The sequence below is a fragment of the Cloacibacterium rupense genome (genome assembly GCF_014645495.1).
Lineage (GTDB): Bacteria > Bacteroidota > Bacteroidia > Flavobacteriales > Weeksellaceae > Cloacibacterium > Cloacibacterium rupense.
In genome coordinates, this window is record NZ_BMLV01000004.1 from 115,344 (window position 1) to 173,014 (window position 57,671).

Annotated in this window: 54 protein-coding genes (2 of these 54 cut by a window edge); 23 read left to right on the plus strand and 31 right to left on the minus strand. The window is 33.3% G+C overall.

Annotated elements, in window-relative coordinates; genetic code table 11:
- On the minus strand, positions 1–1,204 hold the 5' portion of the coding sequence (locus IEW40_RS09710) for an RtcB family protein (protein WP_188617902.1). It extends 173 nt beyond the left edge of the window; 1,204 of the gene's 1,377 nt are visible here — the first part of the coding sequence; it begins with the start codon at positions 1,202–1,204; its stop codon lies beyond the left edge, outside the window.
- 96 nt (positions 1,205–1,300) lie between these two features.
- On the opposite strand from IEW40_RS09710, the gene IEW40_RS09715 reads away from it, so the two are divergent.
- Entirely contained in the window at positions 1,301–2,302 is a 1,002-nt protein-coding gene (locus IEW40_RS09715; protein WP_188617903.1) for a helix-turn-helix transcriptional regulator, read from the plus strand.
- A 1,280-nt stretch (positions 2,303–3,582) separates the two neighbouring features.
- On the opposite strand, the gene IEW40_RS09720 is transcribed toward IEW40_RS09715, so the two are convergent.
- Together IEW40_RS09720 and IEW40_RS09725 are read right to left on the minus strand one after the other, a co-directional pair.
- Positions 3,583–4,770, minus strand: a complete 1,188-nt coding sequence (locus tag IEW40_RS09720; protein ID WP_188617904.1) for a DUF1501 domain-containing protein — start codon at positions 4,768–4,770, stop codon at positions 3,583–3,585.
- 99 nt (positions 4,771–4,869) lie between these two features.
- Positions 4,870–6,234, minus strand: coding sequence for a DUF1800 domain-containing protein (locus tag IEW40_RS09725; protein ID WP_229663423.1), 1,365 nt, complete (start codon positions 6,232–6,234; stop codon positions 4,870–4,872).
- Between the two features lie 266 nt (positions 6,235–6,500).
- On the opposite strand from IEW40_RS09725, the gene IEW40_RS09730 reads away from it, so the two are divergent.
- The 6 genes from IEW40_RS09730 (at position 6,501) to IEW40_RS09755 (ending at position 13,642) form a co-directional block, all read left to right on the plus strand.
- The gene (locus tag IEW40_RS09730) at positions 6,501–8,177 is read left to right on the plus strand and encodes a formate--tetrahydrofolate ligase (RefSeq protein WP_188617905.1); all 1,677 of its coding nucleotides are present in this window, start codon (positions 6,501–6,503) and stop codon (positions 8,175–8,177) included.
- 137 nt (positions 8,178–8,314) lie between these two features.
- Positions 8,315–9,364 (plus strand): glucokinase, encoded by a 1,050-nt coding sequence (glk, locus tag IEW40_RS09735; RefSeq protein WP_188617906.1) that lies wholly within the window; start codon positions 8,315–8,317, stop codon positions 9,362–9,364.
- 180 nt (positions 9,365–9,544) lie between these two features.
- On the plus strand, positions 9,545–10,108 hold the full coding sequence (locus IEW40_RS09740) for a YceI family protein (RefSeq protein ID WP_188617907.1): 564 nt from the start codon (positions 9,545–9,547) through the stop codon (positions 10,106–10,108).
- 109 nt (positions 10,109–10,217) lie between these two features.
- On the plus strand, positions 10,218–10,862 hold the full coding sequence (locus tag IEW40_RS09745) for an alpha/beta hydrolase (RefSeq protein ID WP_188617908.1): 645 nt from the start codon (positions 10,218–10,220) through the stop codon (positions 10,860–10,862).
- Positions 10,863–10,968: 106 nt separating this feature from the next.
- On the plus strand, positions 10,969–12,387 hold the full coding sequence (locus IEW40_RS09750) for an L-serine ammonia-lyase (RefSeq protein WP_188617909.1): 1,419 nt from the start codon (positions 10,969–10,971) through the stop codon (positions 12,385–12,387).
- 166 nt (positions 12,388–12,553) lie between these two features.
- Complete coding sequence (locus tag IEW40_RS09755; RefSeq protein ID WP_229663424.1) at positions 12,554–13,642, plus strand: cyanophycinase; 1,089 nt, start codon at positions 12,554–12,556, stop codon at positions 13,640–13,642.
- A 27-nt stretch (positions 13,643–13,669) separates the two neighbouring features.
- Here IEW40_RS09755 and IEW40_RS09760 read toward each other — a convergent pair whose 3' ends face one another.
- From IEW40_RS09760 to tsaE, 4 genes are all read right to left on the minus strand, one after another.
- The gene (locus IEW40_RS09760; protein ID WP_188617910.1) at positions 13,670–14,512 is read right to left on the minus strand and encodes a prephenate dehydrogenase; all 843 of its coding nucleotides are present in this window, start codon (positions 14,510–14,512) and stop codon (positions 13,670–13,672) included.
- Between the two features lie 3 nt (positions 14,513–14,515).
- The gene (locus IEW40_RS09765) at positions 14,516–14,887 is read right to left on the minus strand and encodes a DUF4258 domain-containing protein (protein WP_188617911.1); all 372 of its coding nucleotides are present in this window, start codon (positions 14,885–14,887) and stop codon (positions 14,516–14,518) included.
- Positions 14,888–14,954: 67 nt separating this feature from the next.
- Positions 14,955–16,145, minus strand: coding sequence for an alanine dehydrogenase (locus tag IEW40_RS09770; protein WP_188617912.1), 1,191 nt, complete (start codon positions 16,143–16,145; stop codon positions 14,955–14,957).
- Positions 16,146–16,207: 62 nt separating this feature from the next.
- Positions 16,208–16,621: a tRNA (adenosine(37)-N6)-threonylcarbamoyltransferase complex ATPase subunit type 1 TsaE gene (tsaE, locus tag IEW40_RS09775; RefSeq protein ID WP_188617913.1), complete on the minus strand. Its 414-nt coding sequence runs from the start codon at positions 16,619–16,621 to the stop codon at positions 16,208–16,210.
- A 170-nt stretch (positions 16,622–16,791) separates the two neighbouring features.
- Here tsaE and IEW40_RS09780 point away from each other — a divergent pair, with 170 nt between their 5' ends.
- Positions 16,792–17,085, plus strand: coding sequence for a hypothetical protein (locus IEW40_RS09780; RefSeq protein ID WP_188617914.1), 294 nt, complete (start codon positions 16,792–16,794; stop codon positions 17,083–17,085).
- A gap of 98 nt (positions 17,086–17,183) precedes the next feature.
- Here the strand turns inward: IEW40_RS09780 and porX are convergent, their stop codons facing one another.
- The gene (gene porX, locus IEW40_RS09785) at positions 17,184–18,725 is read right to left on the minus strand and encodes a T9SS response regulator signal transducer PorX (protein ID WP_188617915.1); all 1,542 of its coding nucleotides are present in this window, start codon (positions 18,723–18,725) and stop codon (positions 17,184–17,186) included.
- A gap of 280 nt (positions 18,726–19,005) precedes the next feature.
- Here porX and IEW40_RS09790 point away from each other — a divergent pair, with 280 nt between their 5' ends.
- The 8 genes from IEW40_RS09790 (at position 19,006) to IEW40_RS09825 (ending at position 26,772) form a co-directional block, all read left to right on the plus strand.
- Positions 19,006–20,220 (plus strand): HD domain-containing protein, encoded by a 1,215-nt coding sequence (locus tag IEW40_RS09790; protein WP_373283793.1) that lies wholly within the window; start codon positions 19,006–19,008, stop codon positions 20,218–20,220.
- Positions 20,221–20,291: 71 nt separating this feature from the next.
- Positions 20,292–21,326: a UDP-3-O-(3-hydroxymyristoyl)glucosamine N-acyltransferase gene (gene lpxD / locus IEW40_RS09795; RefSeq protein ID WP_188617916.1), complete on the plus strand. Its 1,035-nt coding sequence runs from the start codon at positions 20,292–20,294 to the stop codon at positions 21,324–21,326.
- Positions 21,319–22,719, plus strand: coding sequence for a bifunctional UDP-3-O-[3-hydroxymyristoyl] N-acetylglucosamine deacetylase/3-hydroxyacyl-ACP dehydratase (locus IEW40_RS09800; RefSeq protein WP_188617917.1), 1,401 nt, complete (start codon positions 21,319–21,321; stop codon positions 22,717–22,719). The genes lpxD and IEW40_RS09800 overlap by 8 nt, the downstream gene beginning before the upstream one ends.
- Positions 22,716–23,504, plus strand: a complete 789-nt coding sequence (lpxA, locus tag IEW40_RS09805) for an acyl-ACP--UDP-N-acetylglucosamine O-acyltransferase (protein ID WP_188617918.1) — start codon at positions 22,716–22,718, stop codon at positions 23,502–23,504. Before IEW40_RS09800 ends, lpxA begins: the two co-directional genes overlap by 4 nt.
- Before the next feature lie 63 nt (positions 23,505–23,567).
- Positions 23,568–24,131, plus strand: coding sequence for an elongation factor P (efp, locus tag IEW40_RS09810; RefSeq protein ID WP_188617919.1), 564 nt, complete (start codon positions 23,568–23,570; stop codon positions 24,129–24,131).
- Between the two features lie 95 nt (positions 24,132–24,226).
- Complete coding sequence (locus IEW40_RS09815; protein WP_188617920.1) at positions 24,227–25,129, plus strand: UDP-3-O-(3-hydroxymyristoyl)glucosamine N-acyltransferase; 903 nt, start codon at positions 24,227–24,229, stop codon at positions 25,127–25,129.
- A gap of 60 nt (positions 25,130–25,189) precedes the next feature.
- The gene (gene sucD / locus IEW40_RS09820; protein WP_188617921.1) at positions 25,190–26,062 is read left to right on the plus strand and encodes a succinate--CoA ligase subunit alpha; all 873 of its coding nucleotides are present in this window, start codon (positions 25,190–25,192) and stop codon (positions 26,060–26,062) included.
- A gap of 77 nt (positions 26,063–26,139) precedes the next feature.
- Entirely contained in the window at positions 26,140–26,772 is a 633-nt protein-coding gene (locus IEW40_RS09825) for a porin family protein (protein ID WP_188617922.1), read from the plus strand.
- A gap of 90 nt (positions 26,773–26,862) precedes the next feature.
- Here the strand turns inward: IEW40_RS09825 and IEW40_RS09830 are convergent, their stop codons facing one another.
- The 10 genes from IEW40_RS09830 to proS form a co-directional block, all read right to left on the minus strand.
- Positions 26,863–27,228 (minus strand): DUF1304 domain-containing protein, encoded by a 366-nt coding sequence (locus IEW40_RS09830; RefSeq protein WP_188617923.1) that lies wholly within the window; start codon positions 27,226–27,228, stop codon positions 26,863–26,865.
- A 99-nt stretch (positions 27,229–27,327) separates the two neighbouring features.
- Positions 27,328–28,635 (minus strand): ABC transporter permease, encoded by a 1,308-nt coding sequence (locus IEW40_RS09835; RefSeq protein ID WP_188617924.1) that lies wholly within the window; start codon positions 28,633–28,635, stop codon positions 27,328–27,330.
- Positions 28,636–28,670: 35 nt separating this feature from the next.
- A complete protein-coding gene (locus tag IEW40_RS09840; protein ID WP_188617925.1) occupies positions 28,671–29,588 on the minus strand; it encodes an ABC transporter ATP-binding protein in 918 nt (305 codons plus the stop codon).
- A gap of 89 nt (positions 29,589–29,677) precedes the next feature.
- Positions 29,678–30,220 (minus strand): hypothetical protein, encoded by a 543-nt coding sequence (locus IEW40_RS09845; protein WP_188617926.1) that lies wholly within the window; start codon positions 30,218–30,220, stop codon positions 29,678–29,680.
- A 155-nt stretch (positions 30,221–30,375) separates the two neighbouring features.
- A complete protein-coding gene (gene dnaJ, locus IEW40_RS09850) occupies positions 30,376–31,509 on the minus strand; it encodes a molecular chaperone DnaJ (RefSeq protein WP_188617927.1) in 1,134 nt (377 codons plus the stop codon).
- A gap of 73 nt (positions 31,510–31,582) precedes the next feature.
- Positions 31,583–32,122 carry a nucleotide exchange factor GrpE gene (locus IEW40_RS09855; protein ID WP_188617928.1) on the minus strand — a complete coding sequence of 180 codons (540 nt, stop codon included), beginning with the start codon at positions 32,120–32,122 and terminating at the stop codon, positions 31,583–31,585.
- 317 nt (positions 32,123–32,439) lie between these two features.
- Positions 32,440–33,174: a transporter gene (locus IEW40_RS09860; RefSeq protein WP_188617929.1), complete on the minus strand. Its 735-nt coding sequence runs from the start codon at positions 33,172–33,174 to the stop codon at positions 32,440–32,442.
- On the minus strand, positions 33,175–34,497 hold the full coding sequence (locus tag IEW40_RS09865; protein ID WP_188617930.1) for an Nramp family divalent metal transporter: 1,323 nt from the start codon (positions 34,495–34,497) through the stop codon (positions 33,175–33,177).
- A 116-nt stretch (positions 34,498–34,613) separates the two neighbouring features.
- The gene (locus tag IEW40_RS09870; RefSeq protein WP_188617931.1) at positions 34,614–35,882 is read right to left on the minus strand and encodes an OmpA family protein; all 1,269 of its coding nucleotides are present in this window, start codon (positions 35,880–35,882) and stop codon (positions 34,614–34,616) included.
- A gap of 155 nt (positions 35,883–36,037) precedes the next feature.
- Positions 36,038–37,513 carry a proline--tRNA ligase gene (gene proS, locus IEW40_RS09875; RefSeq protein WP_188617932.1) on the minus strand — a complete coding sequence of 492 codons (1,476 nt, stop codon included), beginning with the start codon at positions 37,511–37,513 and terminating at the stop codon, positions 36,038–36,040.
- Between the two features lie 144 nt (positions 37,514–37,657).
- Here proS and IEW40_RS09880 point away from each other — a divergent pair, with 144 nt between their 5' ends.
- On the plus strand, positions 37,658–38,638 hold the full coding sequence (locus IEW40_RS09880; protein WP_188617933.1) for a Vitellogenin II precursor: 981 nt from the start codon (positions 37,658–37,660) through the stop codon (positions 38,636–38,638).
- A gap of 33 nt (positions 38,639–38,671) precedes the next feature.
- Entirely contained in the window at positions 38,672–40,108 is a 1,437-nt protein-coding gene (locus tag IEW40_RS09885) for an OmpP1/FadL family transporter (protein ID WP_188617934.1), read from the plus strand.
- Positions 40,109–40,179: 71 nt separating this feature from the next.
- Here IEW40_RS09885 and IEW40_RS09890 read toward each other — a convergent pair whose 3' ends face one another.
- From IEW40_RS09890 to IEW40_RS09900, 3 genes are read right to left on the minus strand one after another with little or no spacing between them, the layout of a single operon-like run.
- Positions 40,180–40,872 carry a ZIP family metal transporter gene (locus IEW40_RS09890; protein WP_188617935.1) on the minus strand — a complete coding sequence of 231 codons (693 nt, stop codon included), beginning with the start codon at positions 40,870–40,872 and terminating at the stop codon, positions 40,180–40,182.
- A 33-nt stretch (positions 40,873–40,905) separates the two neighbouring features.
- A complete protein-coding gene (locus IEW40_RS09895) occupies positions 40,906–41,658 on the minus strand; it encodes a class I SAM-dependent methyltransferase (RefSeq protein ID WP_188617936.1) in 753 nt (250 codons plus the stop codon).
- A 49-nt stretch (positions 41,659–41,707) separates the two neighbouring features.
- Complete coding sequence (locus IEW40_RS09900; protein ID WP_188617937.1) at positions 41,708–42,712, minus strand: glycosyltransferase family 2 protein; 1,005 nt, start codon at positions 42,710–42,712, stop codon at positions 41,708–41,710.
- Between the two features lie 68 nt (positions 42,713–42,780).
- On the opposite strand from IEW40_RS09900, the gene folP reads away from it, so the two are divergent.
- Positions 42,781–43,620, plus strand: coding sequence for a dihydropteroate synthase (folP, locus tag IEW40_RS09905; protein WP_229663425.1), 840 nt, complete (start codon positions 42,781–42,783; stop codon positions 43,618–43,620).
- Between the two features lie 32 nt (positions 43,621–43,652).
- On the opposite strand, the gene IEW40_RS09910 is transcribed toward folP, so the two are convergent.
- From IEW40_RS09910 to dnaG, 5 genes are all read right to left on the minus strand, one after another.
- A complete protein-coding gene (locus tag IEW40_RS09910; protein ID WP_188617938.1) occupies positions 43,653–44,039 on the minus strand; it encodes a four helix bundle protein in 387 nt (128 codons plus the stop codon).
- Positions 44,040–44,126: 87 nt separating this feature from the next.
- Positions 44,127–45,596, minus strand: coding sequence for a M28 family metallopeptidase (locus tag IEW40_RS09915; protein WP_188617939.1), 1,470 nt, complete (start codon positions 45,594–45,596; stop codon positions 44,127–44,129).
- Between the two features lie 121 nt (positions 45,597–45,717).
- Positions 45,718–45,954, minus strand: a complete 237-nt coding sequence (locus tag IEW40_RS09920; protein ID WP_188617940.1) for a hypothetical protein — start codon at positions 45,952–45,954, stop codon at positions 45,718–45,720.
- Between the two features lie 63 nt (positions 45,955–46,017).
- Positions 46,018–46,695 (minus strand): ATP-dependent Clp endopeptidase proteolytic subunit ClpP, encoded by a 678-nt coding sequence (clpP, locus tag IEW40_RS09925; protein WP_188617941.1) that lies wholly within the window; start codon positions 46,693–46,695, stop codon positions 46,018–46,020.
- 71 nt (positions 46,696–46,766) lie between these two features.
- Entirely contained in the window at positions 46,767–48,683 is a 1,917-nt protein-coding gene (gene dnaG, locus IEW40_RS09930) for a DNA primase (RefSeq protein ID WP_188617942.1), read from the minus strand.
- A 106-nt stretch (positions 48,684–48,789) separates the two neighbouring features.
- Between dnaG and IEW40_RS09935 the strand changes: the two genes are divergently transcribed.
- The 3 genes from IEW40_RS09935 to IEW40_RS09945 all read left to right on the plus strand — a co-directional run bounded on the left by IEW40_RS09935 (position 48,790) and on the right by IEW40_RS09945 (position 51,319).
- Entirely contained in the window at positions 48,790–49,959 is a 1,170-nt protein-coding gene (locus tag IEW40_RS09935; RefSeq protein ID WP_188617943.1) for a hypothetical protein, read from the plus strand.
- 61 nt (positions 49,960–50,020) lie between these two features.
- Positions 50,021–50,656 carry a VTT domain-containing protein gene (locus tag IEW40_RS09940; RefSeq protein WP_188617944.1) on the plus strand — a complete coding sequence of 212 codons (636 nt, stop codon included), beginning with the start codon at positions 50,021–50,023 and terminating at the stop codon, positions 50,654–50,656.
- A 3-nt stretch (positions 50,657–50,659) separates the two neighbouring features.
- Positions 50,660–51,319, plus strand: a complete 660-nt coding sequence (locus tag IEW40_RS09945; RefSeq protein WP_188617945.1) for a VTT domain-containing protein — start codon at positions 50,660–50,662, stop codon at positions 51,317–51,319.
- Between the two features lie 31 nt (positions 51,320–51,350).
- Here the strand turns inward: IEW40_RS09945 and prfB are convergent, their stop codons facing one another.
- Positions 51,351–52,463, minus strand: a complete 1,113-nt coding sequence (gene prfB / locus IEW40_RS09950; RefSeq protein WP_188617946.1) for a peptide chain release factor 2 — start codon at positions 52,461–52,463, stop codon at positions 51,351–51,353.
- A 116-nt stretch (positions 52,464–52,579) separates the two neighbouring features.
- Between prfB and IEW40_RS09955 the strand changes: the two genes are divergently transcribed.
- Positions 52,580–53,059 (plus strand): thermonuclease family protein, encoded by a 480-nt coding sequence (locus tag IEW40_RS09955; RefSeq protein WP_188617947.1) that lies wholly within the window; start codon positions 52,580–52,582, stop codon positions 53,057–53,059.
- A gap of 20 nt (positions 53,060–53,079) precedes the next feature.
- Here the strand turns inward: IEW40_RS09955 and IEW40_RS09960 are convergent, their stop codons facing one another.
- From IEW40_RS09960 to alaS, 4 genes are all read right to left on the minus strand, one after another.
- Positions 53,080–54,207, minus strand: a complete 1,128-nt coding sequence (locus IEW40_RS09960) for an NAD(P)/FAD-dependent oxidoreductase (RefSeq protein ID WP_188617948.1) — start codon at positions 54,205–54,207, stop codon at positions 53,080–53,082.
- Positions 54,208–54,261: 54 nt separating this feature from the next.
- Positions 54,262–56,721: a DUF5686 family protein gene (locus tag IEW40_RS09965; protein WP_188617949.1), complete on the minus strand. Its 2,460-nt coding sequence runs from the start codon at positions 56,719–56,721 to the stop codon at positions 54,262–54,264.
- 123 nt (positions 56,722–56,844) lie between these two features.
- Positions 56,845–57,363, minus strand: coding sequence for a hypothetical protein (locus IEW40_RS09970; RefSeq protein ID WP_188617950.1), 519 nt, complete (start codon positions 57,361–57,363; stop codon positions 56,845–56,847).
- A gap of 13 nt (positions 57,364–57,376) precedes the next feature.
- On the minus strand, positions 57,377–57,671 hold the 3' end of the coding sequence (gene alaS / locus IEW40_RS09975) for an alanine--tRNA ligase (protein ID WP_188617951.1). The gene runs 2,309 nt beyond the window's last position; 295 of the gene's 2,604 nt are visible here — the last part of the coding sequence; the start codon falls outside the window, past its right edge; it ends in the stop codon at positions 57,377–57,379.

The following is a 57,671-nucleotide window of genomic DNA, read 5'->3' on the forward strand; positions in this document are numbered from 1 at the left end:
CATTAGAGAAAAATCTCACATCTAAACCTTTGGTTTCTTCAGCAAAAATTTCTTCAATCGGTTTTTCTCCTAAAGATTTTTTATGAAAACTTCTGCTGAAATTTCTTCCTGCTCCGTGTGGTGCAAATCCTAAATTTCGGTCGTTAGTTTTTCCTTGAACTATCAAAACAGGTTCTGCCATATTTAGAGGTATTAATCTCGGGCCCGTAATATCTGGTAAAAATTTTTCATCTAGCGGAGTTGCACCTTTAGCATGGTAAAATAAATCACCATCTCTGAATACAAAATTATGCTCGTTCCAAAATCTATTGTGCATTTCTGTTTTTAATTCTCTTAAAACCGCGTTGTGAATGGCTTCGTGGTTACATTTAGTCCATTTTCTAATGATTTGTAAAGCATCCCAATAATTTTGACCATCTTCTGTATCAAAAGGAATCCAAGCGTTTACTCTTAATGTTTCTGGTGAAACTTCTTTTCTAAATCTTTCAGCGGTTTTCATTCCTTTTTCATAGAGAAATGCACCAGGAGCTCTAGAACCGTGATGTGTTATGAGCATTGTATTTCCAGTTTTTTTAGAAATACCTACAAACATAAAATGGTTTCCGTCTCCTTGAGTTCCTAAATGTTCTTTGGCAAGACTAATGAGCTTTTCATCATTTAGAAAAGCATTATTTCTAAATTCTTCTTCTAATTCCATTGGTAGAGAAAACTGATTTCCCCTTGGCCTTCCTCCCATTCCAAAATGGGTGTGTTGGTGACCAGCATCTAAAACAATTTTAGGGTCTATTTTTCCAAAATCGGTTAACATGACAGAACAACAAATATCTGCACTGTGCATTCCAGGATGAATTGCGTTTTTCGCAATAGCAACTCCACCAACAGGAATTATCCCTTTTTCACCAGTCGGACAAGCATCGGGCATCAATGCTCCGCCAATCATAGTTGGTGTTTTAAGCATTTCAGACATCGTTTCTATTACTTTTTGTACATTGTCTTCTTCAGCTTCGTTTTCAGCTTTGATGTTGAGAACAAATTCTACTGGTTTTTCTAATAATGCTATTGGTTCAGGTGATTGAAATTGTTCTAAATATTCGTTAATTTCAATTTCTGATAAATCATTTTCGTTAATAAAGGTTAATGCTTCAGCGAACCATTTTGCAGGTCTGTATCCTAAGTCTATTAAATATTGTCCTGTAATTTTCATTTGTTTTTCTATTTTGATAAAGCAAAGTAAAAAATCAATTGCGCAATAATTTTGCGCAGTTAAATTATTTTTTAATATTTTTAGAAAAAATTAAAAATGGCTCTCAATAAAAACGCTTTAATACGATACAACACTATTGATAAATGTCTTAGAAACAGAAATAAACGTTGGACTTTAGAAGACTTAATAGATGCTTGTTCTGATGCTTTATATGAATATGAAGGCAAAGATTGTTTGGTAAGTAAAAGAACAGTACAGCTAGATTTACAAAATATGCGCAGCGAAAAATTAGGATATGATGCACCAATTGAAGTTTTTCAAAAAAAATATTATCGATATTCTGACCCTAATTTTAGTATAAAAAATATCCCAGTAAATGATAGTGATATAAAAGCGATGAATGATGCCGTGCAGATTCTAAAACAATTTAAAGATTTTTCTATGTTCAAGGAAATGAATGGTGTGATTCAAAAACTAGAAGATTCTATTTATTCTACTCAGAAAAAAGCCATCATTCATTTAGATAAAAATGAACAACTAAAAGGTTTAGAGCATATTGATTTTTTATACCAATCTATTCTTAATAAAAAAGTACTAAAACTGTTTTATCAGTCTTTTAAAGCAAGAGAACCAAAGGAATATGTGGTTCACCCGCAACTATTGAAAGAATATAATAATCGTTGGTTTCTGATTTGTTGGCACAAAAATAAATTTTGGAATTTTGCTTTGGATAGAATTGAAAAAATGGAGAAAACAAAAGAGGTGTACATAGATAAAAACATAGATGCTGATTTGTTTTTTAAAGATGTAATAGGAGTTACGGTTTCAGAAAATCTGAGACCGAATACTGTTATTTTCAAAATCGATGCAGAAAATGTTCCTTATGTAAAAACAAAACCACTGCACCACACTCAAGAAATGCTTTCAAAGGAAAATGGAGAATGTATTTTTAAAATTGAGGTTCAACTTAATTTTGAATTAGAAAGAATTTTACTAGGCTTTGGGGAAAGCATTACGGTGCTAGCTCCCAAAAAGTTAAAAGAAAGGATAGAGAAAAAATTAAAAAAAGCTTTAGAAAATTATAAACAAAATCCATAAAATAAAAAACTCCCGAAATTTTTCGGGAGTTTTTTATACTTCTTTTATAGAATAATAGTCAATTATCTTTTGCAATATTTTGATTGCTCTATCGTAAATGTTTTTCATGTGTTGTGTTTTTTGCAATACAAAATTAATAATTTTTTTTAAAATAAAATTCCACTTTTGCGTAATTACACAAAATCATAAATACCATTCATCTGACCTAGATTTATTCCACTCACCATCTCACCAATTCACCCATTCACCATTCATCGCCAAAGGCGAAAACTTAATGCCCTTAATCCCTTAATGAAACTTAATGTTTTCTCTCAATTTTTGATTATCCTAAATCTCTCAAATTTCTAAGCACAATAAACTGCCAAATAATCTGTGTAAACCTGCGCAATCTGCGGGAAATAAAATCATCCATCTTTTCTCCCATTACCATCTCTATCATTATCCAACTAAACCTTTTCAAATCGACCTAGGAAACCGCAAGCGTTAATAAAATTAATAGAATTTTCGTTAAAAAAATTCCATGTTTGAGTGGCGGCAATAACCCACTTAAATAGAATAAAATTTCTTTCCGCCCGAAACCTAGCGTAGCGGTTCGACGACCACAGGGAGTCAATTCTGGAATTTTTAGAAAAGGCTATTAATTTTTAGCTGAGGATTTCCAGTCTTGAAACCTAGCGAAGCGGTTCGCCGAATCCTCTGAAAAAATATAAATGATGAGGCAACTTTTGGTTCTTTTGGTTCAAGCCAAAAGAACGAATTAAAAGACGACCAAAGGGAGTCAAACCTAGCGAAGCGGTTCGCCGAATCCTCTAAAAAAATATAAATGATGAGGCAACTTTTGGTTCTTTTGCATTAAGGCAAATCGCAAAGCGATTCGCTGATTCCTTAGAAAAAAATAAAAATTATGAAGCAAAAGAACGAATTAAAAGACGACCGCAGGGAGTCAAACCTAGCGCAGCGGTTCGCCGACCAAAGGGAGTCAAACCTAGCGCAGCGGTTCGCCGAATCCTCTAAAAAAATATAAATGATGAGGCAACTTTTGGTTCTTTTGGTTCAAGCCAAATCGCAAAGCGATTCGCTGATTCCTTAGAAAAAAATAAAAACTATGAAGCAAAAGAACGAAAAAAAAGTACTCCCTTTAGGGCTGGGGCAAAGAAAAATGTTTTTCGTTATTATAAAACGTTACCATTCCCCTTCCATGAAGGGGTGGCTTTCGAATTGGTTCGAAAGACAGGGTAGTATACAACCCTCTAACCTTCTAACCTTCTCATTAAAAACACTTACACAAAATCATAAATACCATTCTTCCAACCCAGAATTTTGTTTTCATCCGCGCCCAACCATTTTTTAAGAACCGTAGCATATACTTTTCTGAAATCTTCAGTGTAAATAAGGTCTCCATCATTTAAGTTTTCTAAATCTGGCAAAGCATTTAGAATTCCTTTTTTCTTTAATCCTCCAGAAATAAAAAACATTTGATTAGCGGTTCCATGGTCTGTTCCTCCACTGGCATTTTGGGCTACTCTTCGTCCAAATTCTGAGAAAGTCATCAACAAAACATCATTAAACTTTCCATTCGCTTTCATATCTTTTACAAAAGATTCTACAGCACCATTGATTTCCTCAAAAAGTTTTGACTGTCTATCGTTTTGGTTCACGTGCGTATCAAAACTGCCAACAGACAGATAATAAACTCGGGTGTTAATGTCAGACAAAATCAAACTAGATATTTTCTTGAAATCCTTTCCTAGATTGGTGTCAGGGTAGGTGATGGATGATGTTTTGGTTTTGCTCTTTTCAAAAATATATTCTGCATTGCTGATGGTTTCACCTAAAGTTTGATAAAGATATTCTACCGTTTCGTGGTCGTGATGGTGATGTTCATATAGGTTTTTATAGAATTTTTCATTGCTGGTTTGGTACAACCTCTTAGGGTCTTTAAAAGCAAAAGCTTTCTTTTCTTTGCCTTTCAATGCCAAACTCAATAAGTCGTCTATTTCCAACGCTTGCGTAGGATGAGCGCAATTATAACAAGCTTCATCTAAGTATCTTCCTAGCCATCCTGTTTCTAAAAATTCATCACTTTTACTGGCGCTATGCCAAATGTCCATACTTCTAAAATGTGATTTATCGGGATTAGGATAACCTACATTATTCAATACAGACAGTTCTCCATGGTCAAAAAGCTCCTTGAAATAAGTCAAATTGGGGTTGATTCCTGCCTCATCACTTAAGTTGAGCGCATTTTTTATACCAATGCCTGGTCTGCCTTTATAGTAAATGTCGTTTTGAGTAGGGATAATGGTGTTCAATCCATCGTTTCCTCCACTTAGTTGCAAAACCACCAATATTTTTTCGTTTCCTGAAATAGACTGTGGGAGCTCTAAAGCTTTCATAAAGTTCGGAATCATCAGTGAAGTGGCCGCCAAAGAGCCAACTTTCAAAAATTCTCTACGTTTTATAAGCATAATTCTATTTTTTTATTTTTAATATGAGGTAATAGTTGAATGATATTGTTTTTTCAAACGTTCATCAATCATCAATCATCAACAATGAATCATCAATCATCAACAGAGTTGATATTCCGGGGTGCTCATCAGTGCAATCACTCTAGATTTGAACTCGTCTGCTATCTCAAATTCATTGATTACTTTTTCTGGTAGAGATTTTTTGCTCTGAAGGAGTAGGTCTTCTATATTTTCATTCTTCAAATTCTTTGAAACACTTTCCCAATCGATTTTGAAATTGCCTTGCAGGTTTTTGGGTAGCATTTTTTGCATTACGCCCATATTTTGGTCGTCATCATCTTTTGGGGCATAGTCTAGGGAGATGATTCCGCTCCAGATTTGGGGTGTTTTCAGTCTAAGCATCAGTGTAGAACTGTCTATCCAAGCTTTTCCAGAGGGCCAACCTGCCACATTGGGAGGATAAAGTAGCATTTGCCCCAATAATTTTTGATATATAATTAAAATCTTAGGATGCTGAATGCTGATGGGCAACATTTTTTGAATGCCGACCATCAATTCAATTGGGGATTTTATTTTGGTGCCGATATTTTTTTCATCAAAAAACCATTTCGAAGTGAAGATTTCGTTCAGTATGGTTTTGATGTCATATTTAGATTGATAAAATTTTTCGGCCAATTGACTCACCTGTTTTTCATCTATTTTTTCATTAACAAAGAATTGGTACATCCTCTTGGCAATATATTGGGCAGTAGCTTTTTGCTCCAAAATAATTCCTAGAATATCTTTTCCATCGAAATTTCCTGTCTTTCCAAGAAAAGTTTTATTCCCAAAATCATGCAATCTTGGTCTCATGATAAATTCTCCTTTAGGGGTAAAACTCCAACCAGTGAAAGCTCTAGCCGCTTCTTTAATGTCTGTTTCGGTGTAGTTTCCTCTTCCCATCGTAAAGAGTTCCATTACTTCTCTGGCAAAATTTTCATTAGGATGGTCTTTTCTGTTTTGTTGATTATTTAGAAATTGCAACATAGATGGAGACTGTGAAACTGCCAATAATAAATCTCCAAAATTTCCCAATGCATTTTCTTTTATGATGTTCAACAACTGGAGATTGAACCTGCTTACTACGGTTCTTGTAGCGAATATTCCCGTCCAAAAGAAAGTCATTTTCTCTCTCAGCTCAGATTCACCAGAAATCATGTTTTGATACCATTTCAAAATGATTTCGGCGTTTTCTTCTTTATTCTGCTTCTGAAAAAATTTTTTCATTTCGGCATTGGCTTCTTTCGGTTGGTAAGCAGAAAAATCTTGCAATTCAAGGGTGATTGGACTGAATTTCTCGGATTTCTTCAGTAATTCTTTCCAAATTTCTTTTGGTGAACTGCTTTTAATTCTAGTGATGTCTCTTAAACCAACTCCGAAGCCTGCTCTGTGCAGCAAATGTTTGTTGTGAAGAATGTGGTTCATAATCAGGATTTTACTTTTGATGAATAAATGATGATAAAGTTAAATCTAAATAAAGTTCAATGTGATTATTTTTCATTAATATTTCAGAATGATACTTTTTCTTAGAAATAAATCGCGAAATCTTTAATAAAGTTAATTATTTATTTAAATTGTTTTGTTAAGGTTAATAATTTTCTTTTTGATAGGGAGGTGATAAAACTCAAGCGAAAAATTTTCATCATATCATTGATTTCTTGTATTTTTGAGATGAAACAAATACTAAAATTATGAGTTTTCCTACCGATTTAGAAATTGCATTAAGTGCAGACATTAAGCACATCCGTGAAATTGCTGATAAAGTTGGCATTGATAGAGAAGATTTAGAATATTACGGCAAGTACAAAGCCAAAATTCCTTTGAAATATATAGACGAAGATAAAATTAAAAATTCTAAATTGATTTTGGTTTCTGCCATCAATCCTACACCTGCTGGTGAAGGTAAAACCACCGTTTCTGTAGGGCTTTGTGATGGTCTCAATAAAATTGGTAAAAAAACCATTGCAGTACTTCGTGAACCTAGTCTTGGACCAGTTTTTGGGATAAAAGGTGGGGCTGCAGGTGGTGGCTATGCTCAGGTAATTCCTATGGTAGATATCAATCTCCACTTTACAGGTGATTTTTCGGCCGTAGAGAAAGCCAATAATCTGCTTTCTGCTTTAATTGATAATAATCTTCAAGATAAAAAAAGAACCCTAAACATAGACCCTAGAACCATCGTCTGGAAACGGGTGATGGACATGAATGACCGAAGTCTTCGTCATATCATCGTAGGTTTGGGCGGTTCTAATAACGGGATTACCCGCGAAGAAGGTTTCAATATTACTCCCGCTTCAGAAGTAATGGCTATTCTTTGTCTTTCTAAAGATTTCGAAGATCTAAAAAATAGACTAGGAAATATTTTTGTAGGTTATACTTTTGATAAAAAACCAATTTATGCCAGAGATTTGAATGCTCAAGGGGCCATGGCGATTTTGCTAAAAGATGCCATACGCCCAAATTTGGTACAGACTTTAGAAGGCAATCCTGCCATTCTTCACGGGGGCCCTTTTGCTAATATTGCACAAGGTACCAATACCATCATTGCTACTAAAACAGGTTTGTCTTTGGCTGATTACGTAGTTACAGAAGCTGGCTTTGGTGCAGATTTAGGCGCAGAAAAATTTTTGCATATCAAAGGTCACTATTCTGGTTTGAAACCTGCCGCTTATGTTTTGGTGGCTACCATCAGAGCTTTGCGCTATCATGGTGGTGCTAAAAAAGGGGAGTATGAAAATCCTAACCTGCAATTTGTAGAAAAAGGCATAGAAAATCTTAAAAAACACATAGAAAATGCTTTTAAATTTGGTCTAAAACCGATTATCGCCATCAATCATTTTGCAACAGATTCTGAAGAGGAAATCAATTTTGTGAAATCAGAATGTGAGAAATTGGGCGTAAGAGCTATTCTTGCAGATGAATTTACCAAAGGTGGAGAGGGCATGACGGAACTGGCAGAAGAAGTGGTAAACTGTGCAGCAAACTGTGGTAATAATTTCCAACCTTTGTATAAAGTAGAAGATGCTGTTGAACTCAAAATAGAAACCATTGCCAAAGAAGTTTATGGCGCAGACGCTGTTGTTTTTTCCCAAAAAGCGCTCAATCAATTAAAATCTATCTATAATTTAGGACTTGATCAATTGCCAATTTGTATGGCTAAAACTCAAAAATCTCTAAGTGATGACGAGAAAAAAATAGGAAGACCGAAAGGGTTTAAAGTGACGGTCCGTGAGTTTGAATTTGCTGCTGGTGCTGGCTTTATTATCCCTATTTTAGGTGATATGATGAGAATGCCGGGCTTACCGAGTGTACCAGCTGCCGAAGGAATGGACATAGATAAATTCGGGAAAATAACGGGTTTAAGTTAAATCTTAGAACATATTAGAAGAAATGTAGCGGTCTTATTGACGGCTACATTTTTCGTATTTTTGATATATCTCATACTTATTAATTAGGATAAAAAAGTATTTATTATTTAACTTTGAAATCGAAAAAATATGAGCAAATGAGTACAGAGATTAATTTTCCACTATTTTTACCGGGTAGAAATAATGAAAAAAACAATAAGGTTTCAGTTTTAGCTGCAGATATTGGCGGTACTAAAACTAATGTGGGATGGTTCGAATCTGAAAACGGTATGATGGTGTTAAAAGAAGAAGCTACTTACTCTTCAAAAACACATCAGTCTTTTTCTCACATTATACAAAAATTCATTAGAGAATATAACCTACAAAAACCAGACAGAATTTCTATTGGGGTGGCTGGTCCTGTTCTGAATGGAAAATGTATCACAACCAATTTACCTTGGTCTTTAGATATCAGCCAAATAAAAAGTGAAACATTGGTAGATAAAGTTTATCTTATCAATGACTTAGAATCTACAGCTTATGGCTTAGCAGAAGTAAACGAAGGTTATCTGGCAACCATTCACGAAGGCAATCCTTCTATTGGTGGTAATGTAGCTATTTTAGCACCTGGTACAGGTTTAGGTGAAGCTGGCTTATTCTGGGACGGACAGTATCTAAGACCTTTTGCTACAGAAGGTGGCCATTCTGAGTTTTCACCAAGAAATAATATGGAAGTAGATTTTTATCAATACTTAAAACAAATTTATGGCATCGTAAGTTGGGAAACTGTAATCTCTGGCCCAGGACTTTTCAATATTTATAGATTTTTGAGAGATGTCAAAAAGCACGAAGAACCGGCTTGGCTCACTCAACAATTCGAAAACGAAGACCCTTCTGCTGTAATCAGTCATACCGCCATGAGAGAACTCAATATGACTTGTGTAATGGCGATGGAAATGTTTGTAGAATTTATTGCCAGAGAAGCCACCAGTTTGGTTCTAAAACTGAAAGCAACGGGTGGTCTGTTACTAGGAGGAGGAATTCCACCGAAAATTTATAATTTCCTCAATAAATCTAAGTTTTATCAAAACTTCATCGTTAGCGATAAAATGGAACACCTTCTTAAAGAAATTCCTATTCATTTAATCCTGAATAGTAAAACAGCTCTTCTGGGTGCCGCCTATTTTGGTGCGTTTTCAGAAGACTAATATCATTTCATAATTTTTAAGTTTTTATAGAAGACTTCGCTTTTTTTAGGCGAAGTCTTTTGTTGATAGATTATATAAAATTAAAGAATTGTAATTTCTTAACATACATCAATGAGTTTTGTCTTCTCAGTATACTACATTTGCTCCGTTAAAAATGTTTAATTCTTAAAAATTATAAAAATGACAAAAAACTTAGCTTTATTATTTGTACTTGTAGTTGGTTTAGCATTCGGACAAACCAAAAAAGTAGCATCTTCTGACGTGCATTGGTGGGGATATAAACTAGCCAAAACAGAAGCTTCTTCTCATGACGGAACTGTAAATGTAAAATCTGGTTCTGTAGTTCTTAAAGGAAATCAATTAGTAGGTGGTACTTTCGTATTAGATATGACTTCTATTAATGCTACAGATTTACAAGGCGAATACCAACAAAAACTAAACGGGCACCTTAAAAACGGTGACTTCTTCGAAGTTGATAAATTCCCAACTGCTACCTTTAAAATTACTTCTGTGAAAAAAGGGGCTAATGGTAAAAGTGTAGTTTCTGGTACGCTTACTGCAAAAGGAAAAACCAATGCTGTTTCTTTTCCAGCTACTATTTCTGTAAATAAAGGTGCTGTAGAATTTACTTCTGATAAATTTTCTATTGATAGACAAAAATGGGGTATCGCATATCAGTCTACCATGAAAGATGTTGTTATTAAAGACGATATAGATTTAGTTGTTAAGTTTACAGCTAACTAAATTCATTTGTGTTTTTTAATAGGTCCCGAAGATTTTCTTCGGGATTTTTTGTTTCTGCTTTGCTCTTGTAATTTATCCTTTGTATCTTAGCCTAACTAAGAAAATTTACATGAAACTCTACGTAATAAGCGGATTAGGTGCAGATAAAACAGTTTTTGAAAATATCATATTTCCAAAGAATTTTTCAGAGATAATTTTTATAGATTGGCTTATTCCTGAAGCAGATGAAACTTTTGAACATTTTGTAAAGAGAATGGCTAAACCTATTGATATAAATGAAAAATTTTGCCTTCTTGGATACTCTTTCGGAGGAATAATGGTGCAAGAAATCAATAAATTAAAACCCGCTGAAAAAGTAGTCATTTTGGGTAGCATAAAATCTGAAAAGGAAATGTCGGTAACTTTTCACCTTGCCAAAAAATCGAGAATTTTTTCTAAAATCCCTGAAACATATTTTGGTGAAAAAACCTTGAAATCTTACGCCTTTTTTAGAAAATTATTTGACCCCAAAAATCCCAAATTCTGGAAATACTTTGTAGTGAAAGATCCTCATTATCTAAAATGGAGCATCAATAAAATCTTAGATTGGAAATGCAATGAAAACCCAGACATAATACAGATTTTGGCGGATAAAGACATTGTTTTTCCGCCCAAAAATTCTAAACCTAATTATGTCATCAAAGGCGGAACTCATCTTTTCCCAGTAACCAAACACAAGGAAGTTTCTAGAATCTTAAACGAAGTTTTTTCCTGATATGCAAAAAAAGTATATTTGCATCCAACAGAATGTAGAAATTTCGGTTCATGTTATGATATTTAATCTTAAATCTCGAATCTCAAATCTCAAATCGTAAAATAATATGGAGTCTATCTCAGTTTTTGAAATTATAAAAGTAGGTATTGGCCCATCATCTTCTCATACTATGGGACCTTGGAATGCTGCCGAAATGTTTTTAGACGAAATAAAAAGAACCAATAGCTTACAAAATGTGAAAGAAGTTTTTGTAGAGTTTTTTGGCTCTTTGGCAAAAACTGGCGTTGGCCATGGGACTGATATTGCCGCTATGTTAGGGCTTGCTGGAGAAAATTTCAAAGAAATAGATACTGATAAAATTGATGAAAAAATAGCTCACATCAAAAACACCTCACAACTAAATCTTGGAGGAGAAAAGGTTTTACCTTTTGTTTATGGAGAAAATTTAATTCTAAATATGGATAAATCTCTAGATTTCCATCCCAACGGAATGATTTTTAAAGCGGTTTTTAACAATGGAGAAATTCTAGAAAGAGACTATTATTCTGTAGGTGGTGGTTTTGTGGCGACCAAAGAAGATAATTCTATTAAAGACAATTGCATCAGAACGGTTTATCCTTGTCATAAGGGGGAAGATATCATAAAATATTGCGAAAAATTGGGTGTCGAAAAATTTTCTGATTTAGTCTATATCAATGAAGAAGCATGGCGAACCAAAGAAGAAACCAGAGCCGAAGCACTTTACATTTGGCAACAAATTAAAGAATGTATATATAAAGGGATTTCTAAAGAAGGAATTTTACCAGGCGGATTAAATGTAAGCCGAAGAGCAGCAGATTTTAATAGAAAATTATTAGGTGAAAAATCTTACCAAAATTTAGATGAATGGCTACAAGCAGTAAAAAATTCTGATAAAAATTTCAATCAAATTACCCGTTGGATTTCTTGTTTTGCATTGGCTGTAAATGAGGAAAATGCAAGCTTTGGTAGAATTATTACCGCGCCTACTAATGGTGCAAGTGGTGTAATTCCTGCGGTGCTGATGTATTCTCAGACTTTTACAGAATTTAATACAGAAGAAGATATCGTAAAATTTATTTTAGTAGCTGGTGAAATAGGAACTCTTTTCAAAAAAAATGCTACCATTTCTGCGGCAATGGGCGGTTGCCAAGCTGAAATAGGCGTTTCTTCGGCAATGGCTGCAGCGGGATTGACGGAAATTTCTGGCGGTACGCCTGCTCAAGTTTTAATGGCAGCAGAAATTGCGATGGAGCATCATCTGGGTCTAACTTGCGACCCTATTGGTGGTTTAGTACAAATTCCGTGTATCGAAAGAAATTCTATGGGCGCTATGAAAGCAATTACCGCAGCCCATATTGCACTAGAAAGTGACCCTTCAAAAGCCAGAGTTTCCCTAGACCAAGTGATAAAATCGATGTGGGAAACCGCTCTTGATATGAACAACAAATACAAAGAAACTTCTGAAGGTGGATTGGCAGTTGCAGTAAATGTAGCGGAATGCTAATTTTTGAAATATAAAGTTTCATCCACAGATAACTATCGTTGTTTTTTTTACATCTTTTAAATAATAATTATTATCTAGTTGTTGTATCTAGATTTAATCACTTATTATTTGTTTTTACTTAAAAAATAATAAGAAAATTTCTATTATTGCTTATAAAATAAAATTGATGAGAAGAGCAATATTCTATACGATAGTTCCTTTTTTAATGGCTTGTGGAAGAACAGATGATAACAATAATTCTAATGAAGTGCCCAATCCACAACCTACACCTACTAACTATACCTCTTACTTCGTGGGCAATAAAACAGATGCTAAAGTGTCTGCATTGGGAGGGATTTGCTTAATGGGTGGAGCTACAGAAGATGATAATGCAATGAAATGGTTTTTGAATAGAGCCAATGGTGGTGATGTTTTGATTTTAAGAGCATCTGGTGCTGATGGATACAATAAATATTTTTATGCTGATTTGGGCGTAAAAGTGAATTCTGTAGAAACCATTGTTTTCAATGATAAGTCGGCAAGCAATGTGGCATATATTTTAGATAAAATAGAAAAATCTGAAGCGATTTGGTTTGCAGGAGGAGACCAATGGAAGTATATTGATTATTGGAGAAATACTCCCATTCAGACAAAAATAAATGAGGCTTTGAAGAGAAATGTAGTGATTGGGGGTACAAGTGCAGGTATGGCAATACAAGGGAAATATATTTTTTCCGCTCAAAAAGGTTCTGTGACCTCTTCTGAAGCTCTTGCCAATCCATACGATGAGAAAGTAACGGTAGACAATGCTCCTTTTATTGATAATTCAATCTTAAGCAATGTGATTACTGATACACATTTTGATAATCCCGACAGAAAGGGGAGGTTAATGGCTTTTATGGCAAGAACACAGAAAGATAAAAATATCTTTATTAAAGCCATAGCCGCAGAAGAATATACAGCCGTGTGTATTTCCCCTGATGGAATTGCAAGTGTGTATGGTGATGAAGGTAAAGATGATTTCGCATACTTTGTGCAACACAATTGTGAGCTATCCAACCCATCACCTGAAAAAGTAGAAAATGCAAGTCCACTCATTTGGGATAGAGATAGCAAAGCACTCAAGGTTTATAAAATCAAAGGCACATCCACCGGAAACAATACGATAGACCTAAAAAATTGGAAAAATGTAAAAGGTGGAATTTGGGAAGATTGGAGTGTAAATAATAGTACAGTTAAAATAATTTCTAATACAACTTCGCCTAATTGTAAATAACAAAAAAACTTCCAATTTTGGAAGTTTTTACTTTAATATACCCCTTATTTTATTAGCGTTTCTAATCAGGTCTTCTAGAAGCTCGTAGTTTTCTTTTTCTAGAGCTGCTTTAAATTTTCTTAACTGCGTAATATGTTCATTGAGAACATCTAGCACGTTTTCTTTATTTTGTTTGAAAATAGGAACCCACATTTCTGGGTGAGATTTTGCCAAACGAACAGTACTAGAAAAACCCGAACTTGCCAATTGAAAAATGGTGTCTTCTTCTCTTTCTTTTTCTAAAACGGTATTTGCCAAAGCATAAGACGTAATATGCGAAATGTGAGAAATATAAGCAGTATGTATGTCGTGCGCTTCAGAAGCCATAAAAATGGTGTTCATTTCTAAGGTATTTGCCACTTTTTCTACCAAAGAAAATGCATCTTCAGCAGAATCTTCTTTGTCACAAATTACAGCAGCTCTACCCGAAAAACTTTCTTTTTGAGCAGATTTTGGACCAGAATTTTCAGTTCCCCACATTGGATGAAAAGCTACGTATCTGTGTCTTTTTGAGTGATTTTTAATGGCTGCTACAATTCCAGATTTGGTAGAACCTACATCCATCACAGTTTGATTTTCAGAAATTAAATCTAAAACTTGTGGCAAAATTTTCACTGTCGCATCTACAGGAATGGCTACTATGATGAGGTCTGCATTTTTAACTCCATTTTCTAGATTTTCAGCTTTGTCGATAATGCCTAATTCTAGAGCTTCCTGAAGGTGGTTTTCAGATTTATCAATTCCTATAAATTCATTAGCAAAATTTTTCTCACGCAATTTCAATGCGAGTGAACCGCCTATTAAACCTACACCTATTACTGCAACTTTCATTTTTTATTTTAGTTTCTTCAATGTTAAAAATTTAGCCTCGTTTTTACATTTTTCAAAAGTAATTTCGTAATGAACATTTTGTTCAGTAGAAATCAATAAATATTCCGGACAAGGTTCTTGCTGTGCTTTGCTTTTGTCAAAATTAATTTCTCCCTTTTTTAGAATATTTTCTTTCAAAAAATTTTCGTCTATTTTTAAAGATTGCATCTGAGTCTTAAATTCTTCAGAATAAGTAAATTCTTTAGAAAGCGTTTCTGCAATTACCCTAGAATTGGGAAGGTAACCACTACAACTAGCTCCTTTTTTATTCAAAATAAAAAATACAATAAGCAATCCAGGAATTAATCCAATGAAATAAAATTTTAGTTTTCTCATTATTTGAAAAACCTTGTCAAAGAAGGTTACTCTAACAAGGTTGAATTATATTAAAAATTATCTTTATTTAAAAAATCAACAAATTAATGTCGTGATAAGTTAAATCAAACTTGTCGCAAATTACCTTTTTGGTGTGTCTTCCTTTGTACATATAAAGCGATTGTTTCATCTCGTTTCTGCGAAGCAACATATTCTCGAAACCGCCCTCTTCGTCATAATTTAAAAGATAACTTAAGAAGAAATTAGAAATCGCTTTAGTGGTAGTTCTAGGCATTTTAGACGTTAAATTAGGTAAACCACAGTGCAAAACATCGTGCTTTATGATTACAGGATCTTCGTGAGAGGTAACTTCTGTGGTTTCTATACAACCGCCGTAATCTATCGTTAAATCTATAATTACGCTGCCTTTTTTCATCACTTTTACCATTTCTTCGGTTACTACAGGCGGCATATTAAGTCTAGGCAAAGCACCTATAACCACATCTGCTCTTCTCAGGCTTTTTTTCAATTCTTTGGGGTCTATGATTGAGGTAGGCACTCTGCTGTCTATAATGGTGTGCAATCTTCTTAATTTAGATAAAGAATTATCAAAAACCTTTACACTAGCGCCAAGACCAATGGCTGCTTTTGTAGCAAATTCTCCTACAATTCCTGCGCCTAGAATTACTACTTCTGTAGGGCGAACTCCAGTGATTCCGCCGAGCATTAATCCGTTTGATTTTGCTAGCAATTCTGCGGCATATAAAATAGACATTCCGCCTGCAATTTCGCCAATTAATCTAATTAACGAAAGTTGACGGTATTCATCCATTATAAATTCAAAAGCAATAGCGTTTACTTTTTTTTCTGCTAGTTTTTTAAAATATTCTTTGTCTCTTAGATTAATCTGAAGTGCAGAAACCAAATAAGCATTAGGTTTCAGATATTCCATTTCTTCTTCCGTAGGTGGATTAATTTTAAGAACCAAATCTTGTCCATACACTTCTTTAGGGTCAGAAGTTATTTGAGCACCTGCTTCAGAAAATTGTAAATCTGTGAAAAAAGTGGGTGTTCCTGCGCCAGTTTCTATAATAATATCGTGGCCGTGTTCTACTAAAACTTGCACAGCATCAGGAGTTATGCAGAGTCTTTTTTCGTTAAGACAAGTTTCCTTGGGAATCCCAATACTGAATTTTTTACCCTTTTTCAGTACTTCTAGTTTTTCTTCCTTAGGAATTAATTGTTCATCCGTAAATGGAGTGAATATTGTAGAGCCCATTTTAGCTTATTTTGAAAGTGCAAAGATACTAATTATTTAAGTTTCTGTATTCAAAATATTTATCATCTAAAAACTACTTCTCTGTAATCTCCGTGATTGGTAATTTTCATTTCGTGGTGAGGTAAATCTGCCAGTTCTTCTTCATAGATTTCTGGCCATTCTATAATGCACAGAAAAGCATTGTCTAGATATTCTTCAATCCCAAAATCGTAGGCTTCTTCTATTTTTTTGAGACGATAAAGGTCAAAGTGAAAAACCTTTCCTTTTGGAGAATTATATTCATTGACAATGGCATAAGTTGGCGAAGAAACTTCGTCTGAGCTGCCAATATTCTTTAATAAAAACTGAGAAAAAGTGGTTTTTCCTGCTCCTAAATTACCTTTTAGCAAAAGGATATTGTGTTGTAAATTTGGCAAAATATCATCAACTACTTTCTGCCAATCTTCTATTTTTTCTATGTGGAATGTTTGAGACATATTTCGTGAAATATTTTTCAAAAATACAAAATAGGAAATAAAATTTAATTTGTGATGAAATTTTATAGTTAACTTTCTGTATTTCAGTTTTTTAAATTCTTTAATTTAGCAAATGTATTTTTACCTACTAATTCTTGTATTTTTTATATATAATTTTAAATTTTAATAAAATGACAAAAGAAGAATTGTTAGAAATTGAATCAAAAGCTCATAATGAAATAAATGATTTCGTAAATGGAAAAGATGATTTTCTTTTTGAAGTAACCAAGCTAGAGAATGGTTATGAATTAAAAAACAAAAACAAAGATTACTATTATCAAATTACTAATATTGGATATAAATGGTTACTTGTTGTTATTATGGAAAAGGAATATCGTTTTGATGGTAGTGCATTAATCAATAATATGCAAAGGCATTATGATGGCTGGAATGGATATTTAGACGAAAAAATTAAAGAAGATTAGAGTTAATTAATATAGAAAATCTCATAAATATTAAAAAAGCGGAAAAAATCTACAGATTTTTTCCGCCCAATACCTAAGCAAAATAAACTATGAAAAAACTACTTAGGTTCTAAAATACTTATCGGGATTATCACTTCTTCTAGTGAAATTCCGCCGTGTTGGTAAGTGTCTTTGTAATAATTCACAAAGTGATTGTAATTTTTTGGGTACGCCAAAAAGATGTTGTTTTTTGCAAAAATATATTTGCTGCTCAAGTTGCCTTTTGGTAAAAATATTTTTTCGGGATTGGTAATTGCCCAAACATCTTTTTCGTCATACGTGAGAGATTTCCCAGTTTTGTAACGAATGTTGGTGCTGGTTTCTCTGTCGCCAACTACCTGAGACGGTTTTTTTACGTAAACCATTCCGTGGTCTGTGGTAATAACGAGTTTAAAACCATTTTCGGCGGCGAGTTTTATAATTTTTATCAGAGACGAGTTTTCAAACCAATTGTAAGTAAGACTTCGGAAGGTTTTGTCGTCTCTAATTAATTGATCTACAATATGATTGTCGGTTTTGGCGTGAGATAAAATATCAATAAAATTATAGACGATTACCAGCAAATCGTTGTTTTTATGTTGATTAAAATCTTCTAAAATCTTACGTTCAAATTCCGCATTTAGAATTTTTAAATATTTCATAGACTTGCTTTGCAGGCCTATTCTTTTCATTTGGTCTTCTAAAAAATCACGTTCGTGTTCGTTTTTATTGCCTTCTTCGTTATCATTAAACCATTTGTCTGGGAAACGTTTTTCTATTTCCGAAGGCATCAAACCTGCAAAAAAGGAATTTCTGGCGTATTGGGTAGCTGTAGGTAAAATACTGAAATAGTAATCTTCTGAAACTTTGTTGTAAAATTTTGCGAAAAGCGGTTCTACTACTTTCCACTGGTCATATCTCAAGTTATCTACCATTAGAAGAAGCACTTTGTCTTTTTCTAAAACTGGTTTCACTTTTTCTTTGAAAGCGGTATGAGACATGATTGGTTTTTCTGAAGAATTGAGCCAGTTTTCGTAATTTTTTTCAATAAATTTTGAAAATTGAATGTTGGCTTCTTCTTTTTGAGATTGCAGTAAGTCTGCAAATTCATTATCAAAAACTTTATCAAATTTAATTTCCCAAGCTAGAATTTTTTTGTAATATTCTGCCCAATCTTGGTAAGAATTCAGATAGCTAAGTTCCATTGATAGATTTCGGAAGCCTTGTTGGTATTCTAGTTTGGTTTTTTGTTCTACCAAATCATCTTCTTGAAGATTTTTCTTGAGTGACAGCAAAACTTGATTAGGGTTTACAGGTTTCAAGATGTAATCAGAAATTTCAGAACCAATGGCTTGTTCCATAATGTGTTCTTCCTCGTTTTTGGTTACCATTACAATTTTAATAGAAGAATCAAGGTTTTTGAGCATAGGAATTGCTTCCAAGCCAGAAATTCCGGGCATATTTTCGTCTAGCAAAGCCAACTGAAATTTCTCTGCCTCAATCATTTCTAGAGCTTCGTTTACATTATTAACTGGAGTTACAGCATAACCTTTATTTTCCAGGAAAACAATGTGTGGTTTTAGTAAATCTACTTCATCATCTATCCAAATTATTTTTGACATACGAGTTTTTGTTTAAAGTTTAAATTGTTTGATTAGGTTTGAAAAGTTTGAAAAGTTTGAAAAGTTTTGAAAAAATAGATTCATCATCCAACTTCTACCTTCCATCTTCCAACTTCCATCTTCCATCTTCCATCTTCCATCATCAAAACTATCAGTTCCAAAATTACGCCAAAAGTGTCTTAAATATTGTATAAAATAAATTGAAAATGGTTAAAAATCTGTTAAACTAAATTTCCTTAATTTTGTAAAATCATTTATCAATCATCATTTATCAATTATAATGAGCACCAACAAGCTGAAAATCATCAACGATCCTGTACACGGATTTATAAAAATTCCCCACGAAATTCTTTTTGATGTTATTGAGCATCGTTTTTTCCAGAGATTGCGCAGAATTTCGCAAACAGGTTTGTTGAGTTTGGTCTTTCCAGGAGCTACACACACCAGATTTCATCACGCAATTGGTGCTATGCATCTGATGTTTACAGCATTAGAAACTTTGAAACTAAAAGGAATAAAAATTTCTAAAGAAGAAGAAAAATCTGCGATGTTAGCTATTTTGTTGCACGATGTTGGGCACGGGCCGTTTTCTCATGCTTTAGAAAGTCTTCTGATGGAAGATTGGCATCACGAGAAACTTTCGATTTTGCTCATGAAAAAGATAAATGAAGAGTTTGGTGGAGAATTAACCATGGCTTTAGAAATGTTTCAAGGGAAATATCATAGAAAATTCTTTAACCAATTGATTTCATCGCAGTTAGATGTAGATAGGTTAGATTATCTGAAACGAGATAGTTTTTTTACGGGTGTTTCCGAAGGTAGTGTAAATACACAGAGAATTATCTCGATGATGAATGTTTGTGATGATGAATTGGTAATTGATGAAAAAGGAGTTTATTCTATAGAAAATTTCCTTACAGCGAGAATGTTTATGTATTGGCAAGTGTATTATCATAAAACTTCGGCTTTGGCAGAACATCTTTTGGTAAAAATTCTAAGCAGAGCAAAACAATTGATTTCCGAAGGAAAAAGCATAGAAGCTTACGGTAATCTAAAGTATTTTCTCTACAAAACAGACTTTGAAAAAGCTACGGAAGAAGATATCAAAAGATTTACTCAATTAGATGATACAGATGTGCTGTCTGCTATTAAAACTTGGCAAAATGACGATGATTTTGTGTTGAGTTATTTTTGTAAAGCGGTAGCACAAAGGAAATTTCCGAAAACAGTATTTTCGTCTCATTCATTTGACCAAAATTTAATTGATGAAAAAATACAGAAAACCAATGATTTTTTTGGAATTACAAATGGAAATTTGTTGGTCGAACAAATCAGCAGAACCTTGCTTCCTTATGACACCGAAAAACAGCCAATTTTTTTATTAAATAAAAATGGAGAAAAAATAAAGCTAGAAGATGCAGAAACGCAGATTCTATCGGCACACATTAATCAACCTACTACCAAGAATATTTTTTATTTTCCAAGAGAAATTTAATGTCTTATGCAAGGCATCAAAATTGATTAAATTTTATCTACTATTTGTAGAAATTCGTATCTTTGCAAGATATGGAATTTACTGCAGCTCAAATTGCAAGTTTTATCAATGGGAAAATCATTGGAGACGAGAATGCTTCTATAAACGGCGTTTCACCTATCGAAAATGCTGAAAAAGGGCAACTTTCTTTTGTCTCTCAGGAGAAATTTGCAGATTATATTTTTTCATCAGACGCATCTGTTATCATTGTTTCTGAGAAGTTTGTGAAAGAAGGAAATTATAAATCTACCCTTATTCTGGTGGAAGATGCTTATCTCTCTTTTCAGGTACTGATGAATCTTTATCAGCAAATGAGAGAAGAAAAAAAATCAGGTATAGAGCAGCCTTCTACCATTTCTGATAGTGCTATACTTGGTGAAAATGTTTATGTAGGAGCACATACTTATATTTCAGAAAAAGTAAAAATAGGGAAATCTACCCAAATTTATCCTCAGGTATATATTGGTAAAAATGTAAAAATCGGAGAAAATTGTACTATCTACAGTGGTGCTAGAGTGTATGATTTTTGCGTGATAGGAGACAACTGCATCATTCATTCTAATACCGTAATTGGTAGTGATGGTTTTGGTTTTCAACCAACTAATGATGGTTACCAAAAAATTCCACAATTGGGAAATGTAGTCTTAGAAAATAATGTAGAAATAGGCTCTAATTGCAGTATAGATAGAGGAACTATAGGTTCTACCATTATAGGTGAAGGAACCAAAATTGATAATCTAATCCAAATTGCTCACAATGTAAAAATAGGTAAAAATAATGTTATTGCTGCGCAAGCAGGGATTGCTGGTTCTACCGTAATTGGAGATTGGAATATGATTGGCGGGCAAACAGGAATTGTAGGACATATAAAAATAGGTAATCAAGTTAGAATACAAGCACAAAGTGGGGTAAACGCTAATGTAAATGATGGCGAAACTTTGTACGGCTCACCTGCCATTTCTGCTGGTGATTACAGAAGAAACTATGTACACTTCCGAAACTTGACCGAAATAGTAAAAAGAATTTCAGAATTAGAAAAAAAATCAAAAGAAGGTACTAATGACTGATAAGCAGAAAACCCTTGGAGGTGAAGTTTCACTTTCTGGGATTGGACTTCATACAGGCAAAGAAGTTCATCTTACCATAAAACCTGCCAAAGAAAATACAGGTTTTGTTTTTGTTAGAACAGATCTAGAAGGAAAACCTCAGGTAGAAGCAGATGTAAACTACGTTACTACCACAGAAAGAGGAACAACTTTAGAAAAATTAGGCGTAAAAATTCATACTTGTGAGCATCTTTTGGCTGCATTAGTTGGGATGGATGTAGATAATGCCATCTTAGAAATGGATAGCGCAGAACCACCAATTATGGATGGATCTTCTAAATTTTTTGTTGAAGCTATAGAAACCGTAGGTGTAGTAGAACAAGAACAATTAAGAGAATATTTGGTAATAAAAGAAGTAATGAACTATGTAGATCCTAATACTGGTTCAGAAATTACCATAATCCCATCAGAAAACTACGAAATTACCACCATGGTAGATTTTGGTACAAAAATTTTGGGAACTCAGAATGCTTCTCTTAAAAATATTTCAGATTTCAAAGAAGAAATTTCATCTGCTAGAACTTTCAGCTTCTTGCACGAACTAGAAATGCTTCTAGATAATGGCTTAATAAAAGGTGGAGACATCTCAAACGCTATTGTTTATGTAGATAAAGAACTTACCCCAGAAACGGCTGAAAAACTGAAAAAAGCTTTTGGTAAAGACGAAGTTTCTATGAGACCCAATGGTATCTTAGATAATCTTACTCTTAATTTCCCGAATGAAGCTGCACGTCACAAATTACTAGATGTGATTGGAGATTTGGCGCTTACTGGAGTTAAAATTAAAGGAAAAGTTATTGCCAATAAACCAGGACATTTTGTAAACACACAGTTTGCCAAAAAACTAAACAGACAGTGGAAATTGCACAAAAAGAAAAACGTGCCAGACTTTGATTTGAAGGCAGAACCCGTTTTTGATATCAATGGTATTATGAAACTGCTTCCGCATAGACCACCGTTTTTATTGATTGACAAAATTTTAGAATTGTCAGAATCTCATGTGGTGGGTCTTAAAAACGTGTCTATGAACGAACCGTTTTTTGTGGGACACTTCCCTAAAGAACCTGTAATGCCAGGTGTTTTACAGATTGAAGCAATGGCACAAACTGGTGGTATTTTAGTTTTGGCCAATGTACCAGACCCAGAAAATTATTCTACTTATTTTGTAAAAATAGATAAAGTAAAATTCAAGAAAAAAGTAATCCCTGGTGATACTTTAATCTTTAAAATAGAATTAATAGAGCCTATTAGAAGAGGCATTGTTCATATGCAAGGATTCGGTTATGTAGGAGATAGCGTAGTGGTTGAAGCAGAACTGATGGCTCAAGTTGCTAAAACAAAAACAGAAGTATGATTCATCAATTAGCTGCAGTAGACAGACGTGCTAAAATTGGCAAAGATGTTACCATAGAACCATTTACTACCATTGCTGGCGATGTAGAAATAGGAGACGGAACTTGGATTGGCCCAAACGTAACCATTATGGATGGTGCTAGAATTGGAAAAAATTGTAGAATTTTTCCCGGAACTGTAATTTCTGCTATTCCTCAAGATTTAAAATTTGATGGCGAAGATACCCAAACCATCGTAGGAGATAGAACTACCATTAGAGAATGTGTAACCATCAACCGTGGAACTAAGGCATTAGGCTACACCAAAATCGGAAATGATTGCCTTATTATGGCTACCAGTCACATTGCCCACGATTGTGTCTTAGGCAATAATGTAATTATTGTAAATGGTTGTGGCATTGCAGGGCACGTAGAAATTGGTGATTTTACTGTAATGGGAGGCCTCTCTGCAGTACACCAATTTGGGAAAATTGGTAAACATGTGATGATTTCCGGAGGTACATTAGTAAGAAAGGATATTCCTCCTTATGTAAAAGTTGCCCGAGAACCTATGTCATACGCGGGAATTAATTCTGTAGGTCTTAGAAGAAGAGGTTTTAGTAATGATAGAATCTTTGAAATTCAAAAAATTTATAGAGCGGTATTCCAAATGAAAATGAATATTTCACAATCATTAAGTTTCATAGAAAAAGAACTACCTCCTACTGAAGATAGAGACGAAATCCTAGAATTTATCAAAAACTCTCCGAGAGGTATTGTAAAAGGTTATGGCTCAGGAAAAGAATAGAGTTATTTAATTTAGTAGCATTAAATCTTATCAAATAAAAAAATTCAAAATAATATATTTTTAATGGCAACAAGCAATGATATTAAAAAAGGACTTTGTATAGAATATAGTAATGACATTTACAAAGTAATTGAGTTTCTACACGTAAAACCAGGTAAAGGGCCTGCTTTCGTAAGAACTAAACTAAAATCTGTAACCAACGGAAAAGTGATTGATAATACTTTCTCAGCTGGTCATAAAATAGACGAAGTAAAAGTAATTACTCGTAAATTTCAATATTTATATGATGATGAAAATGGTTATCATTTTATGAATAATGAAGATTTCTCTCAGATGTATCTTAACAAAGAAATGATTGAGAATGCTCAATTTATGAAAGCTGGTGAAGAAGTAACCATCATCATGAAAGAAGCAGACGAAACGCCTCTTTCAGCTGAAATTCCACCTACAGTTTATCTAGAAGTCATAGAAGCTGACCCAGGTGTAAAAGGAAATACAGCCACCAATGCTCTTAAAAATGCAATTGTAGAAACAGGAGCTAGAGTTTTAGTGCCTCTTTTCATTGAAGCTGGTGATAAAATTAAGGTGAATACTGAAGACGGTTCTTACTTAGAAAGAGTTAAATAATTTTTTTACAAAAAATATACAAAGCTGGAGGTTATATTTCTTCCAGCTTTTGTATTTTTACACCATTATTTAAATAAAATTATTCCCAAAATAAAATGAGATTTCAATCCCCACAATCCCTTGCAACAATTGCAGAACTTATAGATGCAAAGTTTATAGGAAATCCTGATTTCCAAGTATTAGGTACTAATGAAATCCACCGAGTAAAAGCGGGCGAAATTGTTTTCGTAAATCACCCAAAATACTACGATAAAGCACTCAATTCAGACGCAACTATTATTCTTATAGATAAAGAAGTTGATTGTCCTGAAGGTAAGGCGCTTATAATTTCAGATGATCCTTTCAGAGATTTTAATAAAATTAATGAACATTATCAAGGAATTCAAACTTTTGAAACTACCAATCAAAATGTGAAAATTGGTAAAAATTGTAAAATACACCCTTCGGTAATTATAGGAAATGATGTAACTATTGGTGATAATTGTATGATTTTCCCTAATGTTGTAATTGGAGATAGAACCATAATTGGCAACAACTGCATTATACAATCTGGTACTGTTTTAGGAGGAGATGCATTTTATTATAACAAAAATTCTGAAGGATATAGAAAAATGCTCTCTGTAGGAAATGTAATTCTTGAAGACCATGTAGAAATAGGTGTGAATTGCTGCATTGATAGAGGAGTTACAGATTCTACCATCATAAAAAAAGGTTCTAAACTCGATAATTTAATTCAGGTAGGTCATGATACGGTTCTTGGTGAAAGAACTTTGGTGGCATCTGGTACTATGATAGCTGGCTGTTGTATTGTAGAAGATGATGTACAAATTTGGGGACAAGTAGGCATAGCATCTGGCAAAAGAGTAGGAAAAGGGGCAGTACTTCTTGGGAAGACAGGGGTAAATAAAGATTTAGAAGGTGGTAAAACTTATTTCGGTAGTTTAGCAGAAGAATTTAGAGAATATTTAAAAAAAGAAGTGAAGCTTAAAAATTTATAATGAATTTACTTTGCTCAAAAACTTAAAAAATACTATTTTTACAAAAATTAAAAAAATAAAATGTCAGTATTAGTAAACAAAGATTCAAAAGTAATCGTACAAGGATTTACAGGTAACGAAGGAACTTTCCACGCAAGCCAAATGATAGAATACGGTACTAACGTAGTAGGTGGTGTAACCCCAGGAAAAGGCGGCACAGAACACCTTGGCAAACCAGTTTTTAATACAGTTGCAGATGCTGTAGCAAAAGCTGGAGCTAATGTAAGTATCATTTTCGTGCCACCAGCATTTGCCGCAGATGCAGTAATGGAAGCTGCAGAAGCTGGAATTAAAGTAATCGTTTGTATTACAGAGGGTATTCCTGTTGCTGATATGGTAAAAGTAAAAGAATACATCAAAGATAAAGGAGCTAGATTAATAGGGCCTAACTGCCCAGGAATCATTACTTCAGACGAAGCAAAAATTGGTATTATGCCTGGTTTTGTTTTCAAGAAAGGTAAAGTCGGTATTGTTTCTAAATCTGGTACACTTACTTATGAAGCAGCAGACCAAGTAGTAAGAGCTGGTTATGGTGTTTCTACCGCTATTGGTATTGGAGGAGACCCAATTATTGGCACTACTACCAAAGAAGCTTTAGAATTATTTATTAATGACCCAGAAACTGAAGCAGTAGTGATGATTGGTGAAATTGGTGGTTCTCTAGAAGCTGAAGCTGCTAGATGGTACAAAGCAAGTGGTTCTACTAAACCAGTAGTTGGTTTTATTGCAGGGCAAACTGCTCCTAAAGGTAGAACTATGGGACATGCTGGTGCTATTGTAGGTGGTGCAGAAGATACAGCACAAGCCAAAATGGCAATTATGAGAGAAAACGGAATAAATGTGGTAGATTCTCCTGCGGATATTGGTAAAACTGTTGCCAAAGTATTAGGATAATTTTCTATATTTGAATATAATTTATAAAACTTCATAATACATTCTATTATGAAGTTTTATTTTAAATAAAACACACAATGAAAAATTCTGTTAAAAAAAGTGCACTTGTCTTGTCTATTCTAGCTTATTATTTAGGTTTTGCACAGATAGATTTCAGTTCTACTAGGTTTGGAGTAACTGCTGGGCCCACTTATTCTAGAGTACAAAATGCTCACAATCCTTCTTCTGCTAGAGTTAATTTCTTTGCAGGCGCATTTGCAATAATCCCTATAGGTGGAGATGATATGTTTTACTTACAACCAGGAGTGGAGTATCTTGGTGCTGGTGAAAACGGACAAGGATCTGCTAAATATGGTAGCAATTATATAAGCGTTCCTCTTTATTTTAAAGCTTATTTTTCTGAAGCAGAATCAGAGTTTTTTGGTCAATTGGGACCTAGATTTGGTTTTTTGTTGAGTCAGTCTATTAAAAATCCTACTAAATCGATTTATAATGAACAAGAATATGGCAAAGCAGCTGGGTTTGATTTTGCAGTGTCTGCAGGTCTAGGTTTTAGTTTTAAAAGAAAATTAGAAATTTTCACAAGATTTGATTATGGAATTACAGATAATTTACCTGACTTAAAAGGAAAAGAACCATTTGACGCTTCAAGTTTTAAAACTAAAAAACAACACGTACTTTCAGCTGGAATTTCTTATATTTTTGATTAAATGTAAGAAATTGATGATAAAATTTAAAGATTTCTTTAAAATTGGATCTCTATCAATAAGTAAAAACTCAAGAAATTTTTCTTGAGTTTTTTATTGTAATAATACTGCTATCAATGCCAAAATTGCAGGTAAAGCTTGCACAAAAAATATCTTTTTAGAAGCAGAAACAGCGCCGTAAACTCCAGCTGCAATTACACAACCCAAAAAGAAAATTTGAATATTGGTTTTCCATTCTGGGTTTTCTATCAAAAAACTCCAGATTAATCCTGCGGATAAAAAACCATTGTATAATCCTTGGTTGGCTGCCAGTTTTTTGGTGGGTTTAAAGAGTTCATCTGGCAAAGAACCTTTAAATGTTTTCTTGCCCAAAGTTTCCCAAGCAAACATTTCCATATACAAAATATAAAGATGTTCTAGAGCAACAAGTGAAACGAGGATAGTGGCTAAGATTTGCATAATTTTTTTAATATTAATATAATTTTCTACTAATTTAACAAAAAAATCGCTACATCACTGCAACGATTTTAATTGATTAATTTCTTTAATTTTTAATTCCTAACTCGTTCTTATCCATTTCCAAAGTTCCTTAAAAGTAGCTTTGTTTCCGTACATCAAAATTCCTACTCTGTAGATTTTTGCAGCTATGTACACCATTCCTAAAGTAAAAACAACCAACAAAAATATAGAAAGTACAATCTGCCAAACGGGTACTCCAAAAGGTATTCTGGCCACCATAGCAACTGGCGATGTAAGCGGTATTATAGATAACCAAAACGCCATAGGTCCTTCAGGATTATTCATAATACTAAAGCTTCCGTACATTCCTAAAATAAGCGGTAAAATCCCAAAAATGGTAAATTGTTGGGTTTCAGTTTCGTTATCTACGGCTGAACCAATAGCTGCATACATAGAACTGTAAAAAATATAACCTAAGAAAAAGAAGGCAATAAATACAAAAATAATCATTCCGTAATTTAAGCTTAATAAATTATGGAAAACTAAAGTCAGCATTTCTTTTATTCCACCAATTTTTGCCATCGGATTATCTGCATTTTGGGCAATAGCAGGCGTATAATTATTGTTAAAAATACTGGCAGCAACCACAGACATGGTAATCCAAATTGCAAATTGTGTAAGCGCCACCAAAGTTACTCCTAAGATTTTGCCCATCATCAATTCAAATGGTTTTACCGATGAAATCAATATTTCTACAACACGGTTGTTTTTTTCTTCTAGCACGCTGCGCATTACACGTACACCGTATATCATAATAAACATAAAAATAATGTACATTAGAGACATACTCATCACAGATTTTACTCCAAAAGCAAAATTATCATCTTGTTTGGCTTTATCTACCACGTTTTCTGTGGCAATCATAAATTTTTGGTCTAATGCTAAAAGTTGCCCTTCTGTAAGACCTAATTTTTTAATTTTTTCTTTTTTGATGACCTCAGAAAGTTGAGAAGAAATTTTGGACTGAGCATCAAAACCTATTTTTTTATTGATGTAGAGTTTGCTGTTTTTTTCTAAAATATCAAGATTATTATCTGTATTTGTAGGAATTACGAGAACTCCGTCCATATCTTCTACATTTTTGAGAGCAACTAATAGAGATTTCTCTGTTTCGGAAGGAACAAAGGTATATTTTATGTCTTTGTCAGATTTTAGTTGAGTGCGGAAAATCCCAGATTTATCTATTACGCTCAGTTTGGTCTGCGTTTCATTAGCCTTAAACATAAAGGTAATTAATGCAATAAAACCTGCCAATAAAAGTGGAGCAAGCATCGTGAGAATGAGGAAAGATTTTTTCTTAACTTGAGTAAGGTATTCTCTTTTGGTGATAATGAAGATGTTTTTCATTTTGTAGGATGTTGGGTGATGGATGTTTGATGAAATTAACTTTGTGCTTGTGAAGTTACTGCCGTAATGAAAACTTCGTTCATACTTGGGATTTTTTCATCGAAGCTTCTAATCTTTCCGACTTTCATCAGATCATTTAAGAGAAGATTTTGATCTTCGTTATAACTCAAATCAAAGGAGATAAGTCCGTGTTTGTCTGTTACATCTCCGAAATTGTATTTATTTTTTAAAGCGTCAAGTTGTTCAAAATTTACTTCAGACAAAACAATATTATATAAATTTTGTTTGAATTTTTCTCTTACCTCAAAAATTTTTCCATCTAGAATTTTTTTAGAATTATTGATGAGCGCTACGCTGTCGCACATTTCTTCTACGCTTTCCATGCGGTGTGTAGAGAGAATGATTGTAGTGCCTTGCTCTTTTAATTTCAAAATTTGGTCTTTTACCAAGTTGGCATTTACAGGGTCAAAACCAGAAAAAGGTTCATCTAAAATTAATAATTTGGGTTGATGAAGTACAGTTACCACAAACTGTATTTTCTGTGCCATTCCTTTAGAAAGTTCAGATAATTTTTTCTTCCACCAGTGGTCTATTTCCAATTGGTCAAACCAATATTTAGCTTGTTCTAGTGCGTGATTTTTAGACATTCCTTTTAGCTCTCCGAAGTAGAGGAGTTGGTCACCCACCGTCATATTTTTATAAAGACCTCTTTCTTCGGGCATATAACCAATGTCTTTAATATGATTAGGATTAAGTTTTTCTCCGTTAATGAAAATTTCGCCAGTATCAGCTTGTGTAATCTGATTGATGATGCGGATGAAACTGGTTTTTCCGGCTCCATTCGGGCCAAGAAGTCCGTAAACCGAACCAGCAGGAACTTCTATACTGAAATCTTGTAGCGCTATTTTCTTTCCAGCGTTATACGTTTTAGAAACATTTTTAGCTTGTAGCATTTTCTTTATTTTTCTCTAAAGTTAGTTGCTAAATTACGGAAATGTTACATAAAAAGTGATTGAAATTTTTTATTTATAGAATTTATGAGTCATAAACTATTTTCATATTTATAAATATCTAATTTTTGAAGTTCTGCATTAATTCTATCTAACCATTCTTTTTGTTTTGGGTTTTTTCTAAAAAGAATTTCTTTGTCAAGGACTAAAAAAGAATCCTCATTTTCTGCATCAAACTGGTCATTTGTCTTTTGTTTTTTCTTTTCCCAATGTTCTACGATATTTCTATAGGTTTGCAGATTGGTTACGTTTTTTCTGGCAAGGCTGTCTGCAGATTTTCTGATTTTTCTGGCATACAATTCAGAAATGTTAAAATGAATTTGCTCGTGTTGTAATACATAGGCATTTTTTACCATCATCCAAGATTGGTCTTTGTGGAAATAGTTTTTTACCACCATTTTCGGTGCGGTTAATTTATTTTTTTGCGTGGTAAGAACTTCGAAGGAAATAGAACTAATAGCACCTAAAAATTTTTTGCCACCAATTTTTACGGTATCTTTTTGTATGGCTTTAAAGTCATTGATTTGTAATGAATTGTTGTTTTCCCAAAGGATTAAATCATCAGTCTTATTCATAAAGTTTAAGAATAAAACCAAAGCGAAAAATGAGATTATTTTGAAAAGAGATTTCATACTCTAAAAACTAAATATTTTCAGAAATATTATGAAAAAGCCATTCCAAAAATATTGAAATGGCTTTTATATCATTTATAAATAGCAAAAACTGATTGCTAATTAAACATATCTCTTACTTTATCAAAAAAAGATTTTTCTTTACCAGATGGTTCTGCCTGCATTTCTCCTTTTGTAATTGCATTTTCGAAGAATTCTTTTTGTTCTTTTGTCAATTTTTGAGGAGTCCAAACATTTACGTGAATAAACATATCACCTTTACCATAAGAATCTATGCTTGGTAAGCCTTTGCCAGCTAATCTTAAGATTTTGCCAGATTGTGTACCTGCATCTATTTTAATTTTCACTTTTCCGCCTACAGTATTAATTTCTTTAGTTGTTCCTAGAGCAGCTTCTGCAAAAGAAATGTATAATTCTTGGTGTAGGTTATCACCTTCACGTTTTATATTTTGGTCTTGTTCTTCTTCTATAACCACCAATAAATCTCCTGGAATTCCGCCGAAAGGGGCATCATTTCCTTTTCCTCTTACATTGAGCTGAATGCCATCTCTAGCACCAGCAGGAATATTGATGCTCACTTCTTCGTCTGTTTTTACAAGACCTTCTGCATTGGCACCAGCAGGTATTTTATCTGCTACTTTTCCTAGTCCGCCACAAGTTCCGCAAGTAGTTTGTGTTTGCATTTGCCCAAACATAGTATTCATTACTTTAATCTGAGCGCCGCTTCCGTGACAAGTAGGACAGGTTTTAGAAGTAACACCTGGAGCTAGTTTTAGACGTTTTACTTTAATGGTTTTGGTAGTACCATTTACCATTTCTTCTAAGTTCAGTTTAATTCTTACTCTTAGGTTAGAACCTTTAATTTGTTGTTGTCTTCCGCCACCGCCGAAACCACCAAATCCGCCACCAAAATGACCGCCGAAAATATCTCCGAATTGTGAGAAAATATCTTCCATACTCATTCCGCCGCCGAAACCACCACCACCGAAACCGCCGCCAGCAGCTCCGCCTACACCAGCGTGCCCGAATTGGTCGTATCTAGCGCGTTTGTCATTATCACTTAGTATTTCATAAGCTTCTGCAGCTTCTTTAAATTTTTCTTCAGCAGATTTATCTCCCGGATTTTTGTCTGGGTGAAATTTGATGGCTAACTTACGGTAAGCCTTCTTTATTTCGTCTGCGCTGGCTGATTTAGAAACGCCTAATATTTCGTAATAATCTCTTTTTGACATTTTTATAATTGATTTTAGATAATTGATAATTGATAAAATGCATCATTCATCAATTATTATTCATCATTTATGATTAATTTCCCGTAACTACTTTTGCAAATCTTATCACTCTATCGTGCAGTTGATAGCCTGTTTCTACTACATCTACGATTTTACCTTTTAATTCTTCTGTAGGAGCAGGTATTTGGGTAATTGCTTCGTGGAAATCAACATTGAAATCGTCTCCTGCATTTACTTCTAAAGGTTTTAACCCTTTTTCTGCTAATTTATTTTTGAATTTTTGGTAAATTAATTCTATCCCTTTTAGGTCGGCTTCGTTGCCATTTTTAGCAATTTCTTTGATGGCTCTTTCGAAATCATCTAGTACAGCTAGCATAGAAATCATCATTTCTGTATTGGCATACTGAGCAAATTCCATTTTCTCACGGATGGTTCTTTTTTTGAAATTTTCGAACTCTGCATAAAGACGAATATAACGGTCTTTTTCTTCTGCCAAAAGTTCCTCTGTGGTAGGTTCTTTTGTCACATTTTCTGCAATATTTTCTTCAGTTTGCTGAGTTTCTTGTTCTGTAGTATTTAGATTTTCTTCGTGTAGTTCTTTGTTCTCTTCCATTTTGCTAAATTTTTCTATTGTTTTAAGGCAAAGTATTTGCCAAAAATGATTTTAGGAAATATTGGCAGAAAAAGTTTTAAACTTAATGTCTAAAGTTCTTAGTTTTTTACAGAGAGGTGGCTGAGCGAAGCAAAGTGTGGGGTCAAAACAATTAATTTTTATATGAACTAAATTTCTATTTTATTCTAAGTTTTCTTAAAATACTTGATTGTAACTAGCCCTGATTACAGCGGTTACCCCGCAGTAAGCGTTGGCTTTTATGAAAGCGATGGAACGAGGAGTAATAGCGGAAAGCAGGTTCTCGGCTTCTAATAATTTTATGGAAAAAGTTTAATGCGATAAGAAATTCCAAGAGAAATAAAATATTTGGCAGATGTCTCAGAAAGCCCGATTCCAGCGGAGGTGTCGACCATAAAATCGTTATTCACAAGATAGGTGAAACCGCCATTTATTCTGTGGTCTGCAGGTTGATCAGGACTAATAAAACCGTACATTTCTACAAAATAATTGAGTTGAGGTGTGATGGTTTTTCCTAAAGCAAAGGTGTAGAGATATGTTTCTTGTAAATTTTCATTCCAAAACATTCCGAGATTGTACCCAAGCGAAGTTTTGTCATTGATATTATTTTGGAAAGTGAATCTAAAAGCAGGGGTAATGGTTTTTCTCTGCAAGATTTCACTTTTTCTAAGTTCTGCTTTCCCGATGAAAGAAATTTTTGGGATGATGCCTTTTTCTTCTATCAATGCGGTTTTAAAGCCTAAACTTATAGGCTGTAATTGATAAACATTCTCAGAATTGGTAATGGTTTTAGAGAATTCTGTGATTACTCTTAGTTCTACTTTATCATTTAGACCGTACTTCCAGAGGACTGTTGGTAGGTGAAAATGCTTGTCTGTTTCATTAGTCTTTTCGTACATGAAGCCCGATTCTATTTGTAGAAAATTCTTTGGGACTACAAAAACCGTTTCTGTTTGGTCTGGTCTATCAAGTTGAATAACTTCTTGAGAATACAAAAATTTTGAAAATAATAAGAAGATAAGAGCTTTTTTCATTTATTTTTCTGTAAAAGTTTGGTAGAGTAAATAAAGATTTAGAATAATAATGATAGCAGAAATGACCCATGCAATGATTTTGAGGGTGGTTTTATTCACAAATTCTCCCATTTTTAGTTTGTCACTCGTGAACATAACTAACGGAATTACGGCAAAACTCAATTGCATAGATAAAATCACTTGGCTGAGAACCAATAATTCTGCTGTTCCTTTTTCGCCATACCAGAGAGCTACGAAAAATGCAGGAATAACTGCTATGAGTCTGGTGATTAATCTTCTGAACCAAGGTTTTAATTTGATGTTGAGGAAGCCTTCCATCACGATTTGTCCTGCCAAAGTACCGGTTAAAGTAGAATTTTGGCCAGATGCCAAAAGAGCAACTGCAAATACGATACTAGCTAAACTTGTTCCTAAAATAGGAGCAAGCATTTTATGAGCATCATGAATATCTGCTATATCGTGATAACCCGAAGTGTGGAAAGTTGCCGCTGCAACGATAAGAATGGCAGCATTGATAAAAAAAGCCAGAAATAGAGAAAATGTACTATCAATAGTAGCAAATTTAATGGCTTCTTTTTTCCCATCCGTGGTTCTGGCGTAATTTCTGGTTTGGACAATGCTGCTATGCAAATAAAGATTGTGAGGCATGACTGTAGCACCTAAAATACCGATGGCAATATACAGCATAGAAGGATTAGTAATTACTTCTTTTTGAGGTACTAAACCTTTTAGAATAGGAAATATATCTGGTTTAGAAATAATAATTTCGTAAGCAAAACATGACAGAATGATAAAAATAAGTCCAGCTACTATGCTTTCTATCCATCTGAAGCCTTTAGCCTGAAGCATTAATATAAGTAAAACATCTGCTACGGTAATCGCTATACCCCAAGTTAATGGAATGCCGAAGAGTAAATTTAAAGCAATAGCAGAACCAATGACTTCGGCCAAATCCATAGCTGCAATGGCAATTTCACAAAAAATCCATAGAAAAAAATTTATGACAGGATGAAAATGGTCTCTACATGCTTGTGCTAAGTCTCTTTCTGCGACAACGCCTAATTTTACAGCCAAATGTTGCAAAATCATGGCAAAAATATTAGAAATTAAAATAACAGAGAGTAGTGTATAACCAAATTTGGCACCACCAGCAATATCAGTTGCCCAATTTCCAGGGTCCATATATCCCACAGCAACCATTAATCCTGGACCTGTAAAAGCCAAAAGTTTTTTCCAAAAACTGCCACTAGTGGGTACGTTAATAGAAGAAAATACTTCTGGAAGAGAATTAAGATGACGTTCTTTTTGCCAAGGTTTTTTCATTTTTTTCTTAAATGTTAGTTTGGTCTAACAAATATAGTTAAATATTTCTTATTTCAAAAAATACAACAAAAAAACCGCTTCAAAATGAAGCGGTTGATTAGATAATAAACCTAATTTTATTTTGCGAATCTGATAGCCATTTTTCTGTCTACAGCTCTTTCTTCATTAGAAGCTTCTGCAGGAACAGTTGCAAACTGACTTCCGTAACCTTCTGCGCTTAGAACTTGTGCTCCAACTCCAGCTTTAGTTAAAGCCGCTTTTATGAATTCTGCTCTTGCCTGAGAAAGTTTCACATTTTCTGCTTCATTTCCTGTTTTGTCGGTATAACCACCAATCTTAATTTTTACATCAGGATATGCTTTTAAAATAGCCACTAGGTTATCAATTTGTACTTGTGATCCATCTTCTAATTGGTCAGATTTTCCTATTTTGAAATTTACTTTATCAAAACTGTACCATTTATCTTTCAATGCATTATCATCTTTGGCATTTTTGTATCCATCAGTTTTTAGGAAACTGATTAATTGGTCTTCCATTCCGCCCAGATATCCTTTTAATTTTAAACCATTTAAATCAATATCAGTATCTGTTTTGGCTTCAGTTATTACAGCAGCCATAGAATCATCGGCGGCTACAGCCATAGAGTCTACAGTTGGAACAATGTTTGTTGAGCTATCTTTTTTCTCACATTGTTTCCATAAAAACCAAGCAACTAAACCAAGTAATAATAAAGGCAATAACCATTTCCAGAAACCGCCACCATTATCATTATTATCATTAGAGTAGGTAGGGGTAGTTTTTGGGATTTCTTTTTTTATATCAGAAAAGGTGTCTGCAACTTTAGTGGCAGTAGCAGAAACTTCTTGTTTAGCTTCTCCAAAAAGATTACCAAGGCCTAAAGAACCAAGTGATAAGCCTGCAGGAAGTAAAGAAGAAATCAATCCTTTTTGTTCACCTAATAAATCAGAAATACCAGATGTAGTTAAATTGTGTTTTTGGGCATAACCGCCTACTGAGCCAAGTGTGGCACCAGTTACTAAATTTAATAAGGAGCCTACAGAAGAATTACTAACTCCTGAGTGTCCAGAGATAAGACTTAATAATCCATTTAGTTTATCACCAAAAATTGCAGAAATTACAGATGTAATGAGTGAATTATTTGATGTGTTTCCCAATAAATTGTTTAAAATTCCCGAAGAATTTGCTCCCAAAATTGCATCCAAGACCGTTGGATTTTTAGAATTACTAGCTAAACCACCAATTACAGCTGGTAGTAAACCGCTTATGGCTTTAGAGATTCCTGATTCGCTTTCACCTAGTTGTGATGCGGCATTCGTGATAAGTTCAGGACTTAATTGTCCTTTAATTAATTCAATAATTGACATAATAATTTGATTTTTGGTTATTTTACTAAAGATAATAAATAATTCTGAAAATCAAGTAAATAGCCTAATTATTTTAATTAAAAAAAATCCTCAATCCTTAAAAAAAATGAAATTTTCTTTGAGGATCGAGGATAAGAGAAATTATTTATAAGTAATTAATATGCTTTCGCGAAAAGAACTCTCTTGTCAGAAGGTTTTCCAGTGATAAGAGAAACTCCTTGTTCTTCTTCTGCATCTAGAGGAATACATCTTATGGTCGCTTTGGTTTCTTCTTTTATTTGTTCTTCTTCTTCGGCAGTTCCGTCCCAATGCGCAGAGATGAAACCTCCTTTTTCTTCTAAGACTTTTTTAAATTCTTCGTAAGATTCTACTTTGGTAATATGCTCGTTTCTGTAAGTTTCTGCTTTCTTGTAAATGTCATTTTGAACAGTTATCAATAGTTCTTCGATATAATCTTCTATGTTTTCTAGAGAACGAACTTCTTTAGTTAAATTATCCCTTCTTGCAATTTCTACGGTTTTATTTTCTAAATCTCTTGCGCCCATTGCTATTCTTAATGGTACCCCTTTTAGTTCATACTCTGCAAATTTCCAACCTGGTTTGTATTCTGTTCTGTCATCATATTTTACAGAAATTCCTTTTGCTTTCAATTTATCGAAAATATCGTTGGCTACTTTTGAAATCTCAGCTAATTGTTCTTCTCCTTTAAAAATAGGAACAATAACTACCTGAATTGGAGCTAATTTCGGAGGAAGTACCAATCCGAAATCATCAGAATGCGTCATAATTAAAGCACCCATTAATCTGGTAGAAACTCCCCAAGAAGTAGCCCATGCAAATTCTTGTTTTCCTTCTCTATTGGTGAATTTTACGTCAAATGCTTTAGCGAAATTCTGTCCAAGGAAGTGAGAGGTTCCTGCTTGTAGCGCTTTTCCATCTTGCATCATGGCTTCAATACAGTAAGTTTCGTCTGCACCAGCAAATCTTTCGGTTGGGGTTTTAAGCCCTTTGATTACAGGAATAGCCATGAAATTTTCTACCACATCAGCATAAACTTCTAACATTTTTTCGGTTTCTTCTACAGCTTCTTCTCTAGTAGCGTGTGCAGTATGCCCTTCTTGCCATAGAAATTCTGCGGTTCTTAGGAAAAGTCTGGTTCTCATTTCCCATCTTACTACGTTTGCCCATTGGTTGATAAGAATGGGTAAATCACGGTAAGATTGTATCCAAGATTTATAAGTATTCCAGATGATTGCTTCAGAAGTAGGTCTTACAATAAGTTCTTCTTCTAATTTAGCTTCAGGGTCTACAATTAATTTATGAGGATTGTTTGGGTCAGTTTTTAATCTGTAATGCGTTACTACAGCACATTCTTTGGCAAAACCTTCTGCGTTTTTTTCTTCTGCTTCAAATAGACTTTTCGGGACGAAGAGTGGGAAGTAAGCATTTTGGTGACCTGTTTCTTTGAATTTTTTGTCTAATTCTGCTTGAATTTTTTCCCAAATTGCATAACCGTAGGGTTTAATCACCATACTACCTCTAACCCCTGAGTTTTCTGCTAAATCTGCTTTTACTACAAGTTCGTTATACCATTTACTGTAATCTTCATTCCTTGTTGTTAATTTTGCCATGTTTTAATTAAATTTTAACTTTTTATTTGCTAGTCAATCTAATGATAAATTGTATTTTTGGTTAAATTTTTATTACTAAAAGCATTTGGTATACTTTTGGTATTAATATTTGCAAAGATATAAATAAACTTAATCACATCTATCATGAAAAATTCTACTTATAAAAACTTACTAAAGATTTTTAAATCAAAAGGTGTTTTAGCTGCTTCTGGTGGCTTGCTTTTGATTTCTTGTGGAGCGCAAATGGGAGGATACACAGAAACAGATGGTGTTTACTATGATCCAAACAAAGATGTAATACCTGTGAGTGTTACTATACAAGATGATAATGTAGTAGGGGAGGATTATTCTTATACTGACAATTCTACTAGCATTATAGAACAAAATCAACAAAATTTACAGGCTCAGAAAAATAAGTATCAAGATTGGAATAATACTTCTCAGTCTGATTGGGGACAATTTGCGGGTACAGAAACCAATTATAATAGTTGGGGCTGGAACGGCGGTATGTGGGGATGGGGAAATCCTTGGGGTATGGGATTCGGTTGGAACTCATGGAATTGGGGTCTAGGTTGGAATTCTTGGTATCCAGGTTGGAGCATGGGTTGGAACGTAGGTTTTGGCTGGGGCTGGAATGCAGGATGGAATTGGGGATATCCTTGGTATGGTTATAATCCTTATTGGGATCCGTTTTGGGGTGGTTACTATCCAGGATGGGGTGCTGGTTATCCTGGTTATTGGGGAAGACCAGCTAATTTTAAAAGAAGTGGTGCTGATTCTATAGTTAGAAATAACAATAGTTTTAACAATAATGGAAATAGAAACGGCTTCACAAGACCAGCTCCAAGTAACAATTCAAATAATCAAAACTCTATTAATAACAGTGGTTTTAGAAAAACTGGATTTGGAACTCCTAATTCTAATAGACCTTCTAATAATCAAACTCAGCCTAATAGAAGTTTCAGAAGAACCGAAAATAATACACCTTCTCAGCAACCATCTTATTCACCACCTAGAAATGATGGTTTCAGAAATTCTGGAGGTTTCGGCGGAGGAAGCAGTTCTGGTGGCGGCATGAGAAGTTCTGGCGGCGGTGGCGGTTTCAGATCTGGCGGTTTTAGATAAAAGAAATATGTTTAATAACTTTATATTATAAATATGATCAATAAAATTTCTTTACTTGCATTTTTATCTATAGGAGCTATATATTATGCTCAAGATGCATCTGTAATTAAAAATACTGCCGAAGTATATTCTGGTTCTAATTTCGGAGGAACTGCAAAATTTAATTCGATGGCTGGTTCTATGGGAGCTTTAGGAGGTGATTTATCTGCAATTACAGTAAACCCAGCAGGAACAGGAGTTTTTATTACAGGGGATGTGTCTGCAACACTAGCTGTGCAAGGAAATAAAAATAATTCTAATCTTTTTGGAAATAGTTTTGAGTCGTCTTATAACAATACCAATCTAGGACAGGCAGGTGGTGTAGTTTCTTTTGAAACGCAAAATAATTCTCCTTGGAAGTTTGTAAACTTAGCTTTTAATTATAGTACAAAAAATATAGAAGATTATGTACAAACGCCTGGCAATAGTAATATAAAAGATGCCGTACAATATTCTGATTCTAATGGCAATACTGTAGATGATTTCTTAGTTTACAATGGTCACGCTTATGATAGAACAGGTACTGTTTCGAATCTTAATGTTTCCTTGGGAGGCAATTATGATAACAGAATTTATCTAGGAGCAGGATTAAATTTCAAAAGTGCAGAACTAGACCAGTCTGATTTTTTCCAATTGCAATTACAAAATTTAGGAGAATATGCTTACTACAACAAGCAATATACACCTTACAGAGAGGCTTCTAATGGTTTTTCTGCATCTGTTGGGGTTATTGGTAAACTCAATAATAATATAAGATTAGGAGCTGCAATAGAGTCACCTACATTTTGGAACTTAACTAGAACCTATGTCGAGTATGGCTTTAATACTAATAATAGTGTAGTTTCTGAAGTTTTTGATGAAACTAGAAAATTAACCACCCCAATGAAACTTACCTTAAGTGGTGCTTTAGTCGCAAGCAAAAATTTTGCGGTGAATGTTGACTATACTTTGGGACTTACCAAGCCAAAATATAAAGTACAAGGCCCAGCCGAAGATCAATTAAATGATTATTTTTCTTCTGATTACAAGAATATTTCAGATTTGAGAATTGGAGCAGAGTACAGACTTGGCGGATTTAGATTAAGAGGTGGTTATGGTATAGAAGGTAATCCTTTTGATACTGGTTCTCTTCAATCTTTTAACTCTGCTGGAACTTCGGGTTCTAATTCCTATAATTCACTTTTTATAGGAAAAAGACAAACTTTGGCAGGTGGTTTAGGTTATGATTTCAAATCATTTTATGTAGATGCAGGTGTACAAAGCATTACTGCAACTTATGATAATCCTTTCTTCGGAGGCGATTATGCAGTAACTATTGATAATGGATTTTCTGTAACTGATGGTGACGGAATCAATAATTCTACAAGTATAGTTTCTGAAGTGAAAAATACAAGAACCAATTTCTTTGTAACTGTAGGTTGGAAATTCTAATCACTTTAACATTGTAATAAAATAATAAAACTCCTGAATTTTTTCAGGAGTTTTTGCTTTTAAATGTTTTTCTAATGCCCATGGAAAAAATGATTGATTAATGCGAGACCAACTCCCGCAATGACCAGTGATATCTTCATCCAATCCATTTTGTGGTTCTTATTGCTTTCAAAAATGATTACTGAAGAAATATGTAAAAAAATACCGCCTACCAAAGCTAGAAAGTAATTCTGTAAATTCGGATTGAAATAATCCCCAAATAGCATTCCGAGTGGTGATGCTAAAGCAAAGATAGAAACAATGATCCAAGATGTTTTGGTAGAATTTTTCTGACCTAATAAAAATGCGCCTAAAATAAACGAAATGGGCAAGTTGTGAAATACAATACCTAATAAATAGGGAGAACTAACTTGATTGATATTCGCCAATGGTATTCCCTCTAAAAACGCATGAATAAACATTCCAAACATCAGTGCTATTGGTAAAATGCTTTTTTCTTCATGATGATGATGGAAATGCCCATGCTCAAAACCTTTGGTTAGACTTTCTAAAATCATCTGAAGTAAAACCCCTGCAATAATCCAAATTCCAATATTATGGTCTGAAGAAGAATAAACTTCAGGAAAGACTTCTATTACACAAACTGCAATCAGAAATCCGGCGCTTAGAATCAATAGATTTTTAGCAAATTTCTCGTTTCCTCCGAAGTATTTCCCCAGAAAAACACCAATAATTACACTTAATATGAGTAGCGTGATAATCATTTTTAGATTTATGATTTCAAATTTGAGATTTAATTATTTAGTTTTATATTTAAACTGAAAAATACATCTTGGTGATGTTTCTCTATCAAAACTGTCGAGATTATAATTTCCCCATATTTTGATGACTTCAAAACCACAATTTTCTGCTAATGCTTTTATTTGTTCTAAAGTACTTAGTTTTACCTTCTCAAAATAGTGAAAATCTTTTCCTTCATCTTCGAAGTAGATATCCTTAATCACATAATTTTCTTCAATTCTTTTTTTGATTTTAAAATCTAGGTCACCTTTTTTTACATCGGTTTCAGGAATTAAAGTGTTTTTTACAAATTTTTCATTCAAAAAATCTAAAATGAAAATTCCATCTTTTTTTAAGACATTTTTTACCGATTGGAAAACTTTTTTATCCTCTTCCTCATCATCAAAATAGCCAAAACTGGTAAAAAGATTAAAAACAGCATCTACTTTTTCTGCACAAATTTCAGGGTAGAGTTCGTTTCTCATATCATGAACTTTAAAGGTCAAACTGTGTGGAGTAGAAGTTTCAAACTTTTTATTATGTAGAATACTTTCTTCTGATAAATCTACGCCCAAAACTTCATAACCTAATTGATGCAGGAAAACAGAATGTCTCCCTTTGCCACAAGCCAAATCTATAATTTTTGATTCGTTAGGTAGTTGTAACTCTTTGGTAAGATGTGTAATGAAATTTTCTGCTTCTACAAAGTCTCTATCTTTGTATAAAATATGATAATATGGCGTATTAAACCAGTCTTCGAACCAACTCATATTGCAAAATTAGGTATTTTTATTGAATGAAAAGTGAATGATAGAAAAATTACTTTTGATGAAAATGCTTCGGGAAAGCATCTTCTGGTTTCATTTTAAGAATGTTGAGCTTAACCCATGATTCTAAAAATCCGTATCCATAAGAAAACATTTGGATGTATGTAGTAATAATGGCTTGTGCCGCAATTGCTAGATTCTTAGTCAAATACAAAGCGTGGAAAAAAATAACCACAGTGTAAAAGCCGTAACAAGCCAAAACAAAACCTTTGTGAAGCAGAAAATATTCTAAAATTCCTGCCACATATCCCAATAAAAATAACGTAGGAAACCAAAAAGTAGGCTTCACGTAATTAGGATGTCTTTGGTTAAGAATAGGTCTTGCACAACCAAATTGATAAACTTGTTTTGAGAATTTTCCTAAATCTGTACGGCGCTTGTGATAAACACCAATGTTATCAAAAAAAGCTGTTTGATAGCCGTTTTCCCAAATTGTCATTGATAAATCTGGATCTTCGCCAATTCTCATTTCAGAGAAACCGCCAATTTTTAAGAAAATTTCTTTGTTCACTCCCATGTTGAAGCTTCTTGGCTGAAATCTTGTCACTGCTTTTTTACTGCCTCTAATTCCGCCAGTGGTAAAAACCGAAGTCATAGAGTAGGAGATGGCTTTTTGTAAAATATTGAACCCTTTGTGTGCTTTATCTGCACCTCCAAAAGCTGCACAATCTGTATTTTCTAGATTTTTTTTGATATTTTCTATGTAATCTTTTTCTACAATCACATCAGAATCTACAAAAACCAACCAATCATTTTTGGCACGTTTTGCACCATAATTTCTAGAAAGTCCAGGTCCAGAATTTGTTTTTTTGAAATACTGAATATTTAGCATTTCCTTGAAAGTTTCTACCGTTGGTAATAAATCTACAGAAGAACCGTCATCTACAATAATCACTTCAAAATCTTTATCGGTTTGAGCAATCAAAGAGTTCAAAAGCTCGAATAATTCGTCTTTTCTGTTGAATATTGCGATGATGATAGAGATGGTTTTTTGCATGTCACAAAAATAGTAGTTTCAAAATGATTTGAATCAATTTAGACCAAGAAATTCTATAAATTTGCAGAATGAATCATCAATCATCAAGCATTAATTATCATTCTATAAATTGTAGAGGAAAACTCATTGATTTATCTACACCAAAAATCATGGGGATTCTAAATCTGACACCAGATTCTTTTTCTGACGGTGGAAAATTTAATGATGAAAAAGCTGCACTTTTGCAAGCCGAAAAAATGATCAAAGAAGGTGCTGATTTTATTGATATTGGTGCTCAATCTACTCGTCCGAATGCAGAATTTCTTTCTGCTAAAGAAGAAATTTTGAGAATTGGAAAAACAATTTCTTTAATTAAAAAAGAATTCCCAGAAACATTGATTTCTTTAGATACTTTTTATTCAGAAGTTGTGAAATTTGGTTTTGATGAAGGAATTGATGTGGTGAATGATATTTCTGGAGGTGATTTTGATGAAAATTTATTAAAAACGGTTGCGGAAACTAAACTTCCGTATATTTTAATGCACAGCAATTCTTCTTACGAAAAGATGCACGAAAAAATTCAATACGAAGATATCATCATGAGTTTGAACTTTGAATTTCCAAAAAAAATCAATGAATTGAGAAAACTAGGAATAAATGATGTGATTGTAGACCCAGGTTTTGGTTTCGGGAAAACTATTGAAAACCAATATCAAATGATTGATGAAGTAGAACATATCGGTTTCGGAGAATTTCCTTTGTTAATCGGAATTTCTAGAAAGTCTTTTATTTATAAACCTTTAGGGAAACTCCCAACAGAAATTAACGAAGAAACGCAAAGCCTTCACCGAAAAGTTTTAGAAAAAGGTGCGAAAATTTTAAGAGTTCATGACGTTGCTGAAGCTAGAAATTTAGTGGGAGAGTTGTAGAGTTGTAGAGTTGTAGAATGGGAGATTTTTTATTATTTTGAGGTGAAGTTTGTCCATTTTTCTACATTGTTAATCATATAAACTATCATTGCAATGATTTCGTTGTATTTTTCATTAAATATTCTAAATTGTTCTTCTGTAATATAGTTACAATGAAATGAATATTCCAGCCAAGTTTGTGTTTCTCTTGCTTCTCCTTCTGCATCTGTTAATTTTGAAACAAATGATTTAGGGTATCTCCTTTTTCCCCAAGATTCTGATATATTTGCAGAAACAGAACGAGAAGAGCGCCTAATTTGATCGGTTAGTGAATATTTTTCTTCAATTGGAAATTTAAAGGAAATCTTAAAAATTTCCATTGCAACATCAAAAGATTTTTGATAAACTTTTAATTCAGTATGATATTTTATAATAGCCATATTCTCATATAATTAAAACTTTCTACAATAATTCTCCTACTCTACAACTCTACCATTCTCTCATTCTCCAATTCTCACATTTAGGAATTATCTCTCTAATTTAAAATCTTTAATCAACTTCGGTCTTTCTGTTTCATTGGCTACTTTCCAAGAAGTTCTATACATCCATTCTGTCATTTTGTATAATTTTTTGAAATTGATGTTTTCAGATTCATCTTGCGGTGTGTGATACTGAAAATGGAGAACGCTGGTGAAAAATAACGCTGGGATTCCCGCTTTTGCATATGGAAGATGATCACTTCTAAAATAGAAATATTCTGGATGTTCTGGTAAATCCCAAGCTTTCAAAAATTTGAATTTCGTACTTTCATTATTCGCATCAAGAGCCAATTTTACTAATTCTTCGGAATTTTTGTGAGGAGCGTCGCTTCCTAAAAGAGCGGCTTCATTATTATCATTTCTACCAATCATATCACCGTTTAGAACCGCCACAATGCTCTCTTTCGGAACTACAGGATGTGCAGCGTGCCAACGTGAACCAAGCAAGCCTCTCTCTTCTGCACCGTGAATTACGAATAAAATACTGCGTTTAGAAGGTTGTTTTTTGTATGCTCTTGCCATTGCCAAAATTGCTACACAAGTACTGGCGTTATCATCTGCACCGTTATAAATGGTGTCATTTTTTACAGGATGACGAATTCCGTCGTGATCCTGATGTCCGCTCAAAAGAACATATTCGTTTTTTAGTTTAGGATCTGTTCCTTCAATTTTTCCGATGATGTTTACTGATGGATATTTATAGGTTTCGGTTTGGATGTTTAATGTAATTTCAGGATTGTTTTTTACCCAATTTTCGTTTTCTTGTTTTATCCAAAAAACAGGAATTCCTACATCTACTTTTTCTCTCAATCCTTCTACACCGTAGGTTCCTCTGGTCATTTGTGGCAGAACTTCTATCCAACTTTTGTCTGAAATATCATCAGTAATAAATATAATTCCTTTTGCACCTAATTGAGAAATAGTTTTGTAATATTTGGTTCTAATAAAACCAGGATATCTTCTTTCAAAAAGCGTCATTTCTTTAGAAACGTTGAGGTCTGAAGCTTTAAGTGCAACTACTTTTCCTGCAATGTTTTTAGAAGCTAAATCTTGTGGTTCTATTTTTCCTAAATACAAAATTGGAGCGGTGAAATTATTATCTGTAACATCTTGCACCAAAATATCTTTCCATATTTTTAGATTTTTGTCGCCAATTTTTACAGAACTCTGTGGCGAAACTTGATGACGATACATATCAAAAAACTGAAAAAACGTTCCGTTATCACCAGCTGGTTTCATACCAGCATCTTTCATTTTGTCGGCAAACCACATCGAAACTTTTAGTTCGTCTAAAGTTCCTGCTTCTCTTCCCCAAAATTGATCTGCTGCCATTTGATACATATCTGTTTTGAGGTCAGATTCTTTAATGGCAGAAACTAAGGGTTTTTTGTATGATTGTGCGTTGAGGATATTAAGAGTTAGGATACTTAATATTAGAAAAGATTTCTTTAAATTCATAGTGGTAAGTTTTTACGAATTTAAAGAATTAATTTTGAAAAAACATTATCTAAGAATGTGATGGTGGTAAAAGAGAAAATGTTTTTATAGATGGTGCGCTCCGTAGGAGCGCAATGTTTTTTTAATTCAAATTAGAAATTTTATCTGCATATTCTTTAGCAAAAGTCTTCCTATCTTCTTCTAATTTTTCTAAATTTTTTGGAAGAATATAAGAAAAAAGCACCTTTTCTTCTTCGTCTAAAAAAATGATTTCTTTTTCTTCGCCATCTATCATTTGTGAAAAAATTTCCCACATTGAAGTGTCTTTTAGTTTTATCAATTCAAAAAAATCTTTGGCTTTTATTTGTATAGTTTTCATTCTACAAAAATAAAAAGAACGTACTAAAAAGCACGTTCTTAAGTAAATTTTTTTTCTAAAATTTTAAGACTTTTTCTCTAAAACTTCGTCTACCATTCCGAATTCTTTTGCTTCTGTAGAAGTCATCCAGTAATCTCTGTCTGAAGCTTTTTCTACCCACTCGTAAGTTTGTCCGGAATGTGCAGAAATGATGTCATACAACTCTTTTTTAAGTTTTAGCATTTCTCTCAAATTAATTTCCATATCGCTGGCGACACCTTGTGCGCCACCGCTTGGTTGGTGAATCATTACGCGAGAATGTTTGAGAGCTGAACGTTTTCCTTTTTCACCGGCAACTAACAAAACTGCTCCCATACTTGCAGCCATTCCTGTACAAATAGTGGCAACATCTGGTTTGATGATTTGCATCGTGTCATAAATTCCTAAACCTGCATAAACGCTTCCACCAGGAGAATTAATGTAAATTTGGATGTCTTTAGAAGGGTCTGAACTTTCTAAAAATAATAATTGTGCGGTAACGATGTTGGCAACTTGGTCATCAATCCCAGTACCTAAGAAAATGATTCTATCCATCATGAGACGAGAAAAAACGTCCATCTGAGCTACGTTCATTCTGCGTTCTTCCATAATGTAAGGCGTAAGATTAGTTGGGTTGAAAGTTCCCATATATTTATCAGTTGCTAATCCGCTGTTTCCTAAATGTTTTACAGAGAAATCTCTGAAATCTTTTTTAATATCCATATGTAATATTTTATTCTTAATTATATTGAAACAGACAAAGTCTGTACCTTTTTACAAATTTAGCCAAAGTGTCACAAAATACGATATAATTTTTGGTCTATTTTATTTTTTAATTGAGTGAGATTGATGATTTTTTTGTAAGATTCTTCACTATTTTCTTCGCTGATTTGTTGTTTTAAATCATTGATAATCTTGATGATGTATTCTCTTTTGTATCTTATCACGACATCTTTTACAATTCTATCTACCAATTCTTCTTCTTTGCTGAAATAAATATTGTGTTTTTCCCAATTGCTTAATTCATAAGGGTTTACTAAAGCGTCGGCAGTTTTGGTGACAATGTTTTCGTCCATCAAAGTCATAAAAAAATTACCAGAACGAAGTTCGCTTTGTGCAATTCCTAATTTTATTTCTTCAATAATTTTTTGATTGATAGGTGAAATAATTTCGCATTGATCTTCCTCTAAATGATTGATGATTTCTTCAATTACCGAGATTTGATATGCTTCGTTTTCGGGTGTTTTTCTGTCGAGAACGTAATCTCCGTATTTCAGCATCAGTTCCACCAATTTTTCTTCTAAAACCAAAAGCGGATTTATATTTTCTAAAACTTCCGGTACTTTTTCGAGTTTTACAATTGAAGTTTCCTTTTTTTCTTTCGGTTGATTTTGCTGAACAATCTGTTTCTGAACGCCCAATTCATTAAAAAGTGATTGCTCTGAAAGTTCAAAATTGGTTGAAATTTCTTTGATGAAAATCTCTTGTTTCAAAGCATTGCTCACAAAACCGATAGATTTTACAATATCGCGTATGGCCTCAGCTTTTTTTATCGGATCATTTTGCGCTTCTTTCAGCAGGATTTCAGCTTTAAAATCTATAAAATCTTTAGCTTCGGTTTTTATGAAATTTTCTACAAAATCTCTCGGGTGTTTTCTGGCAAAAGAATCTGGATCATCACCATCAGGAAAGAGTGCAACTCTTATGTTCATACCTTCTGCAAGAAGCATATCAATACTTCTAAAACTCGCTTTAATTCCTGCAGCGTCACCGTCAAAAAGAATGGTTACGTTTTCGGTGAGACGTTTTATAAGCTTAATTTGTTCTGTTGTAAGCGCGGTTCCAGAACTGGCAACTACGTTTTCAATTCCGCTTTGATGGAGCGAAATTACGTCCATATAACCTTCTACCAAAAGACACAAGTTTTCTTTAGTAATAGCTTGTTTACTTTGGTTTAAACCATATAAAACGTTGGATTTATGGTAAATTTCGGTTTCTGGTGAATTGAGATATTTCGCAGTTTTTACGTTAGATTTCAGAATTCTTGCACCAAACCCCAAAACTCTTCCCGAAAAACTATGAATCGGGAAAATGACCCGTTCTCTGAACCTATCAACACCAGTTGGTGTGTTTTCTGGAAAAATAGAAATTCCAGATTTTTCTAAAATTTCTTTTTCGTAGCCTTTTTCTAAAGCATATTTGGTAAAAGCATCTTTTTGTTCGGGAGAATAACCGAGTTGAAATTTTTTGATGATGTCATCGTGCAGCTCACGTTCTTTGAAGTAGGAGAGTCCGATTGCTTTGCCTTCTTCGTTTTCCCAAAGAATTTCTTGGAAAAAAGTATTGGCAACTTCGTGAATTTTGTAGAGCAATTCTCTTTCGGTTTGCGCTTTTTTCTGCTCTTCAGAATATTCTACTTTGTCTTCTTCAATTTCAATTCCGTACTTTTTGGCGGCGTGACGAAGTGCTTCTGGATAAGTGAAATTTTCTATTTCCATCAAAAAAGTGATGGCGCTTCCACCTTTTCCAGAGGAGAAATCTTTCCAAATTTGCTTGCTCGGAGAAACCACAAAACTCGGCGTTTTTTCATCGTGAAAAGGGCTCAAACCTTTGAAGTTAGAGCCAGCACGTTTTAATTGAACATATTCGCCAATAATTTCTTCAACTCTAATGGTTGAAAATATTTGGTCTATGGTTTTCTGAGAAATCATTCTGTAAAATTACAAAAATTGTTTAATCTAAAATCGCTAAAAGCACTAGATATATTTCTAAACCATCATTATTTTATTTAAATTTGAATAATTAATTCAAAACTACATGAAAACCAAATTTCTAGCCTTATTAGTCCTTACTTTTTCTCAATTTGCATTTTGTATTGATGGTATTTTATTAAAAACTACAGATTATAGTTTTAGAGATAAATGGGACAATACTTTCGGTAAAACAGTGCCTAAAATTTTTGAAACAGATGTTGTTTACAGAGGACAAAATTTGTTTTTACCAGTTATTTCTATGGATTTTGCTCTGAAAGATGGTGCAGCGAAAGCGAAATACTCTATACAAATTAAAAAGCCTGACCAATCTATTTATATGTCTGAGGATAACTTAGACTTTATAGATAGAAAAATCATTAATAAAGACTATTTGCAAATGAGTACTTCTGTGGTAAGAATCAGTTTTACTGATAAAGATGTTTTAGGAAAATATGCGATACAAGTAACTATTAATGATTTGTATTCAAACAAAACAAAAGTTATTACTTCTGAAATAGAGTTAAAACCTTTGGTCCCATATCAAGATAAAGTCTTTAGTGATGACAATGATTTTTCTAGATGGTTATCAGAATATTATATTCAGCCTAAGCCTACAGAAGCCGTAGCAGCATATCTTTATTACACAAAAAGTAAGTTCTCTGAAGATGATAAAGTTTTTTTGTCTATTTTTTCTGAATTTTTAGAAATTACCAGAAATAATACTTTCATTTTGCCACAAATTTTAGAAGCATTTAAAAAAGAGGACGATAAATACAGAATTTTCTTACTTTATCTTTTGTATCCAAATTTCGAAGAAAAAGACTACATTCATTTGCTTAATGATAAAGAAAAAGGAGCACTAGAAAAAGTGAAAGAAATGAAAATTCCTGATATTTATGGTGAAGTTTATAGCGGAGAGCAGCTAGATATGCTGTGGTCTACATTTATGGGAAGTGGAGCATACAAACCTATTTTAAAACTGGTGGAGACTTTAGATTATGCAAAGTACAAAGGTGATTTAGAAAAGTATAAAACATCTAGTAAAACAGAAGAAGATAAGAAAAAAGCTATTAAAAATGCGGTTTATGATGCATTGGTATGGTCTCTAGAAAGCAATAGTAAACAACATGAATTGGTGCTGAATTATTGCAATTGGATTCTGAAATATGAAAATCTCAATCCAACGCAGAAAAGTGAATTAGAAGAAATTCTGAAAAAAGTTGGCAATAATTAACATTTGGCATTTTATGAATTTTAATTTATTGCATTATCTTTGTCAAAATATAGATGAATAGATGGATTTAATACATTATTTCCTTGAATTTTTAGGAAATCCTTTACTTGTACTCACGCAGATTATTAGAGATTACGGAGTATATATTTACTTATTTTTATTTCTTGTCATTTTTGTAGAAACTGGTGTGGTAGTAATGCCTTTGTTGCCAGGAGATTCGCTACTTTTTGCGGTGGGTTTAATTGCCGCAACTACTGGGCAAATCGATATTTATACCGTAATTCCTTTGCTAATTTTGGCAGCACTTTTAGGAGATAATGTCAATTATTTTATTGGAAGAAAGTTTGGAGATTTTATTCAATCTAAAGAAAAAATTTTATTTCTTAAAAAATCTCATATCGAAGAAACGGAAAGATATTTCGAAGAAAATGGTGGTAAAACAGTCATTTTAGCTAGATTTATTCCTATCGTTAGAACCATAGCACCCTTTGTAGCAGGAGCTGGCGAAATGAAATACAAAACTTATATTATGTATTGTATTTCTGGAGCGATACTTTGGGTAACGTCTATCACTTTATTAGGCTATTTTTTAGGCAATATAGAATGGGTGAAGGTGAATTTTGAAAAATTCGTTTTAGGAATTGTATTTATTTCAGTTTTACCTATTATCTTTAAAGCACTAAAAAGAAAGAAATAAAATATGTTAGAAAGCATATGGAATTTTATTATAGATTTTGTCTCAAAGCCTGATCAAGTATTAATTTCAATCATAGAAAAATACAACAATTGGGTTTATGTCTTTCTATTTGTGGTTATTTTTGCTGAAACTGGTCTTATTGTAGCCTCTTTTTTAATGCCTTTTTTGCCTGGTGATGCTTTGATATTCACTATTGGACTTCTAGCTCAAGAAGAATCACTAAATATTTATGTGATTATTCCACTTCTCATGTTTGCTGCTGTTTTAGGAGATAATGTCAATTACTACGTAGGAAAACGCTTCGGAGATTACATTATGAACAGTGAAAAAGATCGATTTATCAAAAAAAGTCATATAGAAAAAGCGAAGATTTTTTTCGATAAGAATGGTAAAAATTCTATTATTATTGCACGTTTTGTACCAGTTGTAAGAACAATAGTTCCTTTTCTTTGTGGTTCTACCAGAGTGAAATATCCTACATTTCTTACTTTTAGTATAATTGGTGCTTTTCTTTGGGTGGGTGTAATTGGTTTATTAGGCTATAATCTTGGTAAAATTCAGTGGGTGAAAGATAACTTAGAATATATGATTTGGGGAATTATTATTTTGGCAAATATTCCGCTAATCAAACAAATATTTTTTTCAAAGAAAAAGGAAGTTTAATAATGTAAACTTCCTTTTTTATTTCTGTAAATTACAAATCAAAATCATCATCAGTAACCGCTGTACCTTCATTCATTAAAAATGCTTTCAGGAATGGAGTAAGATTTCCGTTCATTACGCCATCTACATCAGAAGTTTCGTGACCAGAACGCACATCTTTTACCAATTTGTAAGGATGCATTACGTAATTTCTAATTTGGCTTCCCCACTCAATTTTCATTTTATTGGCTTCTATCTCGTTTCTAGCTTTCATTCTTTCTTCTAATTCTATTTCGTAAAGGCGAGATTTCAAGAGTTGCATTGCTTTTTCTTTATTTTGAAGCTGAGAACGAGATTCAGAATTTTCAATAATAATTCCTGTTGGAGCGTGACGAAGACGAACCGCAGTTTCTACTTTGTTTACGTTTTGTCCACCTGCGCCAGAACTTCTCATAGTTTCAAAAGAAATATCTGCAGGATTGATGTTGATTTCTATAGAATCATCTACCAAAGGATAAACATACACCGAAACAAAACTAGTGTGTCGTTTTGCGTTGCTATCGAAAGGTGAAATTCTAACCAATCTGTGAACGCCGTTTTCGCCTTTTAGATAACCAAAAGCGTACTCTCCGTCAATTTCAAGTGTTACGGTTTTTACACCAGCTACATCACCTTCTTGGTAGTTCAGTTCACGGATTTTGTAGCCTTGTTTTTCGCTCCACATTTGGTACATTCTCATCAGCATAGAAGCCCAATCACAAGATTCTGTTCCGCCAGCGCCTGCTGTAATTTGCAGAACTGCCGAAAGTTCATCACCTTCGTTAGAAAGCATATTTTTGAATTCTAGATTTTCTATTTTTTCTACCAATTCTGGGAATTGTTCGTCGAGTTCTTTTTCAGAATCAGCGTCTTCTTTGGCAAATTCTACCAAAACTTGCAAATCTTCGAAATGGGTGTTGATTTCTTCATAATCTTCTACCCATTTTTTTTTGGAACGAAGTTGTTTAAGGAAACTTTCAGCGGCTTTTGGGTTGTCCCAAAATTCTGGAGCTGCCGTTTTTTCGTCATCATTAGTGATTTCTAGTTTCTTCTTTTCAATTTGAAGAAATTTATACAAATCTTCGATGCGTTTTTGTGTATCTTTAAGTTGGTCTGTTGTAATCAAAACTAAAATCTTTAGATTTGCAAAAATAGTTTATTTCAACGCAAAGACGCAATATTTTAATTTTAAAATTAGAATGTGTTTAAGACGCAAAAATTGTCTTTGGCAAATTGATATTTATGAGATTGAAATTTTTAAAAATAGTTTTACTTTTTTTAGTTGTAATGTTGAACGCTCAACTAAAAGAAAATACATTCTACAAGGTTTCTAAAATTTCAGATGGCGATACTTTTTATGTGAAAATCAAAAAATTTGAAGAAATTAAAATTAGATTAATTGGCATAGATGCACCAGAATCTAGAAATGTAGGCATAAAAGTTCGAAAAGAATATTTCGGGAAAGAAGCGAAATTTTTTGTAACCAATCTTCTTAAAAACAAAAAAGTAAAGTTGACTTTTGATGTTCAAAAAACCGACCGATATGGTAGAGTTTTGGCATATGTTTATTTGGAAAATGGCGTTTTCCTCAATCAATATTTGGTAGAAAAAGGAATTGCGGTAGTTTCTACTTTCCCACCAAATGTGAAATTTGTAGAAGTTTTTATCAAAGCTGAAAAATTGGCGAGAAATAATAGATTAGGATTGTGGAAGGATTATTAGTGTTTATGATAGATTACTTCCTACTCCGAACTTCTGGCTTCCAGTAAATCAGCTACCATTTCTCCGATTTTTGGAGCTAAAGCTACGCCCATTCCGGAAAGACGAGCAGCGAGAATTTGCCTTTGCGATATTTTTTCTACAATCGGCGATTTTTCTTTTCCCATTGCCATAATTCCGCTCCAACGATGAGTGATTTTTATGTTTTTTTCTTCTGGAATAATGACGGTTTTCAAGAAATTTTCTAATTCATTTTGTAGAAATTCGGTGGTAGAAAAATCTGTAGTTTCTTCTTCTGTAAAAGCTTTGTTTCTTGCGCCTCCCAACAAAACTCTGTTTCCTAAATTTCTAAAATAACAATAACCTTCATCAAAATGAAAAGTTCCCTTTAATTTTAAATTTTCAATGGGTTCTGTTACCAAAACTTGTCCACGAGCTGGAACCAAATCTAAATTCGGAAAGAAATTTTTAGTAAAAGCATTGGTTGAATACACTAATTTTTCAGTTGAAATTTCAGCATTTTTTGTCTTTATCAAAACTTCAAATTCTTTTTCTACAACTTTCAAGATTTCAGTTCCGAATAGAAATTCTATACCTAGATTTTGTGCTTTTTTCAAAAGTATATTCAATAATTTAGCACTGTGAAGACTTCCCTCTAAAGGGTTTTCAATTAAAAATTGAGCATTTCCTAAGCCAAATTCAGCAATTTTTTGATTCTGAACAGAATAGGTTTTTTCTAAACCAGTAATGGGTTTTAGTTTTTTATTGACCTCGTCTATTTTTTGCAGTGGTTTTTCATTGTTTAAAATTTCGAAACCTCCCACTTCTTCGTAATCAATTTCTTCGGGTTTAAAATAATTTCTGATTTTTTGTAAACCATCAAAGCGAAGTTTTACTAAATTCAAAGTTTTTTCCCAACCCATTTTTTCGGAATCTGCAATAAGTTCTGTCAAACTTCCGAAGCAAGAAAAACCTGCGTTTCTGGTGGAAGCACCCGTAGGAATGGATTCTTTTTCAATAATCAGAACAGATTTTTCGGGATATTTTTCTTTGATGGAAATAGCACTCCAGAGTCCTGTAAATCCAGAACCGATAATGATTATGTCTCGATTTCTGTAAAAAGTTTCAATCTCCCAAATGCTATTTTCCATAATTTGTTAAGGGTTGGTGTTGTGTGATTAAAATTATGAAAATTTACTTATAGTTTAAAATCCGCCCAATCTGACTTGCAATCCGAAATTATCTTTAAATTCTGAAGTTTGATAATAGCCTAATCTGTAAGAAAATCCTACGTCAAACCTTCTTCCTAAAAATTTGTTCCAGATGAGACCAACTTCTTGATAATTATGGTCTAAAACTCGGAAATTAAATTGATGATTTTCTGGATTTTTGAAATTTCCTACAGCAGATTTGTACTCTAATTCTATGTTTGAATAGGTTTTGCCAATCGTTTTGAACCTGAAAGGTAAATATTGAGAGACGTGTAATCCTACAAATTTATCGGCATAGAAAGTTCCCGAAGGCATTGTTACAAATCCTAAATTAGAAGGTGTATTGATTTTTGAAGTCCATTGTTCTGACGAACCATCAGTTTGCCCAGTAATTTCAAAATTTTTCCAAATAGGAGAGTTTCCAGAAGAGATTCCACCGAAAAATTTAAAATTGGTAACCCCTAATTTGCTTCTGAATTGATGAATTGCCAAAACATCTAATCTATGATAATTGAGTTCGCCATCAAATATTTTGCTTCCCATTTCATAATTCAAATAAAATTGTGGAAATTTCTTTTCATAAGTCAATTTTCCACCTGGAGTCATCATATTCTTATCGTTTGGAGAATATTTCAAAGATAGAGTAGTGCTCACATTTTTGAACTGATTTCCTAAATTTTGGTATTGGTAATCAAAAAGTGCTCTTTGATTTTCGTGGTTTAAAGCAATTTTTGCTGTCAAACTATTAGAAACATCATATAAAAAAGAAGCTCCAAATTTTTTACTTTGATAAAAATTAACATTGTGTAAATCAATGGCTAAGTCTTTCAATTTCATTGGGTTGTCCCAAAGTGTGGTGTTGATTCTACCAGCTGCAAATACGTCATCAGAATAATCTATTCTGAAAATAGAAGTTCTTTTGTCTGAAAGTTTCACATCTAAACCAGCACCATATTTCCAAGCGTGGTCTCTAAAACCATACCCAAAATAAGCGTCAGGTGAAAAAGTTTTGCTAAATTTTTCGTTGAATTTTGCACCAATTCCTAATCTTACGCCTTGATATTTATCGTAATTAAAAATTTTAGTAAGGTCGAAATCAACCATTTTATAGCGGAAATTTCCTTTCAATAAATTGGTAAAAAGGCTTACTTTTTTGTCAAAATCATATTTTTTGACTAAGCTGTCAATTTTTACATAAGTTCCTTTTTCTCTGGTGGTTAAACTATCTGTTCTGTATTTTTGTAGCTGACTACCGTCCGAATTTTTTACTTCTAGTGCATAGCCTTTAAAATCGGCTGATTTTTGTTCTTTGTTAATTTCAAAATCGAAATATTGATTTTTAACAAAAAGGTAATTTCCGAAGGATTTTTTGTTCATTTTGGGCTTTTGACCTGCTTTTACGCTATCTTTTGATACTCCTGTGGTAAATGTTTGGTCGCCCATTCTTATTTTTAGATTTTCATAATCTAGAAACCATTTGTTGTTGATGGGTTTCCACACCGAAATACCATTTCCTTCGCTTGCTTTTTTGCTGCTGCTTTCAATTTTTTTGAGAGCAAAATTTTCGGCATCTACATAGATTTTACCATTGAATTTTCTAGGATTTTGCTTGCCTTTGTTGTTAACTTCTTTGAATTTAATGACAAAAGTTTTTCTGTTTTCTAGTGTAATGGTATCAGAAAGATAATAGTTGTAAATCTTTCTATTCTCAGGTCTTATTTGCCTCGGAATTCTGTTAAGATTTGAAATGTTTAATGCCAATGCTTCATAAATTGGATTGGGAAAACCGGACATTCTGTTGTCTATAATATTGGTTTTTTCTCCAAATTTCTGAGAATATTTATATTCCGAAACTTTTTCCCAAAGAAAATATTGGTTGTTTTGAACGGTACCAATCAAGTCATTTTCTGCAAGAGAATCTTTTTTCTTTTTTTCGGTTTGTTTTTTCAGATTTCTATTTTCTATTTTTTTGATAGAATCATTTCTTTTAGCAATAAAATCCTGATATGCAGTAATAGAATCTTTATCAAAATCAATAGAAATTTTACTGTAAGATTTAAAATCGTAAGATTCTAGCGCTTTCGGACTGTTTTCTTTGTATCTTTTCAACAGTTCGTCTAACATTTTTAGCGCTTTCGGGTCGCTTTTGTCACTCAAAACAATTCTTTCAATGTTTCCTGTTTTTTCAGAAGATGGTTTTAGAGAAATTTGCATTTCTTTTTTTACTTCTATCTCTTTTTCTTCAAAATTATTGGCTAGAACATCTACTTTTTTGCACTTCGTTTTAAAAGTCAAATTTCCATTGCTATCTGTTTTCCCAAGAAGATTATCATCACAATAGACAGAAGCGTTGTAAATAGGTTTTTGGTTTTTAGAATTAATCACTTTCAATTGAGTCTGACTGAAAGAAATGGCGAAAATCAATAAAAATAAAGAGGATAAAGTTTGTTTCATTTGGTCTTTTTTAATAAGACAAAACTATTGATAAGAATGTTACAAAAAATACAAGAAAAATGTAATTTTTTGTTAAAAAAAATCCCTATCAAATTCAATGAAAGGGACTATATATTTTGATTTCTAATTTTTAATATATTGAAATTCCAAACTGACTCTTTTCAAAATTTTGTGACCAGAACTATCTTCAATTACTAAATTTGCAGAATTAAAATTTGAGTACAAAATATTTAAGTCTTTTTTGTAAAATGTAAGATTGTCTCCCCATTCTGTATATACTGATATGTTGTTTTCAAAATTTTTAAAAATAGCATTATAAATAGGTGATTCACATTCAGGAGTTTCATAACTTATCATGTATCCTGTTCCCATTTCCATAGAATAATTTGCTATATTAATATTAATTGAAGGATATTTCATTGTTCCATCATTACTAATAATAAGTTTTGGAGCACATGAAAAATAATTTGTAACATCTGTTTCAAAAATTCCATCGGCATTATAATCTACAGGTTCACTTACAGTAATTCTTAATAATTTATAATTTCCAGAAATCTGATTAATTGTTGTTTGATCAGAATCACTTCTACAATTAATTAGTATAAATAGTAATAGAAAAGAAAAAATTCTTATAGTTTTCATTTATTTATAAATTTTAAATCTCCAATGCTTTCTCCAAAGCATTTTCAATTCCTGCCAAATTTTTACCACCTGCAGTTGCAAAACCAGGGTTTCCACCACCGCCACCTTGTATTTCTTTGGCGAGTTCTTTTACGATGTTTCCAGCGTGATAAGTGTTTTCTAAATCTGCAGAAACACCAACCGTAATCATTGGTTTTTCGCCCGCATCAGAAATAATGATGGTTACAGAATTTGGGATTTCTTTTTTTAGTTGGAACACTAAATCTTTCACCGAACCTGCATCAAGGGAAGTGCGTTTTACCAATAAT

What these genes read in the sequence shown, in the direction of transcription:
- IEW40_RS09835 (WP_188617924.1), bottom strand. Translation starts at nt 28,635, where the DNA reads ATGAAAAACATCTTCATTATCACCAAAAGAGAATACCTTACTCAAGTT.
- glk (WP_188617906.1), top strand. Translation starts at nt 8,315, where the DNA reads ATGAGTACAGAGATTAATTTTCCACTATTTTTACCGGGTAGAAATAAT.
- IEW40_RS09870 (WP_188617931.1), bottom strand. Translation starts at nt 35,882, where the DNA reads ATGTCAATTATTGAATTAATTAAAGGACAATTAAGTCCTGAACTTATC.
- IEW40_RS09790 (WP_373283793.1), top strand. Translation starts at nt 19,006, where the DNA reads ATGAGCACCAACAAGCTGAAAATCATCAACGATCCTGTACACGGATTT.
- IEW40_RS09945 (WP_188617945.1), top strand. Translation starts at nt 50,660, where the DNA reads ATGTTAGAAAGCATATGGAATTTTATTATAGATTTTGTCTCAAAGCCT.
- IEW40_RS09800 (WP_188617917.1), top strand. Translation starts at nt 21,319, where the DNA reads ATGACTGATAAGCAGAAAACCCTTGGAGGTGAAGTTTCACTTTCTGGG.
- IEW40_RS09745 (WP_188617908.1), top strand. Translation starts at nt 10,218, where the DNA reads ATGAAACTCTACGTAATAAGCGGATTAGGTGCAGATAAAACAGTTTTT.
- IEW40_RS09715 (WP_188617903.1), top strand. Translation starts at nt 1,301, where the DNA reads ATGGCTCTCAATAAAAACGCTTTAATACGATACAACACTATTGATAAA.
- IEW40_RS09885 (WP_188617934.1), top strand. Translation starts at nt 38,672, where the DNA reads ATGATCAATAAAATTTCTTTACTTGCATTTTTATCTATAGGAGCTATA.
- sucD (WP_188617921.1), top strand. Translation starts at nt 25,190, where the DNA reads ATGTCAGTATTAGTAAACAAAGATTCAAAAGTAATCGTACAAGGATTT.
- IEW40_RS09740 (WP_188617907.1), top strand. Translation starts at nt 9,545, where the DNA reads ATGACAAAAAACTTAGCTTTATTATTTGTACTTGTAGTTGGTTTAGCA.
- clpP (WP_188617941.1), bottom strand. Translation starts at nt 46,695, where the DNA reads ATGGATATTAAAAAAGATTTCAGAGATTTCTCTGTAAAACATTTAGGA.
- tsaE (WP_188617913.1), bottom strand. Translation starts at nt 16,621, where the DNA reads ATGTCTCAAACATTCCACATAGAAAAAATAGAAGATTGGCAGAAAGTA.
- IEW40_RS09815 (WP_188617920.1), top strand. Translation starts at nt 24,227, where the DNA reads ATGAGATTTCAATCCCCACAATCCCTTGCAACAATTGCAGAACTTATA.
- IEW40_RS09770 (WP_188617912.1), bottom strand. Translation starts at nt 16,145, where the DNA reads ATGGGCTCTACAATATTCACTCCATTTACGGATGAACAATTAATTCCT.
- IEW40_RS09895 (WP_188617936.1), bottom strand. Translation starts at nt 41,658, where the DNA reads ATGAGTTGGTTCGAAGACTGGTTTAATACGCCATATTATCATATTTTA.
- IEW40_RS09865 (WP_188617930.1), bottom strand. Translation starts at nt 34,497, where the DNA reads ATGAAAAAACCTTGGCAAAAAGAACGTCATCTTAATTCTCTTCCAGAA.
- lpxD (WP_188617916.1), top strand. Translation starts at nt 20,292, where the DNA reads ATGGAATTTACTGCAGCTCAAATTGCAAGTTTTATCAATGGGAAAATC.
- IEW40_RS09755 (WP_229663424.1), top strand. Translation starts at nt 12,554, where the DNA reads ATGAGAAGAGCAATATTCTATACGATAGTTCCTTTTTTAATGGCTTGT.
- IEW40_RS09960 (WP_188617948.1), bottom strand. Translation starts at nt 54,207, where the DNA reads ATGGAAAATAGCATTTGGGAGATTGAAACTTTTTACAGAAATCGAGAC.
- IEW40_RS09940 (WP_188617944.1), top strand. Translation starts at nt 50,021, where the DNA reads ATGGATTTAATACATTATTTCCTTGAATTTTTAGGAAATCCTTTACTT.
- IEW40_RS09955 (WP_188617947.1), top strand. Translation starts at nt 52,580, where the DNA reads ATGAGATTGAAATTTTTAAAAATAGTTTTACTTTTTTTAGTTGTAATG.
- IEW40_RS09750 (WP_188617909.1), top strand. Translation starts at nt 10,969, where the DNA reads ATGGAGTCTATCTCAGTTTTTGAAATTATAAAAGTAGGTATTGGCCCA.
- IEW40_RS09965 (WP_188617949.1), bottom strand. Translation starts at nt 56,721, where the DNA reads ATGAAACAAACTTTATCCTCTTTATTTTTATTGATTTTCGCCATTTCT.
- IEW40_RS09830 (WP_188617923.1), bottom strand. Translation starts at nt 27,228, where the DNA reads ATGCAAATCTTAGCCACTATCCTCGTTTCACTTGTTGCTCTAGAACAT.
- dnaJ (WP_188617927.1), bottom strand. Translation starts at nt 31,509, where the DNA reads ATGTCAAAAAGAGATTATTACGAAATATTAGGCGTTTCTAAATCAGCC.
- folP (WP_229663425.1), top strand. Translation starts at nt 42,781, where the DNA reads ATGAATCATCAATCATCAAGCATTAATTATCATTCTATAAATTGTAGA.
- IEW40_RS09915 (WP_188617939.1), bottom strand. Translation starts at nt 45,596, where the DNA reads ATGAATTTAAAGAAATCTTTTCTAATATTAAGTATCCTAACTCTTAAT.
- IEW40_RS09890 (WP_188617935.1), bottom strand. Translation starts at nt 40,872, where the DNA reads ATGATTATCACGCTACTCATATTAAGTGTAATTATTGGTGTTTTTCTG.
- IEW40_RS09935 (WP_188617943.1), top strand. Translation starts at nt 48,790, where the DNA reads ATGAAAACCAAATTTCTAGCCTTATTAGTCCTTACTTTTTCTCAATTT.
- IEW40_RS09860 (WP_188617929.1), bottom strand. Translation starts at nt 33,174, where the DNA reads ATGAAAAAAGCTCTTATCTTCTTATTATTTTCAAAATTTTTGTATTCT.
- efp (WP_188617919.1), top strand. Translation starts at nt 23,568, where the DNA reads ATGGCAACAAGCAATGATATTAAAAAAGGACTTTGTATAGAATATAGT.
- IEW40_RS09780 (WP_188617914.1), top strand. Translation starts at nt 16,792, where the DNA reads ATGACAAAAGAAGAATTGTTAGAAATTGAATCAAAAGCTCATAATGAA.
- IEW40_RS09765 (WP_188617911.1), bottom strand. Translation starts at nt 14,887, where the DNA reads ATGAGAAAACTAAAATTTTATTTCATTGGATTAATTCCTGGATTGCTT.
- IEW40_RS09900 (WP_188617937.1), bottom strand. Translation starts at nt 42,712, where the DNA reads ATGCAAAAAACCATCTCTATCATCATCGCAATATTCAACAGAAAAGAC.
- porX (WP_188617915.1), bottom strand. Translation starts at nt 18,725, where the DNA reads ATGTCAAAAATAATTTGGATAGATGATGAAGTAGATTTACTAAAACCA.
- IEW40_RS09880 (WP_188617933.1), top strand. Translation starts at nt 37,658, where the DNA reads ATGAAAAATTCTACTTATAAAAACTTACTAAAGATTTTTAAATCAAAA.
- IEW40_RS09725 (WP_229663423.1), bottom strand. Translation starts at nt 6,234, where the DNA reads ATGAACCACATTCTTCACAACAAACATTTGCTGCACAGAGCAGGCTTC.
- IEW40_RS09720 (WP_188617904.1), bottom strand. Translation starts at nt 4,770, where the DNA reads ATGCTTATAAAACGTAGAGAATTTTTGAAAGTTGGCTCTTTGGCGGCC.
- proS (WP_188617932.1), bottom strand. Translation starts at nt 37,513, where the DNA reads ATGGCAAAATTAACAACAAGGAATGAAGATTACAGTAAATGGTATAAC.
- IEW40_RS09730 (WP_188617905.1), top strand. Translation starts at nt 6,501, where the DNA reads ATGAGTTTTCCTACCGATTTAGAAATTGCATTAAGTGCAGACATTAAG.
- IEW40_RS09910 (WP_188617938.1), bottom strand. Translation starts at nt 44,039, where the DNA reads ATGGCTATTATAAAATATCATACTGAATTAAAAGTTTATCAAAAATCT.
- IEW40_RS09920 (WP_188617940.1), bottom strand. Translation starts at nt 45,954, where the DNA reads ATGAAAACTATACAAATAAAAGCCAAAGATTTTTTTGAATTGATAAAA.
- IEW40_RS09855 (WP_188617928.1), bottom strand. Translation starts at nt 32,122, where the DNA reads ATGGAAGAGAACAAAGAACTACACGAAGAAAATCTAAATACTACAGAA.
- IEW40_RS09840 (WP_188617925.1), bottom strand. Translation starts at nt 29,588, where the DNA reads ATGCTACAAGCTAAAAATGTTTCTAAAACGTATAACGCTGGAAAGAAA.
- IEW40_RS09760 (WP_188617910.1), bottom strand. Translation starts at nt 14,512, where the DNA reads ATGAAAGTTGCAGTAATAGGTGTAGGTTTAATAGGCGGTTCACTCGCA.
- lpxA (WP_188617918.1), top strand. Translation starts at nt 22,716, where the DNA reads ATGATTCATCAATTAGCTGCAGTAGACAGACGTGCTAAAATTGGCAAA.
- IEW40_RS09825 (WP_188617922.1), top strand. Translation starts at nt 26,140, where the DNA reads ATGAAAAATTCTGTTAAAAAAAGTGCACTTGTCTTGTCTATTCTAGCT.
- IEW40_RS09970 (WP_188617950.1), bottom strand. Translation starts at nt 57,363, where the DNA reads ATGAAAACTATAAGAATTTTTTCTTTTCTATTACTATTTATACTAATT.
- IEW40_RS09845 (WP_188617926.1), bottom strand. Translation starts at nt 30,220, where the DNA reads ATGAATAAGACTGATGATTTAATCCTTTGGGAAAACAACAATTCATTA.
- dnaG (WP_188617942.1), bottom strand. Translation starts at nt 48,683, where the DNA reads ATGATTTCTCAGAAAACCATAGACCAAATATTTTCAACCATTAGAGTT.